The sequence below is a fragment of the Idiomarina abyssalis genome (assembly GCF_900116625.1).
Classification (GTDB): Bacteria; Pseudomonadota; Gammaproteobacteria; order Enterobacterales; family Alteromonadaceae; genus Idiomarina; species Idiomarina abyssalis.
Window position 1 is genome coordinate 114478 of record NZ_FPBE01000005.1, and the last position, 56863, is coordinate 171340.

Sequence of the window (56863 nt, forward strand, 5' to 3'; positions counted from 1 at the left end):
GAACTATGGGCTTCATTTGCTACAACAAAGGCATCACGAATACGCTCCACCTGCTCAGATGGAAGATACTCACTAACTTGAGCCTTTAAGCCTTCAAATAAGTACACCAGATAACTCCCCGGGTCACACCGGACTTATGAATATACTTTCAGAATAAGGGGATTTGATAGAATTGCCAACGGCATTGATGCCGTTGGCGAATAGAAATTTTTATTCGATACCGCGCAGCGCATCTACGGCACGCAGTTCTTCAGCGTCTTGCTGCTTTTGAGCGGCTTGATCTTCGATGTCCAGACGTTCGTTGTCGATAAGACCTTGCTCTATTTCACGCAAAGCAATAACAGTTGGCTTTTCGTTCTTTGTTTCAACTAATGGCTCTTTACCATTAGCCAACTGACGCGCGCGGCGTGAAGCTAACAAAATTAAATCAAAACGGTTACCAACACGGTCTACAGCATCTTCTACAGTTACGCGAGCCATGGTTTTACTCCAAATAAAGCGTGAGTCGTATTTTTCGAAAGGCTAAGAATTATACGGAATTAAGCCCTATGATCCAAGCAATTCCTTCAATACCTTTGAATATCTTACTTGTTGGTGCGGCATTTTATGTCGTTGGGCAAAAACAATATGCTCCAGCGATGCTAGAGTATTATCAAAGTCATCGTTTACCAGTAAGTAGTCAAACTCATGATAATGCGACATTTCCGCCTGAGCTTTTGCCATACGCTCGGCAATAACTTCGTCGGAATCCTGACCTCGAAATCGCAACCTTTCTTCCAGAATTTCCAGGCTGGGGGGGACAATAAAAACCGAACGAACATCGGGGTGGTGTTCACGAACTTGTTGCGCGCCCTGCCAGTCAATATCGAGGAAAACGTCTTTACCCTCTGCCAATAAGGACTCGACGACTTTACGAGAGGTTCCATAATAATTGCCGAACACACGTGCCCATTCATAAAACTCACCCGCATCAATACGCTGTTCAAACTCGTCGGTATTGAGAAAATGGTAGTGGACGCCCTGCACTTCACCCGGGCGCGGAGCACGCGTGGTGGACGATACAGATACCTGCATGGATTGATCGGGGTGTTTTTCCAACAAAGCCCGTATCAGGCTCGACTTGCCTGCGCCACTGGGGGCCGCAATGATAAACAAATTCCCTAACACCGGAGACGCGGTCATAACGGGTTCTCTTTTTAAGAAACGGACGATCACTGTTGGCGCGAAATAATAACACGGTTTCACACCGCGATGAAAATTGAGTAGAGTATGGCTTTTACGCAGCAGCGGTACTAATTTGCAGACTTCATCAGCGCCTGTGGCGAAACCATCAAAACTTCCCCTCTTTTTCGGCCTGTTGGTTCTGGTATTGCTGGGGCTCAATCTACGCCCACTGCTAACCTCGGTAGGGCCTCTTACCGACGAACTGCAAAGCATTACCAAACTGTCTTTTAGTGAAGTTTCGCTACTGACCACACTGCCCATTTTAATGATTGGTTTAATGGCGTTATTCGCTGGCCGGGTAACGACAGCATTAGGTTATAAGCAGGGCATAGGTCTTGGTCTTCTTGTGCTTTGCGCAGGCCTGCTAGTACGCTTATTTGAGCCGACAAATATAAGCTTAATCAGTAGTGCCCTGGTTGGAGGGGTTGGTATTGCACTGCTTCATATTGTGATCCCTGAGCTAACCAAGCAAAAATACCTGAACCGCTTAGGTATGGTCACCGGTCTTTGGTCTGCTGCACTGATGGGCGGTGCTGCACTCGGCGCTGTTGCCACCCCCTGGGCTGCAAACTTACTGCCTGAACGATTCCAGGCTCTGGGAAGCTGGTCTCTGTTGGCCTTACTGGTACTCGTCATTTGGTACCTCCCTTTTAACCGGGTTCCGGTAGCCAGCATCCCTCCAAGACACCTGCTACTGCGCGCTCATCGTTATCCACGGGCATGGCTGCTCGGTATTTACTTTGCCCTGGTTAATGCAGGTTATGCAGGGTTCATTGCCTGGATAGCGCCTTTTTACGCAGAATTTGACTGGCCAGCACAAAAAGCCGGAAATTTACTGGCACTGTTTTCTTTAGTTCAGGTTATTGGGGCTTTATTGTTGCCGGCTTTATCTCGAACACAAGACAGGCGCTTTTGGCTAATGCTAGCGGTTATCACCCAAATGGTGGGGTTTGCCGGGCTCAGTTGGTTTCCGACAGCGGCTCCGTGGTTATGGTCCGCTCTGTGCGGTTTTGGTTTAGGTGGCGCTTTTCCGCTGTGCATTGTTATGGCACTGGACCATATCGATAACCCCGTGCAGGCCGGACGTCTGGTTTCCTTTATGCAAGGTATAGGCTTTATGTTTGCCAGCCTCATGCCGCTTTTAACCGGATGGTTCAGAGATGTTTCAGGCAACTACAGTTTAGGCTGGCAATTACACATCATTGTTGGCTTATTAATTTTGCTTATAACCTGGCGTTTTAACCCCAAAGACTACAATGGGTTATTTAACTTGCGGGAATGATTCTCGCAATAATGTCGTCGGCCAAAGTCTCTAGCTGCTGCTGAGGTACACCTCGTCCCGCCATGGTGCGCAATCCAATAACATTCGTTTGCAACAAGCGACCAAGACGTTCGGGAGACTGAGCCCGACCAATTTCTCCACGCTGCTGCGCCAGTTTGAAAGCATCGGTGAAGCCGCGCTCAAACTCGTCCAGATAAGCTTTGGCAGGTTCACTAAACGCCTTGTCTTCCGGAGTGAACTCAAGCAAAGTTTTCACTAACATGCAGGCCTTCGTCGGCGACTCACTAGACGTCATTACCGCTATATTGCGAAGGTACAAGCTTATACCCTGCAAAATAGACGAAGTTTGAGCCAATGTCTGTTCAAACTCTTCCGTCGCAAGCACAGCGTACTTTTCCAGTGTCTCTTTAAATAACGCTTCCTTGTTACCAAAGGCGGCGTAAATACTTCCTGGCCTCATGTCCATTTCTTCTTCGATGTCTTTCATCGAGGTCGCATGATATCCCTTGCGCCAGAAAAGCTTGAGCGCATTGTTAAGCGCTGTTTCCCGGTGAAATTTAGGCGTTCTGGGCATTTTCTTTATCCTTAATTATTGACCTGCAAGCAAGTATAGACCTGCTTGTTCCTAATTTCACTTTAAGAAGTGTTAAGAATTATGATCCAAAGGTTTCGGGAGCGACTATTAGAAGAAACATTACAAATAAAGGTAACACTATGGAAATTGTTCAGTTCGGTTCCGATGATATTGAAAATACTCTGGCGAAAATGTCAGATGACAAATTAAACGACATTGCGTTTGGTGCGATTCAGCTCGACGGCAGTGGAAAAATCATTCAGTACAATGCCGCTGAAGGCGATATTACAGGTCGCGACCCGGGGGCTGTTGTTGGTAAAAACTTTTTCAAGGAAGTTGCGCCTTGTACCAACAGCCCTGAGTTTAAAGGCCGCTTCGATGAGGGCGTAAAAAATGGCGACTTGAACACCATGTTCGAGTACGTTTTTGACTATGAAATGAAACCGACTAAGGTCAAAGTTCACATGAAAAAAGCTCTGACCGGGGATACCTACTGGGTGTTTGTTAAGCGGCTATAACGTGACAATCTCACTTAATCACCACTTCATTGTAACTGTCATCGGCGATCTTATCGCCGATGAGCTCTCGAGAATGCGCCCGGCTGAAAGCGAGCACTGGAAGCGACGTCAGTGGCACGAAGACGATTATTTGATATCGAAAAACCAGGTCACAAAAGACGATGGCGACGAAGCTGTTGCGGTAGACTCACTGGAGAGGCTTGCTCTGGCCGGGCGGGTTGTCCAGTTTTTCCACATGGGAGACAGCGGAGTTGAGGACTACCTCTTACGTCGTCACAGTCTGTCCGAATGGGCTGAAGTGGTGCTTAAGTCACGACAAGTTCACTCTCAAAATTTAACCGTAACGACTTCTGGCACTACCGGGCAGCCTAAAGCTTGTGAGCACTCCTGGAGCACTTTGGTTGAAGAAGCGAATTCGTTTATCCGTATTTTTAATAATGAATACGACATATCGCCTAACAGAGTGGTCGCCCTGGTGCCCAGCCATCATATTTATGGCTTCTTGTTTACTGTGTTATTACCTAATCTCGTCGATATTCCTGTTATAAGAGGGTTCAAAGCCTATAGCCATGTTCGCAATGGCGGCTTGCGTGCCGGCGATATCGTTGTTGGCTTCCCCGAGTTATTGACTCAGCTTTCCACAGAGATCCCGCCATTACCGCCGGGAGTGCTTTTTATGAGTTCAACGGGCCACTGCCCACCGGGCACATTGCATCAGCTCTACTCTATGGGTGCCGCAAGAACTGTCGAGGTTTACGGTAGTTCAGAAACCGCAGGTGTGGGTTATCGCAGCGAGCCAGAAGATAATTATCGTCTGCTTCCCCGCTGGCGCAGCCACGACAGCAATCCGCAGTGTATCGTCGACAGACAAACGCTATTAACCTTTGATTTACCGGATAGCGCAGCTTGGAAAAACGACAGTGAATTTCAGATTAAAGGGCGTGTTGATAAAGCTATTTCAATACGGGGAACCAATGTATTTCCCGACCATGTTGCTGATTGTCTACGCCAGCACCCTGATATTGCTGATGCCACTGTCAGGCCACTCGTAGCGGACGAAGGAACAGGCTTAAAGGCGTTTATTGTTTTACAAAGGCATTCTGAAAACGCCATGACTGAGCAAAGTCTAAAAAACTGGCTAAGTGAACGTTTACTTGCGGCCGAAGTCCCTCAGCACATCAGCTTTGGTAAGCAGTTACCGCTTAATACCATGGGCAAGGCCTGTGACTGGGCTATCGATAAACGTTAAGCGACTCAATTAATGCAGCGCTCTGACGAGTACATCGTCAAAGCGTAGATCCGTTACCTGGGCACATTCCAAAGCAATTTTATGCTTTACATTCTGTTGTGTTAACTGCTCCCGAACAGCGTTCAGACACTCATTATTACGATCAGCAGAAAGAGTCGACATAAGCACAACAATGAGGCCATTCCCTAAGCTACCCGGAATGTCGTAGTCACGAATGCTATTACGCAATATATGGCTTGTCGCTTTTAACGTCGCAACATCATCAGCCACTTTTACAACAAGAACGTAATATTGGTATTCGGAATGCGCCTGAAATAGACTAAAGCGGCGTTGCAATGACTGCAGCATAAGGCGCCGATTGTAAAACCCCGTGTTCTCATCGCTGCCCCCCGTTTGTCGTAACTTCAATTCAAGTTCTTTGTAGTCGGTAATATCCTGAGTGGTGCCAAAAATAATGTCCTGACCATTGTCATTCGTCCGGTAAATACCAGATTCCCGTAACCATCGAATTTCGCCGTCCGCTAACATGATGCGATGCTCCACGTCCCGCGCACCCGACTGCTTAACCGCTTCAATAGCTTCAGTCAGCGCTTGTCTGTCTTCCGGGTGGGTCTTATCCATAACCAATGCTAAAGACGGTTTGGTTTTTGCTTTATTCAGACCATGTAAGTCGTACATAGTATCGGACCATTTAGACAACCCGGTTTTTAAATCCAGCTGCCAATGACCCAGTCCCCCGACTCGTTCAGCTAACATTAAATTCCGCTGGTTCTCTTCAGCTTTCAGTTCCAGCATTTTTCGTTCGGTAATGTCGAGCATTTGCCCATTCCACAAGGTGCTGCCGTCATCTTGTTGAATCGTTACCGCGTGTCCGTATATCCAGGCTTCTTTACCGTTTCTAATCACACGGTATTCTTTTATCCAGCGGTATTTGTAACGGGCGGAGTCGTGCATACTTTTCAGTACCGACTGTAAGTCATCGGGGTGGATAATGTTGCTGAGCAAATTAATATCGTGACTCAATGCCTCGGCGGAACATCCGAAAATAGCTTCCACGCCCTGGCTCACATAGTTAAATTTTAATTCCCCGTCTGGCGAACGTTCAAGTTGGTAAAGAGCGCCTGGAACAGCATTTGCTAAGAGCTCTAAATTCACGCGGCTTTTATCAGTATTCATAACGACTAAGTCACTTTTTATCTACTGCAACAACAGTGCTCATAATACCGCAGTGGCCAGAAACTAAACAGCAAATTAATACAAAGTGACCCATTACAAATCTTTCTGAGTAGTCTATATATAAATAAATCTTAGAAAAAACAGGAGCTTTTATGTCGGCCGAAAAGAGCAAATGGCATTCTGCGATTTTAGTGCCAGTATTTCTCCCTGCGGTAATCGTTATTGCACTGCTGGTTATAGGCACTTTGAGTGCGCCTGACAAAGCCGGGGAGCTATTCGACTGGACATTAGCAGGCATTACTGACAATTTCGGTTGGTTTTATATGCTGGCAGTTGCACTGTTTCTTATATTCATTATTGGTGTGGCTGTTTCCAATTGGGGCAAGATTAAACTAGGTCCCGACCATTGCGAGCCGGAATACAGCTTTACCTCATGGTTTGCCATGCTGTTCTCGGCTGGCTACGGCATTGCATTGCTCTTTTTCGGTGTATCCGAACCCATATTACATTATGCAGAGCCTCCTGCAGGAGCGGCTGAAACCGTCGGTTCTGCCAAGCAGGCCATGCAAATTGCGTATTTCCATTGGGGTTTCCATATTTGGGCAATTTATGGCCTGGTAGGCCTGGTGTTGGCTTACTTTTCTTTTCGCCACGGGTTACCACTTACCATGCGCTCAACCCTTTACCCGCTTATTGGCGACAGAATAAATGGACCCATTGGGCATACCATAGATACTTTCGCCATTCTCAGCACCATGTTTGGTATTGCAACGACTCTGGGGCTGTCCGTTATTCAAATTAACGCAGGGCTCAATTATTTATGGGAAGATATTCCCGTCGGAACCATGGTTCAGGTTATTTCCATTGGACTCATTACTCTAGCCGCTATTGCTTCAGTGGTGGCCGGTATGGACAAAGGGATAAAACGGTTATCACTGATTAACATGACTCTGGTTGTCTTCTTGCTTCTGTTCGTTTTCGCGGTAGGGCCAACAATACACATCCTGGAAACCTTCCTGCAAAACACCGGGGCTTATTTAAGTGGCATTGTCGAGCGGACCTTTAACCTGCAAGCCTATGAACGCAGCGACTGGATTGGTAACTGGACCTTATTTATATTTGGCTGGACCATTGCCTGGGCGCCTTTTGTTGGGTTGTTTATTGCTAAAATAAGCCGCGGCCGTACCATTCGCCAGTTTGTTTTCGGGGTCATGCTGGTGCCTACGATATTTACTTTCTTCTGGTTCGCAGTGTTTGGCGACACCGCACTCAACATGATAATGAACGAGGGTTATACAACCTTAATCTCAGAAGTTCAGGACAACCAGGCAGTCGCACTGTTTAAGCTTTACGAAAACCTGCCAATGACCAGCATATTGAGCTTTCTGACCGTACTTTTAATTATTACCTTCTTCGTAACGTCGTCAGATTCCGGTTCACTGGTCATTGATTCCCTATCTTCTGGCGGCATGATGGAAACGCCTACATGGCAGCGTGTTTTCTGGGCCAGTACGGAAGGTATTGTTGCAGCTGTATTGCTTGTAGCAGGTGGTCTGGGAGCTCTGCAAACGGCGGCTATTACCAGCGCCTTACCCTTTGCCGTCATTATATTGATATCAGCAGTGGGCATGTGGCGTGCTCTGGTCATTGAAGGGTACCAGTCCAATAGTCTCCAGAGTCACCGTCATTCTCACCGCCGTGGTGTTAACGAAGGCCCGGACTATTGGAAAAAACGTCTGGCCGGGCTGGTAGATTTCCCGAAGAAGGAGCCGGTACTGGACTTTATTAGCGGGCCTGCCACAGAGAGTCTTAAAAATGTTCGTGACGAACTGAAAGGCCAGGACTGGCCTGCTGAATTCAGGGCTGATGACGAACACAACCGAATTATCCTTAGTGTTGAACGAAAAGATGATCTCGATTTTGCTTATGAGATTCGTTTAAGAGACTATCTGTTACCAGAGTTTGCCTTAACTAATGACAAAAATAGAGAAATTTACTATCGGGCAGAGGTTTTCCTTAGACAAGGTGGTCAGTCGTACGATCTCTATGGTTATGAGACAACAGATATTATCAACGACGTGATCAATCAATTTGAGAACTACCTTCATTTTCGTCATCATAGTCCAGGTGTCTTACCCTGGGATCTTGAGAAACATGACGAGGACTTGAACGACGACCTTGAGACAAAGAAGTAAAAGGAGTGTAAAAGGTCGCTCTACGGAGCGGCCTTTCAGTGGTCGGACTGTTGATAGTACGAGACATGTGCGAGAATAGCCGTATTATCAGTATGGAGTTTAATGGTCACTATGGAACGTGTTGATACACCTACTCAGAAGCTGGCACCTATGCCAAGCATGCTGTTGCGCTCACTGCTAACCTTGCAGCGCAGTGACGAGTCTGAGGCCGAATCAGAGACTTTATGCAAAAGTTACTCTATTCCTGCGCCTACAGAAAAACACCTGAGTCGTTATCATCAAGCGTTTAATGGTTTTGTCAGCGATGTCCCTTTAGCTATGCTTTACTGTATAGCCCAAAGAGCACATCTTTCTCAAATGCTGGATGACAGTTTTCCCTGGCCCGCACCCGGTCTCGTTCATGTCAGCAATAAAATCGAACGACATCAGGTTATTTCTGCACAAGCTCCTTTTCAACTGATTTCAAAAGTCAAAGTCCCTAAACGTGGCCCTGATGTTTCTCCACGCCGTTTGCGTCCGCAGTTCGTGGTGGAGTTTTGGCAAAACAACGAAAAAGTAGCCACCTGTTCCAGTGTCTATCAGGTCATGAGTGGCCAAAGCCAGGCTCCCTCGAAAAAAGCAGCAACACCGATAAAGCCATTTGAACCGGAAGCTGGCTGGGAAAACATCAGCCATTGGCAGTTGGGCAGCGGTATGGGCAGGCGTTACGCGAGAATTTCCGGTGACTTTAACCCGATTCATCTGCACCCTCTGGTATCGCGCTGGTTTGGGTTTGAGAAGCCTATTATCCATGGCATGTACATGATGGCGAGAGCTCAGGCTGAACTTGAAAAGCGCCAGCAAAAAGCCGTTACTTATATTGACGTTACGTTCAAACGACCCGTTATTTTACCGGCTCGGGTACAGCTCTGGGCATCAGAAGAAGAGGATAAAACCAAATACGAAGTAAGAAGCAGCGATCATGTTTCCTTAAAACTAGAAGGGTCAGTCCGTTTCGACTGACCCTTAAAAAGACTTATTGGTGTTTATAAACCTTACCGTCTTTCATCACAAAACTGACATTTTGCAATAAGGTAACATCGTCCAACGGGTTTCCTTTTACAGCCACGATATCCGCTAGTTTACCTTCTTCAATGTGACCAATATCATCATTTTTAAGCAGCTTGGCAGCTATGGAAGTTGCTGACTGAATCGCTTCAGCTTCGGGGACACCTGCTTCTACCATGTATTGGAATTCTAACGCGTTATCACCGTGAGCGGATACGCCACTATCGGTACCAAATGCGAAATTAACCCCCGCTTTATAGGCTTTTGCAAAAGTGTCCTGAATTTTAGGGCCTATTTCGCGCGCTTTCGGTCTGACAACGTCCGGAAAGTAACCATCAATTTCCGCTTTTTCAGCAACAAACTTGCCGGCCAGAATGGTGGGCACCAGATAGGTTCCGTGCTCTTTCATAGCCGCTATTACTTCGTCATCCATGTAAGTACCATGCTCTACCGAAGTAATGCCGGCTTTCACTGCCCGCAGCATACCTGCTTTACCATGGGCATGTGCTGCAACATGAAAGTTGTAGTCATTGGCAATATCAACCAGACCTTTTAGCTCTTCGTCAGTAAACTGAGGGTTGTCGCCGCTGCTGGCCATACTCAAAACACCGCCGGTTGCGGTAATTTTGATAAAGTCGGCACCGTCTTTGTAGTGCTGACGTACTGCTTCGCGAGCATCTGCGGCACTATTAATAACACCATCTTTAGGCGTCGGACGCCCCATCAGTTCTTCTTTCCAGCCGTTTGTCGGGTCGGCATGTCCACCGGTCGTTGCCAAAGATTTCCCTGCGGAATAAATTCTTGGCCCGTCAACCACACCAGCATTTACCGCATTACGTAAAGCAATAGTGACGTTGTCGGAGTCCCCCGGGTTTCTTACCGTTGTGAAGCCAGCTTCCAAGGTTTTCATGCCATAGTGTTGAGCTTTCAAAGCAAGATCAGCAGGGTTCTCAGTAAACTGTTTTATATAAGAGTCAGGCCCGGACTGACCGTCAAGGTGAACGTGTAAATCAATCAAGCCAGGCAGACAGGTATGTGCGCTTAAATCCGTAACCGAAGCATCACCTCCGGGGGCGTTCACTTTAACGGCAGTAATTTTGTTGTCAGTGACTTCAATATAGCGCTCACCGGCAAGACGACCGCTTTCACTGTCAAACACATTTCCGCAATGCAGCCATTCACCAGCCTGAGCGGTGTGTCCTGCTAACGCTACCGTTAAACCTATAGCTATTTTCTTCAACATACTTCCCCCTGATTTTATTTTACTCTTTATGGTCTGTGATACTCCGAACCGTTACGAATTGCAACGCCAGCGATCACTATTGCGACCAAAGGTTAATCTTTATCGACAGTTACCTGAATTGGGGTTCCCCAGAGCTCTCTAATTTCAGACTCATGTTTCAACAACGAAGCTAAGGTGTAATTCGACAGGAAGTTATAGAAGGTTTCTTTGCCTTGGTTGATTAAGCTTTTCAACTCACAGACAGGAAATATAGCGCACTCGGGCTTATGGCAGTCTATCCAGTATTCATCGCCTTCCAGTCGCCTAATCACTTGATCAAGACGTACATCGGCAGGGTCAACCGCCAGTAAAAAGCCTCCGTTTTTGCCACGGCGAGTTTCTATCAGCCCCTCTTTCCCAAGCTGATGAACCACCTTATTTAAATGATTTCTTGGCACGTTAAATATGCCACTTAACTCATCGATGGTGACTCTTTCATTGTCTTCTTTCGCTGCCAGATACATCAGCACTCGCAAGCCGTAGTCTGTATACTTTTTTAATTGCATGCGTGCGTATTACCTTTATCGGGGTTCTTGTTTAAAGACCAGTTGACGACCGCCACGAGTGCTCAATATCAGGCGCTCCTTATCATCAATATTCACTTGATAAACACGCTCGAGTACATCGCTAAACTCACGCGACAAAGCGTTGGCTGTATCACTACAGGCCATTTTCGTGCTGCCTGTTAAGCGGATCTGCGCAAGCTCGCCACCCATGTTGTAATGTCCAAAGTAGCGATTGCACCCATTAAAGCCCGCCAGTTGATTGTCCTCTAAAAACTGGATGGTGGCAGGTTTGGACTGAATTGCATGCCCCTCAAACTCTGATAATTCCCAGCTGACGCCCTGAAGCAACCATTCGCTGTCTCCGCCACATCCAGAATACATCCGGTCAGACTCCTGTAAGTCCACCTGATAAGGATATAAACGGCCACTCATTGAATCGCGACATAACCGGTCAATAACAATCAGGTGTTTATCTGTGGTCGACTCTATACGCCATTCGTAAGGCTGGGTTGATACCACTTGCGCAGGTTTTAAATCGATAATGGCTTCGCTTTCCGGGGTTGTTAAGGCCATATGCTGAGGGTTTACTGCCACTTGCCAGAAGGGTTCATTACCTTTAGCAGTAAAGTGTTTGGGCAAGGCCCCCTGTTCCACACACAGCGGCATGTCCTGGCCACGCCAGGTAATATCTGCTTCGTTACCCTTACTCCAGAACTCAGTGACAGGTTCGTTATCATTTGAATAACGGGCTCCTGAACCGCTCACCGCTTGTGTCAGCAGTTCTTGCTCAGCTCCATAACTTAACAGCAAACCTTGCTCTTGCTGCAATACACTCAATTCACTCGCACCACATTGGTAAGCAACGGGTGCCTTCTCTGCTGGCGATACAAGCGCACAGCCTGACAGCAGTGTTGCAGCGAAAAGAGAGAGACTTCCTTTTACGGTGATACCGGGCATACTTGCCATCCTGTTATTTTTAATTGTTAAGATAAGATTCTATAGTATGTGCTGGTGATTGCACTAACTCCTCAAACTCATTTTGAGTAATAGGCCTGGAAAATAAAAAGCCCTGACCTTCGTTACATGCCATTTGCACTAAAAGCTTAGCTTGCTCAACTGTTTCAATGCCTTCTGCAACAATTGAGCATTTAAAATTGTGAGCCATTAACACGATAGTACCTACCAGCTGTTGGTCCGATGAATTGCTCACTAAGTTCATGACAAAACTACGGTCAATTTTAATCACGCTAATTGGTAAATTCCGCAAATAAGACAATGATGAATAGCCCGTACCAAAATCATCCATCGCTACGGTAACTCCCGCTCGCGTCAGTACTTCCAGTTCATGCTGGACTTTCTTCAGGTTCTGCATGACCGCAGATTCCGTGATTTCCACCTGTACCTGTTTGGGCTCGACCTTGTGACGTTGGCAACACTCCAGAAGATCCGAAGCAAAAGTTCCGGTTACCATCTGTTGAGGGGACACATTTATTGCCAACACAAAACTGCCATCAACAATGTTCTGTTGACGCCATTTCGCCAGCTGTTTTATCGCATGTTCAGCAACCCAGTCTCCTATCGCTCTGATATCACCGGTTTGCTCCGCCAATGGGATAAACAGCGCGGGCGATATGAACCCCTTTTCTATGTGTTGCCAACGAAGTAATGCCTCTGCGCTGGTTATCTTACCGGTAACTAAGTCGTACTTAGGCTGGAAAAACAACTGAAGATCATCGGCTTCTAAGGCTGCTCTCAAGTCGTTTCGTAAACTAATACGATCAGCCAAATCACGATGCAGCTCGTCAGAAAATAGCCCGACAGGTGGTGTTCCTTTCTTTGGTAAAGCCAGGGAAGCCTGACGTATCAGTTCATCCGGCTCTATATTATTGTCCAGAGTAGAGCTTATTCCGGCCCGGGCAGCGATAGTGATAAGTAAGGTTTCGTAATCGTGATCGCCGCTGGCAACATCAACCAGTCTATGCCCTTTACGCATGAGTTCGGCATCTAACTGCGCTTCAAACACGACAACATATTCCTGTTGCCCCCAGCTACCAATGAAGCTGCGGGCTGGTGCTTTACTTTGTAATAACAGCGCCAGTTCACGCGTAAAAGCTTCGGCCAAAGGGTAACCATGCAACTGAGCAACTTCTTCAAGTTCATCAATAACCAGAAAAACAACGCTACAGCCTTTATCGGAGCGCACCATTGCATTAACTTCCTGCAGAATTGCCCGTCGGTTAGGTAACCCGGTTAGCATGTCCTCAAGAACGAGCTCTTCAAGCTCCGCCGAGCGTTTACTTGCAATGGCTTCGTAAAATAACGACGCATCTCGTCTCGCCTGCGAACGATAATGGACCTGCAAAATGTTACGCAGTCGCTGTAAAATTTCTTCGTTATCAAAGGGCTTAGTTAAAAAGTCGGTAGCACCCAATTCAAGTGACCGGAGCCGCGTTTCTTTATCGCCCTGAGCTGTCAACATAACCATTGGCGGAGCATCATCGCCATAAGTTTGTTTCATATGTTTAAGTACTTCAGCACCATTCAACTCCGGCATTCTGTAATCTAACAGAATAAGATCCGGTTTAAATGAGGCCATTTTTTCATCAATGAGCCTGGGAGTTTGTATTCCTTCAATATACTGGTACCCAGCTTCTTCTAATAATGCGATGAGAAGCTCAATGTTGGTGTGATTATCATCAACAATCAGTACTCTGGCATTAGCAATATCCTTCGCTGACAAAGCATATCCTTCTATCTTTCGATTCTATTAACTAATTCCTTACGTAACTTTTCTAAAAACCGATGAGTTGGATCAAAAAAACACTAAAACTATTATTGCGAATCATTCTTATTTTAATTATCATTCTCGCCGCTTAATTCATTGAAACTGAAATTACTTTTCAAAAAAGGTCAATCGAGTCCGTTATGAAAAAAACGATCTTAGCTAGCACCATACTCACAGCTCTGGCAGCTCCGGCTTTAGCAAATACCGCTGTCGATACAGATATCGAGCAAATTAAAATTATTGGCAGTAAAACAGAAGCCCGCAATGTTGCCGGCTCAAGCGCCGTTATTGACGAAGAGCAGATGCGCATTGAAGTTCCGAGCGACATCAACCAACTGATGAAAACCATTCCGGGCATTTATGTCCGTGAAGAAGACGGCCAGGGCCTGCGTCCTAACATTGGCATCCGTGCCGCAACAGCTGGTCGTGTCAGTAAGGTCACTTTGCTGGAAGACGGCGTTATGATGGCTCCGGCGCCTTATTCAAACCCAGCGGCCTACTACTTCCCGACTACCTTCCGTATGTCATCCGTTGAAGTATTAAAAGGTGCTCCTTTACTGCGTTACGGCCCACAGACAACCGGCGGCGTTTTAAACCTGGTAACAACACCTATTCCTGAAGACTTTGGCGGACAAGTTCTGACTCAGTTTGGCGAAAACAGCAGCCGTGATATTCATGCTCATGTTGGTGGCACTGAAGGTCAATGGGGCTTTTTATTAGAAACCGTTCAACGCAGCAGCGACGGCTTCAAAGAAATTGACCGCAGCAGCCGCGACGCCGGTTTTGATATTGAAGACTATGTTGCAAAACTTCAGTGGACTGGCGAGCGCCAGAGCCTGTTGGCCAAAGTTCAATATTCAGAAGAAGTCTCGAACGAAACTTATCTCGGTTTGACCGATGCCGATTTCGCTCAGGATGAAAACCGCCGTTATGGCCTTTCTGAAATTGATCAGATGGATAACTCCCACAAAGGCTACAGCTTAAACTATGCGTTTGAAGCGACGGATAATCTGACTTTTAATATTTTAAGCTACTACAACGACTATGCTCGCAACTGGTTCAAACTGGATGGCGGTAATGCATACGTCAGTGCGGCTAACAGCGGTGACGCCGATGCATTAGCTATTTTGCAAGGCACTCAGGATGAAGCCGGTCTGAACTACAAAAACAACAACCGAGCTTATGAATCTAAAGGCATTGAAGCTAATGCTCAGTTTGCTTTAGGGACTCATAACCTTGAAGTGGGTGTTCGTGACCACAGCGACGAAATGGACCGTTTCCAGCCGGTTGAAATTTATGATCAGGTTAACGGCAGCCTTGTATACCAAGCCGAAGTTATGCCTACTGGCGGCAACAACCGTCTGGAAGGCGCTGATGCAGTCAGCTTCTGGCTGACAGACCAGTGGCAGGCAACCGAAGACCTTAACGTCCACTTTGCACTGCGTTATGAAGACGTTGAGTCTTATCGTTACCAGTTTGCTGACACGGCTCGCGAGCAACTGGACAGCACACGTTCAAACGACAGCGACGAATGGTTACCGGGCGTATCCTTCACTTATGACGTGAATGATAACTGGCAGGTACTGGCAGGCGCTCATAAAGGCTTTTCGCCTTTAGGCGGTGGTGCGAAGGACTTCCAGGAACCAGAAACCAGTAACAACTACGAAGCCGGTGTTCGTTTTAATCAAGGTTCCTTCTTTGCAGAAGCCATTGGTTTCTACAGCGACTTTAGCGACACCACACAGCAGTGTTCAATTGCTAACCCTTGTGACAATGGCTCTGAATCAGGCTCTTATGTGCTGGGTGAATCAACGGTAGCCGGTCTGGAATTACAGGCAAGCAATACCTTTGAATTGGGTCAGTTCCTTATGCCAGTTGATTTGGCTTACACCTACACCAAAGGTGAAATCAGTCAGGACAACGCGGTGACAGGTTTAATGGACGGCGATGAACTGAATGACATTCCGCAGAATACCTTCAGTGTTCGCGTTGCGCTAGATAACAACAAAGGCTGGGTAAACTATGTGGTCGGTAAATACATTGACGAAATGTGCGTCTCTGTTGGCTGTAACCGCGACAACAGCCGTTTCAACAAAACCGAATCACTGTTTGTGACCGACTTTGTCAGCCGTTATGAAGTCGACAACAACATGGCGGTTTATTTCAAAGTTGAGAACCTGTTCGATCAGCAGAAAATTGTTGCTCGCTCACCACATGGTGCGCGTCCTAACAAACCTCAAACAGCTTCTTTAGGTGTGGAATACACTTTCTAAAAACCAATCCCTCCCTGGATTTGTTATGGCCCCATTCTTATGGGGCCATTTTTTTTGGCTTATTGGGCTAAGCTGATCAGGTAATCCGCTAACGCACCCATGCCCGTTTTCTTAACACCGGCTACACGCTCGGCACTTTGATTATAGTTGGTATTGGTATTCACATCGTAAACGTACAGTTCGCCTTTTGCGTCTTCAATAAACTCAATGCCGGCCACATCAATATCATTGGCCTTCAAGAATGCTTCCAGCGCAAAAATAATTTCATGGTCATTAAAGCGCTGTGTAATAGTGAATTTATTGGGTTGATTGTTCTCAGCAGGTGCTTCATTGGTTGGGCAAAACGCATCATCCACACTGCACACATCGGCCGGGCATAGCTCAAAGCCTTGCTCAGTGTTCACGTTAACCGCGTAAATAAATTTCTGCCCGACAAATTCGCTGCGAGTGATATGTGGTTGCTTTGGTTTAATGTATTCCTGTAACAGCCAGATGCCATCTAACGGCTCTTCATAATCATCGCTGTCGATATAGCTCTTTAAGCCAGCGACATCGTCAAACTTAATAACGCCTAAACCTTTACCCCCGCGATTAGGCTTTAAAATCAGCGGCCACTCGGCAAACTTTTCAGCCGCTTCTGTCAGCAGATCTTTTCCGACCACTGCCTGCGTTTTAGGTACGTTAAGGCCTGCTTTTTGTAACGCCGCATATTGCGACAGCTTACACACTTCCAGTGCCAGCACCCGGGAGCCATTAACCACGGTTCGGTTACTGTTTTCCAGCCAGGTTAATGCCATGCGAGTCAGCTCCGGTGCAAACCGATGGCCCCTTGTGTGCGAGGAGGCACTCATACGGTTATAGTAAACCGCATCTTCCGGAAGCTCGGAAAAAGGTATCACTCCCGTATCCAGGAACCATTCTTTGGCTTCTACGCCGCGCTTTTCAAACTCTGCTCTTAGCGGCACCAGCCACTCTTCATTTTCGTGCAGAATAACAATATCTCGCATGTATACCTCTTAGCGTCTCAGCTGATGTATCAGCAGAACTACGACAATAAAAATGATGCCCGACAACAGCACCTGCCACGGCACAAAAACAGCCAGTCCAAGACAGCTGGCCAAACCTATTATGGATACCCACTTTGGCACAAAACGATCACTCTTTGTGACTTTCAATGCGGCCAAATTCGTAATGCCATAATACACTAAAACCGTGAAGGCACTGAACGACCATGCGGTCTTTATATCACCAATTGCGACCAACACCAGCATGACAATACAAGTTAGCCAGGTTGCCGGTGGTGCCGATGTCTGTTGGTCATTTAAATTGGCAAAGCGCATGGGTAAATCGGCGCGGCGGCCCATAGCCAGAATCACCCGCGATACCCCTAAAATTAAGTTCAGAATAACTCCGCCCATAGCAACCACTGCACCAACGGTCACTAACCATTGTACAGGTCCGCTCGGCAGCAAACTTGCCAGAGAGAAATGCTCCGCCTGAAAGTTCGCTATACTGGGAAAACGCAGCAGAGCATTCCCCACTCCCAGATACAGAAGCGTCACAACCGCCAGAGTTAAAACAACGGCCAGAGGAATAACCCGACGTGGGTTTTGCACTTCTTCCCCCATGGTGGCAATACGTCCGTAGCCGGTGTAGGCAACAAAGAGTAAAGCTGAAGCTTGTAGTACCTGCCACCACTTAACAGACGGCCGCTCTAGCATTACAGCCGTTTGCTGATGGCCTGTAACAATAAAGGCCAGCAGAGCAATTATGCTCAGTGTGACAATGGCGGCGTTAACCCAATTTGTGCGCTTAACGCCCCCCAGTACTAATAACGTAAACAGCACCAATACCGCAGCCGCTATCCACTGCGCTAAATAGTCCGGTATTGCCGTGGCATTGGTCACATACCAGCCTACCGCCAGCGCAGCGGTTGCCGCTGAAGCACTTTTTGCTACCACGAACAAACTACCCGCCGTTACACCATAAGCCGGAGTCAGAAACCGATAGCCATACTCGTAGGTGCCTCCACTGACGGAATGAGCAGAAGCCAGCTGCGCGGAAGACAAGCCATTACATAAGGCCGTCACCGCCGCAATGAGAATTGCCCATAAAACGGCACCACCGGCAATATCCGCACCAATACCCACACTCACGAACGCACCGGTACCTAAAATGGAACCAAGCCCCAAAACAATGGCACCCGCGAGCGAGGTAGAGCGAACCAACTGCTGATTCATGCTATCCCCTTTAATCTTTCGTTGCTGATTCAGTCACTTCTCTATTATCTTACAGGGTAAAAGATGAAATGGATGTGACAACCTATTAATGAAACATTTAGCACTGGGCCCGATTACAGCACTTATCGTATTGCTCACGACGCAATTGGCGAACATGCCATTACCTGCCGCGCTTACTTTAAGCACTGTGGTCTGGGTAGCCTGGTGGTGGGTAACCGAGTGCATCCCCTTACCTGTCACCTCATTACTCCCTTTCGTCTTGCTTCCGGCCTTCGGGGTTATCGACACACAAACAGCCGCAGGCGCTTTAGGCGACAATATTATCCTCTTGTTCATGGGCGCCTTTATGTTGGCCAAAGCCGTTGAAGCCAGTGGTGTTCATAAGCGCATGGCTCTTTCTTTGGTTGCACGCATTGGTGCTGACAATGGCCGCAAAGTGGTTATTTCCTTTATGGCGGCGACCGCCTTTCTGTCCATGTGGATATCGAACACGGCAGGTGTGCTGGCACTTTTGCCTGTCGCGTTAGCATTGGCCGATGCCAGCGACGATGAAAACTTCCAACGGGCTCTGCTGTTAGGCCTGGCCTACGCCGGCTCACTTGGCGGTATCGCTACTTTAGTAGGAACACCACCGAACCTGATTTTTGCGTCTATCTACCAGAACATTACCGGCGTAGAGTTCAGTTTCACCCGCTGGCTGGGCATTGGTTTACCCATGGTTTTATTAGGTTTACCTGTTATTGCACTTTGGTTAACCCGCAACGTCAAATTATCAAAGCCACTTGAGTTACCAACCACCAGTGAAATGACAACCTATGAGAAGCGTGTGCTCATGGTGTTCGGTACCGTCGTCGTTTTGTGGATAACACGTACCGCACCCTTTGGCGGCTGGACCGGCTTACTGGGCATTGGCAGCCTCAATGACGCGACCGTTGCACTGGCCGGTGTAGTTGCCATGTTCGTTATTCCAACCGGAAAAGTTAAACGCGAGAAGCTATTAAACTGGCCACTGGCAAAAGATATTCCCTGGGGCATTTTATTGCTGTTTGCCGGCGGTATTTGCTTAGCCCGTGGCGTTATGGAAAGTGGTTTGGGCGAAATTATTGGCCAGTCACTTACCGCATTAGGCGTGCTGCCGTTATGGTTACTTATTTTTGTGTTAGCGCTGACCGTGTCCTTCGTAACAGAAGTCACCTCTAATACAGCAACCGCCACCTTACTGATGCCCATTCTTGCAGCAACGGCAACAGCACTTGAATTACCCATTGAGTTACTCATGATACCTGCGGTTATTGCCTGCAGTTGCGCGTTTTGCATGCCGGTAGCCACACCACCAAACTCCATTGTTTTTGCTTCTAATCGGGTCACCATAAAAGCCATGGCCAGAGAGGGTGTGGTGCTTAATATTTTGCTCGCCATTGTCACGACACTGGTGGTACTAATTTTTGTCTAGTGCGCCCGAGTCGGTGACAGGCTATAATCACCCGCTTTCATCCCCTAGAAAGGACTTGATATGAGCGATTTCCCAGCCTGCCCGGAGTGTAATTCAAGCTTTACCTACCACGACGGTACTTTACTCATTTGCCCTGAGTGCGGGCACGAATGGTCTGAAAACGAACCTGAAGCAGCTGACGATGCACCATCCTTTCGCGATTCGAACGGCACACCACTGGAAGACGGCGACACCGTCACAGTTATTAAAGATCTTAAAATTAAAGGGTCATCTTCAGTGGTTAAGGTGGGCACCAAAGTTAAAAATATTCGTCTCATTGACGGCGACCATGACATTGATTGCAAAATTGACGGCATTGGTGCAATGAAACTGAAATCTGAATTTGTTAAAAAGGTCTGAAATCGGATACCGGAACTTATTATGAAAACCCTATTGATTGTCTGCCTCGTTCTTTTTTCGTCATTTACATTTGGCAAAAACAACGAACAAACCCTGGTGCTTATTTCGATAGACGGCTTTCGTCATGACTATATTGAAAAGCACGACGCGAAAAATATTGCCAAGCTTGCTCAGGAAGGCGTGCGCAGCAAGGGGTTAATACCGGTTTATCCGTCAAAGACTTTTCCTAATCATCTGTCTATTATTACCGGCCGTTATCCGACCAAGCATGGTTTGGTCGATAATAACTTTTACGATACCGAGCGCCAGCAAAAGTACAGTATGGCCGACGGCTTAGAAGACAGCAGTTGGATAACCGCGTTGCCTTTGTGGAACCTTGCCGAGTTTCAGGGAGTAAAAGCAGCCACTTTCTTCTGGCCTGAATCCGATGCCCGCATAAATGGCCGGACACCCAGTTATTTTTATCATTACAGTCACCCGGTTCCTAACCGCCAGCGAATCGAACAAATCATCGACTGGCTCAAGCTACCGGAAAAAGCGCGTCCACGGCTGGTTACCGGCTACTTTTCCGTCGTTGACACCATGGGTCATCGTTTCGGACCAGACTCGAAACAAGTAAAAGGGGCCGTTCAGCACATAGACGAGCTCATTGGAGAGTTGTGGCGGAAATTACAGACAGAAGTGGATGCTTCCGTGAATTTAGTGTTGGTCTCTGATCATGGCATGGCTCCGATATTGGCCGATAAAATGATAGAAGTTGATGAGCTGAACATTGATTCAGACCTGTTTACCGTTGTTAACGCACAAACCCGTTTGCTGATTTACGCTAAAGAAAATATGTCAGAGCAAGACATTGAGTCGCTCCGTCAGCGTTTAAAACAAACAACGGAACAGCCATTTTATCTAGAAACAGAAAACGCACTTGCACAGCGACACTTTGTTAACAGCCCTCGTGTGCCGGCTATCGTGCTTGCAACCGACGCACCAAACAGCTTTGCTACCCGACCAGCTGAAGAACGCTCTGATGGGGGTACTCACGGGTATTACGGCACTCGCGATATGGATGGGCTATTTGTTGCCACCGGCAACGCTTTTAATAAGGGACAAAAAATTGAGCGTTTTGAAAACATTCATATTTACCCAATGCTGGCAGAATTACTTGGGTTAGAGATTCTCACAGAAATTGATGGCCGGGCGGAAGTGCTCCGGCCAACTCTCGAAACTCATTAGTCAGCATCAGGTTGCGGTGTTTTCATGAACACCGCGACTATTGCCGCCGTAATAGCTCCAATCACCAGAGCAAAAATCATTGACTGAACAATATAGCTACTAAGCTGAAAATAAACCTCAGCTTGTTCTGCACTCATTTCGCCTTGAGTTACTGAAAAATTGCTCACATTTTCAAAGTAATCAGGCGAAATAATGACATGGGTTATCCACTGGCTAATTGGCGTCAAAATAGCCACCACAACGGCAATTATCAAACCGCTTACAAACCCCTGCTTCCAAGTCATCGATCCATTTAAATCTTTTTCACGTTTCTCTCTAAGTGCCAGTACGTAAATAGCAATAGCAATGAGTGCAAAGAAGTTGGTGTAGGTTGCGTGGTAAGCAATATAGTTGTCATGCAGACCGACTAATCTTTCCATTAACATCCACAACAAACCTGCAATGGTGAAGATAATGCCCCACTTTATTTCTGTTTTTCGTTGTTTAAGCATTTTGTAGTACTCTTGTGTAAAGATCCCTAAAAACAATAGCATCATTAGTAGAATATCTGTAATTATAGTCACGTTTTTTAAACGATTTCCTTCAGGAGGGTTCCCGTGGAAATACCCAGCATGCTCGCCATTGTAGCTGCACTATGGGTTGTTCTCGTCATTGCCGGCGTTTTTGAGGCTGTGCGTCACTGGGCGCTTGTGCGTAAAATTCCCGTTCGGGTTCATGTGAACGGTACTCGCGGTAAAACCAGCGTTACCCGTTTAATTGCTGCAGGGCTGCGTAGCGGCGGAAAACGTATTTGCGCAAAAACAACAGGTTCAGCCGCGGCCATTACTGACCCCGAGGGGCGAGAATTCCCTATTTACCGCATTAGCGGCGCAAATATTATCGAACAAATGCGCACCCTGAAAAGAATGGCCGCATTAAAGCCCGAAATTGTGGTTATGGAATGTATGGCGCTGCAACCACAGTACCAGTCCTTAAGCGAACTGCGAATGGTACGTTCAACAGTAGGCGTTATTACCAATGCCCGAGCCGATCATTTAGATGTGATGGGGCCGGGAGAAAACGATGTAGGACTCGCCCTTGCCGGTAGCACCCCGGTGAAAGGGGATTTATTCACCGCTGAGCGAGACTTACTCGACATCTTCAAGCACTCCTGCCAAGACCGAAAGAGCGAGCTGCATGGTGTAACAGAAGACGAAGTTAACGCTATTACTGAGGAAACCATGAAACGTTTTCGCTATGCCGAACATGCGGAGAACGTTGCGTTGGCACTTAATGTCTGCGAACACCTGGGCGTCGACAGGGAGAAAGCCTTAGACGGAATGGTTGCCCTGGAGCCGGAAGCCGGTGCCATGCAGGTTCTTCACGTTAATTACTTCAAGCGGGAAATTGTTTTCGTCAACGCTTTTGCAGCCAACGATCCAGAGTCTACTGGTCGCATTTGGGAAAACATGCTGGAAAAGCATGGCAACGAACGTCGAAAAATCGTGTTAATTAATTGCCGGGCGGACCGCCCACACCGCTCTCAGCAAATGGCGGAAGATGCGGTTAAGTGGAGCGAAGCGGATAAATACCTACTGATGGGTTCAGGCACCTTTATTTTCGTCCGTAATGCGGTGAAATATGGCCTCGACCCAGAAAAATTATTAGTCATGGAAAATGCCCATATGACCGAAATAACCGAAACAATTTTAGAAGAGTCCGGCAGCAGCGCATTAGTTGTTGGCATGTGCAATATTCACGGCGGTGGCGAAGAAGTCGCTCGCTTCTTCCAGAACCGGGCAATCAAGGAGGAAGATCTATGATTGCATTAAACATTCTGGCCGTTGCCATTGGGGTCGGCTTATTTTTTACCTTATTACTCACTCAAACTTTAGGCCTTGCCGCAGGCGGTTTGGTTGTACCTGGGTATGTCGCACTGCAATTGACCGATCCTTTAAGCTTGGCCATTACGCTTATTGCCGCGCTTATCACTTATTTGATTGTCCGAATTATTGCCAGCTTCGCCATTATTTACGGCCGCCGCCAAACCATTATCATGATTCTTACCGGCTATTTGATTGCCGGGTTAATGGACTTATTTCTTGGGAACCTGGTTAACTGGGTCGATTTACAAATGATTGCCGGGGGAGATAACGCTCAGGCTCAAATCGCAACACTTGAGTCCAGCTTTATGATGTCCATTATGGAAAGCAGCATTATCGGCTACATTATTCCCGGACTTATCGCCATTTGGTTTGACCGACAGGGCGTACTTCAAACCCTGTGCGGGCTGGCAGTAACAGCTGTGCTGGTCAGGCTAGCACTGATTGTGATTATGCCGGAATCACTACAAATGTACGAAGCAAGCCAAGCATTTCAGATGCCCGGCTGGTAACAGGAGGACGAATCATGAGTAGTTTTACAAAGATTTATTGGCGTTCTTCGGGCGTACCAACCTGGGGATTAATTTTTCTTATCGTATTATCCGTTATTGTGATGGTGGCGGCGGAAAACGTGAAGCAGCGTGATCCTATTGTTGACGACAACTACGCTACTATGGTTAACGCATCGAAGATAATGCGTGAAGGCATGCAGGTACTGAAACCGCTGCGCGCTCAATTAGCACCGATTAACCCTGAATTTGATCCCCAACGCTCAGGATTCGTTGGTTTAGAAAACAGCATTGTAACAACCAACCATGGTGGCCGTGAATCGAAACAAACAACAGTTAACCCTAACTGGGCTGCCGTTGCAGTTAAATTAATGGCCGATGCCGGTGTGAAAGAAGGGGATTTAGTTGCAGTCACCGTATCGGGTTCCTTCCCCGCATTAAACCTCGCTGTTTATTCAGCCATTGAAGCTATCGGAGCCGAAGCGGTTATCATTGCATCCGCATCATCGTCGCAATGGGGTGCCAACGTTCCTAACTTCTTGTGGCTTGATATGGAGCGCGAGCTTAGAGAAGCCGGTGTGCTCTCTTTAAAGCCTGTTTATGCGTCTATCGGCGGAATTGAAGACCGTGGCATTGGCATTCCTGAAGAAGGAATAAACTCAATACGTAATAGTATAGAGAATTCAGGCATTAACCTCATTGAGCCGGCCAACTATCAGGAAGCAGTTGCTGACCGTATTGCCATATTCCGTGAACACTCAGCAGACCGTCAGTACAAGGCCTTTCTCAACGTCGGTGGCGGCGCAACCATTGTTGGCCCTCCGGGTATTGATGATATGTTTAAGTCGGGCCTGCAAAAAGATGCGCCATCACGGGCTTTCGCAGTCGATACTGTCATGGGTTACTTCCTGCAGGAAGACATTCCCGGCATTCACTTCATTGGTATTAAAACCATGGCTGAGCGACACGGCCTGCCGCTAATGCCACTGGAGGTTGTTCCTGTTGGTAATGGCGGGGTCTATTCAGCCACTATTTATAACCGCTGGTTAGCGCTGGGGTTAGGAGTAGGGTTATTTGCCATGACCTGGCTTATTGTTCGCTCTGCACGCATTACCAGCTTGTGGCGCAGAACTGGCGAAAGCGGTAAAAGCACAAAACCAATGGTTTAATTCTGAAGCGGGAGCAAATTAACCTTTGCTCCCATTCTTTAAGTCATAACAGTGACATATTGCTTGCCATGCTTCTTCCGCACTATCCACAATCTGGAACAAGTCTAAGTCGTATTCTGCAATAGTGCCTTCTTCTACCAGCAAATCGAAATCGACTGCACGGCGCCAAAATTCGGAGCCCACCAAAACGATAGGTACAGGTTCTGATTTTTTAGTTTGTACCAAAGTTAAGGTTTCGAATAACTCGTCGAGCGTTCCGAAGCCACCAGGAAAAGCAACTAACGCACGGGCTCGTTGCAGAAAGTGCATTTTTCGAATGGCAAAATAGTGAAACTGGAAGCAGTATTCAGGCGTTATATAGGGGTTTGGGCGTTGCTCGTGAGGCAGTACAATATTCAGACCAATACTTTCTCCTCCGGCTTCCATCGCACCTCGGTTCGCAGCTTCCATGATGCCGGGGCCACCGCCACTGACAATCATCAGGTTTTCTTCATCGTGCTTAAGGTTATGTTCAGTCGCAATACGCGAAAAATCCATTGCCTGCTGATAATAACCACTATTTTTTAATGCCCGCTGGGCGCGCTTTAAGTTACCTTTTAAGCTGTCATTACCTGGCTCTTCTGCTAATGCGTGTTCGGCCATACGGACATCGTGCTGCGCCTGCTCAGGGGATAAAAACCGGGCGCTGCCAAAAACGACAATGGTTGCGTCTACCTGATGCTTTTCCAGCGTTAACTGAGGCTTTAGATACTCCAGCTGCAAGCGCACCGCGCGCAAGTCGTCCTGCAGTAAAAATTCATGGTCGGCAAATGCCAGCTTATACGAGCCTTGCCCTTCTATTTTGGCAATAGATTCTTCAGACTGTTTCGCCGAAATTAAACGACGTCGATGCAACTCATTTTCTTTCATGGGAAGTCCGTATGCATGGGTTAATGGTAACCAATAACGGCTAGTTTATCTTAAATACTGAACAAAGCCTTTTTAATTAGTCTCTTTCCAATTGCATAGAAACCATACCATTGTTCTCACCTACCTCATGAAACCCCAGGTCTTTATAAAGTGACCGTGCCGGCGTATTTTCAGGGTATACATTCAATGTAATAAACCTGACTTGCTCCTGCGCCCAGGCATTTCCCATTAACGCTTTTACAAACAGCCTGCCCACCCCTTTGCCTCTCACTTTCGGGTTAACAATAAGGCAGGCTATGTGAATACCGTTCTCGACTTTTTCATAAGCCTGAGCAAAACCAATCAGCTCTTCATTCTGATAAAACGCAAAAGTGCCGCGTTCATTGCCTTTAATTTGTTGCCAGATAGCGTCCGCAGGGCTGCCATACCGAACTTTATCGCCAAACCACAGCCGGAACTCTGCAGCATTCTCAGGCCAGGTCAACGCCACTTTTAATTCGTTTAATTCAGCTTTCTTTAACATCGCTCTTTGTTTTAACAATGGGTTTCCAACGTAAATTAGCACAGAAGAAAACCTAACGTCGCGTTAGTTCGTTAACTAAGGTAATGTGAGTCCTATAAAAAATAACCTCCTAAAAGATGCAACTAACGGCGCCATGCTAAGCAATACCAAACTGCACCAGAAACTTGCCTTGCCCTTAATTATTCTCTCTCAATTACTGGGCACGTCCTTGTGGTTCAGCATTAACGGTGTCTGGCTTCCCTTGTCGGCAGAACAGCAACTCACTGAGTCAGACTTAGGCGCTCTAACTCTGGCCGTGCAGCTGGGTTTTATTATCGGCACTCTCACACTGGCACTAACCGGGCTGGCGGATCGCTACCGGGCCAGCCAGATTTTCCTGTTCTCAAGCATGGTTGGTGCAGTTGTTAATGCACTGTTTATCCTAACCGTTGATATTGCCAGCATCGCCTGGTTGCTGCGTTTTTTAACCGGGCTTTGTTTAGCCGGAATTTATCCAATGGGAATGAAACTGGTGATATCCTGGGTGCCCCGCTATGCAGGCAGCGCACTTGCCTGGCTACTAGCCATGCTGACTCTGGGTACGGCTTTGCCGCACCTCATGCGCGGAATAACCCTGGACTTTTCCTGGCAGATCCCGCTGCTGGTATCTTCGCTACTGGCATTGCTTGGCGGCCTCTTAGTAGGATGGCTTGGCAGTGGTCCTCATCTGCCGGCTACCGCGTCAGCTCATACGTTGCGCTCTGGCTTGCGCGCATTAACACGCCCCAAATTCAGAGCCGTTGCTGTCGGTTACTTTGGTCACTGCTGGGAGTTATACGCGTTCTGGATGTTAACACCGTTGCTAGTGTTGCAACCTCTAACCGCTCTTAACCTTCCTTTAAGCGCAGTACCCTGGCTGGCCTTTTTCATTATTGCTATTGGCAGCCTGGGCTGTATTGGCGGTGGTTTACTGACCAAACGGCTCCCGGGGCTAACCGTTGCCAGACTGGCATTATTCAGCTCCGGCAGCATTTGTTTGCTGTACCCTTTAATGACACAACTTCCCGCCTGGATACTTTTCGCTTTATTGCTGTTTTGGGGTCTTACGGTTATTGCTGACTCTCCGCAATTTTCAGCGCTGGCCGCTCATTTTGCACCCAAAGAAAATGTTGGTTCTGCACTGGCCATAATGAATGCTATTGGTTTTTCATTAACACTACCGGCCATATGGCTAACCAGTAATTTGTGGTCTATACATAACGAATGGGTTACTTGGCTTCTGCTGCCCGGACCAATCATTGGTTTATGGGCAATGCGCAAGCTATCAGCATAGAGAAGGCATTATGGCCACTAAAATTAAAGACCAGCGTATTTATAAGTACGGCGTCATTGCTATCGTTTGCGTTGTTGCCGCTCTGGCATTTATTTTTGTTCTTGGACGCTTCGGGTAAAGTTAGTACCCACCAACCTCCTACTCCCCATGAAGCGTCAGAACAAGGGTTCGTGCGCCGCCATGGTCCCGATGCTCACAAAGATAAATACCCTGCCAGGTTCCAAGGTTTAAACGGCCATTTGTCACAGGAACGCTCAGACTGCTGCCAAGAATGCTCGATTTTAAATGTGCAGGCATATCGTCAGGCCCCTCAGACGTATGGCGATAATAAGGGGCATTTTCCGGTACCATTTCATTAAAATGGCTTTCAAAGTCCTGCCTAACCGTTGGGTCAGCGTTTTCATTAATGGTCAACGACGCAGAGGTGTGTCTAATAAACGCATGCAATAAACCCACCTGAACCTGCCCAAGCTGCGATAAGGCCTGCTCAACCTCGCTGGTAATAAGGTGAAAACCTCGCGACCGGGCCCGTAACTGAAGTTCCGTTTGTTTGATAAGCATTTGTAAACCTGTTTGCTGTACCTGAAAGCTTGCCATATGCTTAGAGCATATCGAAAACAACGTCATAACTTAAAGGAATGATACTAATGCGATACTTACTGATCGTTTTTACCCTTTTATTCAGCATAACAAGTTTAGCCCAAGAAAGTGTCGAAGAAGCCACCACAAAAGCCGTAAAAGCATTTCTGTACGGTGCCAGCATTAATTCTCCAAAAGCTCATGACCGGTTCTGGGCAGAAGAACTCACTTATACCAGCTCCAGCGGGAACCGCTTTGGTAAAGAGCACCTTATGTCCGGCATGAAAGACGCCAAAGCTAAAGACCCTGAAAAAGTAGAAGTTTGGTACGAGGCCGAAGACATTGAAGTAAAACAGTTTGGCGATACCGTGGTATTTAATTTCACACTAACCGCCGAAGAAGAAGGAAAAGTGACAAAATACTATTACAATACCGGTGTTTTAATTGAGCGTGACGGACGCTGGCAGGCCGTCAACTGGAACGCAACTGAAGTCCCTGAATAAAGCCAATAGCCACCGGAGGTAAAGAATGGCACGAGCACACGCATTACATATTTTGGTCGAAACCAAAGACGAAGCCGAAAAGCTAAAAGAGCAACTTGCGCAGGGCGCTAAGTTTGCAGAGTTAGCACGTAAGCACTCACTTTGCCCCTCCGGCAAAAAAGGCGGCGATTTAGGCGAGTTTAATCGAGGCCAAATGGTTTCTGCTTTTGACAAAGTCGTGTTCGGCAAGCCCACTCTTGAAGTGCACGGGCCGGTCAAGACTCAGTTCGGCTGGCACTTAATTAAGACATTGTCCCGCAGCTAGCAAACCGTTTTTATTCTTGCTCCTCAACCGGGTCGGCGTCCTCTTTACCGGTCTCGACATAAATAGCGATGCCTTCTCCGGTTTTATCGGTCAGTCCAAACGCTTTGCCCACACTGACACCAAACCCAACGTTCCCTGAGTAGCCTCCGGCACCGGTTCCCACATAAACGGAATTACCTTCTTTATCACCCGTTTTTTCAAGTAAAACCCCATTTGCGCCTACCTTAGCCGCCTCTTTTTTCAAGCGTTGCAAAACCGCCTCTACTTTAGCCTGTTCGCCAAAGCTCCAGGACGAGTCGCTGGTCGCTTCTATCAACGCAATTTCTTCGTAGCTTTCCGGCTTTTGTAAGTACACCTTCACCTGCTCTACCGGAATTTCAGGGCGAGCTTCGCCAATAAGTACTGAGGAAGAAGGTGATGCACAGCCTGCCAATAACAGCATGCCGCTTAGAGCCAGCCCAGAATAAAATGTATGTTGCATAACACTACTCTCAGTTTTAATCGCTTACTTAATGAATAGCACAGAAGTGGCGATTTCACTCAACTCTTTCAATATCTTTAAGGAACCGTAAAATAGAAGAGATTAAGCATACCAACTGAACGGAGCGTTTTTTGCCTGATATTGACCTGATTAGCCGTCATTTTTTAGCACTGTACTTTCTCTTTATTGCGGTTCATTACGCAAGCACCGCCATTGGGCTTTCAAAGCGCACCGCACAAAGTCACATTCAGTATGGAGAAAAAGGCAGTGCTACCTGGTGGATAAGGCAGGTCTTTAACCTTTTTCGTGGAGCCATTTTAATTGTTTGTATTGCCCGCGTTTTCGTCCCTATAGACCCCTGGCTGGGCATTTTCGCCTCACTTTATAACCCCTGGGTTCTTTCCACTGGTATGGTCATTATGCTGGTGTCTCTGGGGCTCGTGAGCTACAACCATGCTTACATGAGACAAGACTGGCGCTCAGGTATAGATTCCGATAGAAACCGGGCCTTGCTGACAAAAGGGCCTTTTTCACGCTCCCGAAACCCTATGTTTTTAGCCATTATGTTGGGACAAATTGGGTTATTTTTGACGCTGCCCAGCCTGTTTACACTCATCTGTCTGGCAATGGGCGTCGCAATGATACGCCTGCAAGCGGTAAAAGAAGAACAAGCACTGAGTGAACTCTACGGTGAGGAATACCGGCAATACAAGAACCAGGTGCCGCGCTGGTTTTAAGTTCGTTAAGTTGTGCTGTGGGCTGAAGTTAAGGCAATATCATCGTAGCTGGCAACCACCGTATTCCTCCCGTCTGCTTTTGCCTTGTAAAGGTTTTTATCAGCAGTTTGCAGAAGAGTCTCAACAGTATCCTTTTTATCGCGGCCCGAAGCTGTTGCAATGCCAATACTGACGGTCGCATTAATGTCATCCAATAGCGGCTGCTTATTGAGTCTTTCTACAATCCGGTTCGCAATATTTGCTGCCTTATCGCCATCAGTATCAGGACAAATAATCAAGAACTCTTCACCACCCCAGCGACCGACTAAATCACCCTCCCGGGTTGTCTCTTTCATTACATTGCCAATCGCCACCAATACTTTATCACCCGCAATGTGGCCATATTCATCATTAATGCGTTTGAAATGATCGACATCCAGCAACAATATCGATGTAGGTTTTAAGTCTCGCTTCGAGGAGGCCAATAAGCTCTTTAAGCTATTATCTATGTGCAGGCGGTTAAAAATGCCCGTTAAAGGATCTGTTGTTGAGGTCTTTTGCAGTTGCTCATAAGCCTCACGCCGTGAGCGTTCATAATAACGAAACAGAAAAACCTGTGCGGTTGCAACTTCCACAAAATTAAAAAGAGCACCTAAACTTAAATTTCCCGGAACACCAAGACCCAACAATTTATACAAAAACCAGCCGCAATAAGCGAATACCAGTCCCGTCACCCATGTACCGGCGGTTGGCCCCAGTAAGAAATAGGCAATCGGCGGTAAAATCGTAACCCACAGCAACGAATAATTTCGTCCTTCAGCCAAATGAATAAAAGCTAACAGGACGAAAACCAAGGTTAGAGTCACTATCCACCCAGCCACTTTGAAATTACCACCACGGCTAACGTAAAAGTAGATAGCAGCGGCTAAAACAAAGCCGGAAAAGTCGTATATGGCAATATCGGCAGCATCAAAAAGCGTAATATTCAGCAAGCCAATTAAGCCGAAATAAATCAGCATAATCAGCAAAACACTATAAATCAGTGATACCTGGTGATATCTGGGATCATCAGCACCAATGGTCGGATGGTATTTACGCCAATATTTCATAAGTCGCTTTTGCTGCTTTTTTCTTATGCTAGCGCGGTTTCACAGTGATTGGAACTTATATGATCACGGGTTACTTAAGCCCTGACACTCAGTGAGTAGTTGATATAAAAACGCACCACCTTGGTAAGGGTGGTGCGCTGAATAAGACACGGCTATTGCCGTTTTAAAGTCTACTTCTACGAGCTTTTCGTTTCACTAATGTAGTCGTTAACAAATTGCTCAAGTATGTTAAGTGGTACTGGGCCACTGCCAAGCACTACGTCATGGAACTCGCGAATATCGAACTTGTCGCCAAGTTCTGACTTCGCTTTTTCACGCAGCTCCAGAATTTTGTTCATACCAATTTTGTAAGCCGTTGCCTGACCTGGCATAACAATATGACGCTCGACCATCTTCACTGCATCAGACTTGGCATTTGGGGTATTGGTCACATAGAAATCGATACCCTCTTCGCGCGTCCACTTCTTGTCGTGAATACCGGTATCCACGACCAAACGAACCGCACGCCATAATTCCATTGCTAAGCGGCCAAAGTCAGAATATGGGTCTTTATATAAGCCAATTTCTTTCGGCAGCTTTTCGGTATACAGTCCCCAACCCTCGCTGTAGGCGGTGTAGCGACCGAAGCGGCGGAACTTAGGAATACCTTCCAGCTCTTGTTGAATAGCAATTTGCATATGGTGACCAGGAATACCTTCGTGGTAAGCCAGCGCTTCCATTTGATACGTTGGCATAGCCTCCATATCGTACAGGTTGGCATAGTAAGTGCCTGGACGTGAGCCGTCCATTGAAGGTTGTTGGTAAAACGCCTTACCCGCAGACTTTTCGCGGAACGGTTCAACCGCCTTCACGATAAGACCCGCTTTTGGCTTATTAATGAACAACTCATCCAAGCGTTCACGCATGTTATCGATGTACGCCGTTGCTTCATCCAGATAACGCTGACGACCTTCTTCCGTGTTCGGATAGATAAACTCGTCACTGTTGCGCATGTGGACAAAGAACTCTTGCAGCGAGCCTTCAAAACCAACTTCTTCCATAATGGCGCGCATTTCTTCATGAATACGCTCCATTTCACTTAGGCCGATCTCATGGATTTCTTCTGCCGTTAAATCAGTCGTAGTAGTACGTTTCAAGGCATTATTGTAGAACGCTTCACCGTCCGGGAACTTCCAGGCACCGTCTTTCGTCGTGGCCTGTTCGGCAATACCCTCTACCGCAGTAATTAAGTTTTCGTAAGCTGGTTTCACTGACTCTAACATCGCTTTTTTAGCGTCTGCGAGCAGCTGTTCACGCTGGCTTTCGTCGATTTCCAACTTATCCAGTTTGCCGGTGAAGTCGCCCCACAGTGCACTGGCTTCGCCATCGTCAAACGGTGCGCCGGTAATAATGTTTTTGCTGTCACTAATAACGTATGGGTAAACAAACTTAGGAGCGATAATGCCTTTTTCAGCTCTCAACTCCAGGTTTTCCGCTAACTGTTCAAACAATTCCGGCAAGCCATTTAGACGCGAAATATAATCTTCAGCGTCATCAACACTGCTAATACCGTGTTGGTTGATCAGCAATGAAGCAACTTGCGAGTGCATACCAAACATTTGGTTAACCGGGTAGTTGTGATGGCGCCACTTAAAGTCAGCTATGTCGTTTTCCAGACTCTGCTTCATGAGCATCCAGCTAATTTTGGTTTGCTCATTAAGCTTTGATTCGTCAATGGCTTTAACTTGCTCTAAATGTTTTTTGGTTAACGCCAAGTCTTCTTTGGCTTGCTCGTCAGAAATGTCATCCCACTTATCCTGGTCGTCTTTAATACCCAGATAAGACTGATACATTGGGCTGCGCATGACATTTTCCATGAAAATGTCTTCAAACAGCTGATTGGCCTTTTCTGACTCGGTTTGCTCTGACTTTTGGTTGGTGTTTTCAGCGCTCGCCGTTTGCGTTTCTGCAGCTTTATTTGTTGTGCTGTCTTTTGCCGCATCTGAGCACGCAGTTGTCATTAGCACCAACGATACCGCCAGCGCAATTTTCTTATATTCAAACATGTGTGTGTTCTCCTGTTGTTGTGCTTAACTTGATAACGGTTGCAGCGCAGGATGTCAATTCGTGCGCGGTGGTAAGGTCTGTTGCTAAGGTCAACCGGCCTATTCAGCAGGGAAATAATAAACGCGGTGAATTAAGTTATTGGAAAACTCATAAACGGCCAGGCTTTTCTGCGAACGGAGCTCGCCGTTCCGGCGCCAGCTGGCCTCTTCCACAACGCTGATGCGACTGCCTAGCACAGTAAAGTCTTCTAATCGGCTTTGGCACGATGGACAAGACTTAAAGTAACCGCTCATCGCCTTAACCAAGCTTTCTTTACCACGGGTTTCAACCGTGATCTTGTCACCATTTACCGATAGCCACTGCACATCTTCAGTCACATATTGCGCCATTCGCTCAGCATTGTGGTCATTAAACGCAGCGACAAACTGCTCAACTTGTTCGAATCGGTTCGATTCTGCAAAACTAGGCACCGATAAAACAAAGCAGAAAAATATAAAGCAGTAACGTAGGTAACGCATGATCAGTCCTTAACCCATTATTGCAGGGTATGCTCACGGCGAGCTTCAATTTGTTTCGCTGGCAGCATACCACCAATGATGGGTTCCAGCGCAGCCTGAACGTTTGCAATTAATTGACCAAATTCCGACAGCATAACCGCTTCATCGACTTGCTCATTGAATACCAGAGTTACCTTTAAACTCTGCGGAAAGCGCTGGTAATCCACGTCGTGCGTCAGCCAAATAAAGCCTTGATGCTCAAATTTGGCCTCTTCACACACACGGGTCAGCTCGCGGATGATTTCTCGTTCGATTTTTTTGTCATTTTTTCGCATAAGCAAACTTTTTTTCCTGAGTGTATCGACAGTTAATTGCTAGTGCTAACGCGTCTTATGTATAAAAAAATCTATTTTCTATACATAAACATCTCTTCATATATAATATTTACGATTATTTATATATATCGGTGTTAATGCACAGAAAAGGCTAAAACTTATATGTCAGCTTCACTATCACACTAAAATCGAGTTTGTCGTTGATGAACTTAGCGTTACGCGAATTACAGCGACAAAATACCTGGAGCAACTTGTTGAGCACGGCTTTCTGAAAAAACAACGCATTGGTCGTGCTAACTATTATATTAACGAGCCTTTATGCGCTCTTCTTGTGTCTCGAGGGTAGTTTTTCTAAAACCAATACGGAATCACATCGACTAACAAACGGCCAGCGATCAGATACATTACCGCACTGATTAATGCATTGATAATACGCCACGTTTTTGGTTTATTCAGTTTGTTAGCGAGCTTTTTTGCAACAAATACCAATGTGTAAAACCACGTTGCGGAGGCACATAAAGCGCCGGCCACGAACCACGGTCTATAGGCTTGCTCAAGCCCGGCAGTAACGCCGCCGACCAGAACAACGGTGTCGATATAAACATGTGGGTTTAAAAATGTCATCGCAAAAGCCATCAATAATGCGCTTTTAAGCGATGTTCTTTTGCTTTCATTCTCGTCTACCGATAATCGACTTTCACCTTTTATTGCGGCCTTTAGCGCATTACTGCCATACCAAATTAAGAAAATGGCGCCCGCTAAGCTCAACACTTGCCCCCAGATGCTTTCAATCGAAAAAAGTGCGCCAACGCCGAACACGCCCGCCCCAATAAGTAGGATATCGCCAACAAAGCAAACGGTCGCCGCTGCAAATGGATGGTTATTGGTTAAGCCGGTTTTCAACAGAAAGGCATTCTGGCTACCAATTGCAATAATCAGCCCACCAGAAATCACGGCACCCATAACGAATACACTGACAAACTCAAACATTATCACTTCCTGCGTTGTTCTAATCGTTTAAGTCAACGATAATGGAAATCATCGCCAGTTTAATATAAAGAAACAAATAGTCAATATAATGACCGATAAAGATAAAACAGCGATTAATGAAGCTATCGCAAAACGCGTTTACACCTTTCGTAAGCAATACGGAATGTCTCTTGATGAGCTGGCTAAAAATGCCGAAATCAGCAAGGGAATGCTAGTGCAAATAGAGAAAGGGCGTGCAAACCCAAGCATCGGAATTCTATGCAAATTAGCCAATGCACTCGCTGTTTCTGTCGCAGATATCGTAGCTGTGTCAGACGACCCAAAAGTAACGATTCGACAGCCCCAGGATATTCCGACACTCTGGAATGGTGATCATGGAGGGTCTGCTCGACTGCTTGCCGGTTCAAAGGGCGCTATCATGATTGAATTATGGCGGTGGTCCATGTTTCCCAAAGAACAATTTGTATCGGAGGCGCACTCCAAAGGAACCATTGAACTCATTCACGTTGAGGAGGGTTGTTTAGACGTTTTGGTGAATGAAGAAACTTATACGTTATCCGCAGGTGACTCAATGACCGCCGAAATGGATGTCGAACACACCTACCTAAACAGCACTACCGAACCCGTTCACTTCACAATGACGGTTTATGAAAAGTCTCGGTAGGCGTTTCATAACAACAGTGGCGTCAGGGGAAAGTGAACATCGTAGACGAAGCGCAGGCTATCACCTTCCTCTATGTCGCCCCGCAACACGGCACTCGCAAGGCGCGTCTCGATCAGGGATCGGATCTGGCGACGAAGTTCGCGCGCCCCAAACTCCGGGCGGAGATAGCGACAAAGCACGTTCAACAGCTCCGACTTCAATTCCGCGTCGTCCTTGCGCTTGTCCTCCTCTCTGGGCTTAGATAGCTAAGAGTACTTAAGGAATGCGCCTTACCGTAATCTCAGGTGAGCTTCGCTTTTACATGTATGCGCGTCTAATATTCTTGGCACCTTGAACTCCGAACAGAAAACAAGGTACCTATTGAGACACCCAACCGGCCAAGAGAATTGTCGTCAACTGGTCATCCTAATTGTCGCCGAACATCCCCCCGGCAATCGAGGGGGGCTGCGTAGGGCCGTGTGGCCCTACGCAGCGTGACCTGATTGAGTCAAGGCCGGGTTGTCATGCAGGCAGTTTGGCTGCAAGCAGTTCGACCTTCTCGATATTGGGCGGAGAACTGAGCAAGGTCGCGGCGTTGGCCATCAAGGCCGCGGCGATCTGGCCGTTCAGATGTGCCTGGCGACCTGCCTCATCGGCAAAGGCATCGAACACACCGAACGTCGAAGGGCCAAACTTCAATGCAAACCAGGCAGTGGTGCCGGATTCGGCGTTGGCGAGCGGCAGTGCGCTGGCCAGGAAGTCGGCAAGCGCAGCCTCCTGGCCGGGTTTGGCTTCGAGGCGAACAAACAGGGCGAGCTTGGTCATATTGTAATCCTTTGGGTAAATGGTTTAGGTGAAAGCACCGACGAGCCTGCAGTCTAAGTCTTCATGACAACCATTTATATAGACAAAAATGACAACTTTGATATCATTATTGCCATGAAACTTCATATCCTTGTTTGTGATCGCGTGTTTGATCTGGGGCTTGCGGCGCTCACTGACACAGTGGGCTTGGCCAATGCGATGTCGAGCTCGCTGCCACAGGCTCCCGCGCACATAGAGCTCACGCTGGTGGGCGTGCGGCGTCGCATCCTAACGGCGCAGGGCTTGACGGTCCCCGTGGTCACTGCGCGTGGTGTGCCGGAACCAGACGTCGTGCTCGTGCCCGCGTTTGGTGACAAGATGCCTGACACGCTCTCGGCTCGGCTCACACGCCCCGACGTGCCCGATGCGGTCGCCGCGCTACAGCTGTGGTCCACCGCTGGCGCGCACCTTGGTGCCGCCTGCTCCGGTAGTTTCTTACTTGCAGAGAGTGGCCTGCTTGATGGGCATCGTGCGACGACGTCATGGTGGCTGGGGCCGATGTTTCGGCAGCGCTATCCGAACGTCACGTTGGACGAGTCACGCATGATCGTGAACTCGACACGCTTCACTACCGCGGGTGCCGCTTTGGCCCACGTTGACTTGGCCTTGCACATCATCCGGGGGCGCAGTCCGGCGCTGGCGGCCCTGGTGGCACGCTATCTGCTGGTCGAGGCACGCAGTTCGCAAGCCGAGTTCGTGATTCCCGACCACCTTGCGCATGCCGACCCAATGGTGGAGCGCTTCGAGAGCTGGGCCAGACGTCGGCTCGCGCAGGGGTTCTCGCTGGCGGAGGCGGCCAGCGCCGCGGGCACAAGCGAGCGCACCTTGGCGCGGCGGCTGCAAAGCGTTTTGGGCAAGACACCACTGTCGTATTTCCAGGACCTGCGCGTGGAGCATGCCGTCCATCTCTTGCGCACCGGAAACGCCAGCGTCGACCAGGTCGCCACACAGGTCGGGTATTCGGATGGGGCGACCCTGCGGGCCCTGCTGCGCCGCAAGCTGGGCCGGGGTGTCAGGGAGTTGCGACGCGGCGGATGACCAGAGGCGTTTGGTATATGTACGGCTGGAGACCGCCGCGAAACTGACGCAGGCCAAACGGCGCATTTGGACAAACTGACAAAACTACTGCCCGCCACGGCGCGCAAGCTCCAGTTTGACCCTGGACAAAGTTTTGCTGGCAATGCCGTAGTTGAGCAAATCAATGATTGAGCAACGCAGTGCCCTGACGATGCGGCGGCTCACCGTCCCCGCGCTAGCTGACAGAGCAATTCTGCCGACAGCATGGGGGAGCAGCTACTTTTTCAACAGAGTCGGCCAATAGCGGTCATCAGGGCTGGCTTGAGTCGGGGCCGAAGGATTACGCTCTCAGCCCCATAATTGCTGGTCAGACAGTTACCACGATCTTGCCGATCTGCTGATTGGCTTCAAGGAAACGATGGGCATCCTGGATGTCGCTAAGTGCGAATGTCTTTGCGATGATCGGGCGCAACGCGCCGGACTTCAACCCTTGCAGAATAAAAGCCTTCGCTCTCTCCAGGGCTTCAGGGTCGGCCACAATCTCTGCGTAGAGATAACCCTTCAAAGTCAGGCTTTTGCCCAGCACGGTAAACAGTGGAAATGGTGTCGGTTCAGAGCTGAGTGCGCCGTACACCAGCAAAATTCCGCCCCGCGCCATGCTCTGCGTGAGAGGTTCGAAGGACGGCCCGCCTACAGGATCAAATACAACGCGAGCGCCTTGACCGGCAGTTATCGTCATAACACGCTCGACGATATCCTCTTCATCGCTGACGATGACATGCGCAGCGCCTGCATCAAGCAGGGCTTGCTTCTTCGCGTGAGTTCGAGTGATCGCAATCGATGTGGCGCCGACCATTCGAGCTATTTGGAAGGCGGCCAAGCCAACACTGCTTGACGCGGCGGTAACGATGACAAAATCGCCCTGCCGTAGCTTCGCCTGTTCAATCAATGCTCCCCAGGCGGTGACGTACTGCATCCAAGACGCCGCAGCCTCTTCAAAGGACAAGTTCTCAGGGCTCTTTACCACCAGATGGGCTGGTACATTGGCCAACTCGCCGTAGGTGCCCCAGCGAGCAATATCCAAAGGTGGGATCAGAGCGACCGAGTCACCAATAGTGATCTCGGTTACGTCGCTCCCAACTGCCGTTACGATGCCTGCGGCCTCGTAGCCTAAGCGGCTGGGGAACTCCGCTTCTTGTAGGTATGCGTGATTGCGGAACATCACTTCGGCTCGGTTCAAGCCAAGAGCTTTAACACTAATCTGCACCTCGTTTGCTGCTGGTGCCGATACTTCCAGATCTTCCAGCTTCAGAACGCTGGCGTCACCGTATTCATGAATTCTGACAATGCGTGCCATATAGATACCTCGTTTATCAATGGGCCTCGACGTACATCCGGAAGGTATCCGGGCACTCGAAAGGTAACAAAAATTTAGTCATTGGTTGGCGCTAAATAATGGCCTACGATGGCGTATTACTTGGCGGCTGTCAAAGTATGAAGGCCTGTAGCCATGGCGCATCCTCCTGATGAGGGCTGAAGAATGCACCATGACTTCTTGGGCCTGCATACCTAGATTCTTTCTTGCAGCGCCTTTAAGAAGGCGTCGATATTCTCATCGTGGCGTTTGTAGTAGGTCCAGGGGCCGATCCGCTGCGATGTCACCAATTGCGCGCGCTGTAGAGCGGCGAGATAAAGCGATGTCGTTGACTGCGAGAGGCCCGTGCGCTCTTGGATGATACTAACGCACACGCCTACCGTTTCTGGGTCGACCTCCTGCCCTTCGCAGTGATGGGCAGGCTTGGACTGGAATCCTATTGTCCTGTCAGGTAGGACTATGCAATTCCCGCCGAATCGGTCGCTCGAGCTATCGCCTTCGCAATTGAGCAGCCTGCTGACGTGGATATTAACGAGATCGTTCTGCGCCCAACCGTGCAGGAATTCTAATGAGTTGAGGGTCTGTCTCTTCGGCGTCAGGCCCCGCTTATCTGGAGTGAAAAGCGGTGAGTAAAGTAACTGATTCGCTGTAAATGAGGGCGTTTTGACAGGGTAAGCACAAGCCTCTATTATACGGCGGGCCTATTTGACGAACTGTGTAACGCGGTGCCTGCTCATGAAGATCGGCCCGTAGCCATGTGCGAAACACATGGCTGCGGGCATTTGTTTTGAAGCGTGCTTTTCAACCAATGAGAAATGAAATCGTTATGAAAGAGCCGGCCAATATCAATACGACGACCGTACAACCCACCCCAACCGCCACCGTGTACGGCATGCCGGCTTACGCCGATCGTGCTGCAGCCGTGGGTGAAGTGCATGCGCGCCCGCATCTGTTGCTTGAGGCCCCCCGCGGTATATTGCAGCTCGCTTTCATGACCGAAGGTGACCAGACCAGGGATCAGATGGCGATGAGCGAGTTGTCTCATCGCTTCGGTGTTGCCGAGCCCGACCACGCTACGCCGCTACACGGCATGACATGGGATGAGGGAGACCTTCACTGTGAAAAGTACACCGAGTTCTCTACATATCTCTGGTGCGCTTCGCTGGATTCCAAGACGGGAGAGCCTTGCGGAGAAAATCCCTTCAAACATGGATTTGTTCCTCCGGGCCCGGTCATATCCGGCATCCGCTTGAGACTTCTTCCGTGGATACCAGAAACGGAGAAGGAGGCTGATCGCTTCGATCCTGCCAGCCTGTGCTACTCGTTGGTAGAGAACGGCTCTGCCGCCATCTTGACCGACTTCCGACAGGATGAGGATGGCCTGACGCAGATCCTCATCCTTGCTCGTGATTTGACCCCGGCGCGGGCAGGTGCGCTGGCTCAACGTCTATTGGAGATCGAGACGTACCGTACCTTGGCGTTGCTGTCTCTGCCGTTGACGCGATCGATGACGTCGGAGCTGCGACACATGGAGTCGCGCCTTGCTGCGATCACTGACGAGATGTGTACGAATTTGGTAGAACGCCGCGATAGCGACGTGCTGCTTTCCGAATTGACAGGTCTGGCCGCCGAACTGGAAGCTGGCGTCGCGGCAAATCTCTATCGCTTCGGCGCCAGCCGTGCCTACTACGAGATCGTCGAGGAAAGGCTGGCTGCGCTTTCAGAAGTGGCCGTATCCGGATACAGCACCTGGGCGGATTTCCTGCAGCGTCGCATCGCTCCAGCCATGCGGGAGTGCCAATCTGTAAAGGAGCGCCAGGCCAAGCTCTCCGACAAACTGACCCGAGCCATCGCGTTGCTGCGTTCGTGGATCGACGTCGAACTTGAACGCCAGAACCGCGATCTGCTGGCTTCGATGAACAACCGGGCCAAGTTGCAATTGCGCCTTCAGCAAACCGTCGAAGGCCTGTCGGTCGCGGCAATTTCTTATTACGTCGTGAGTCTTCTCGGCTACCTGCTCAAGGGCATTCCGCTCGTTCACGACAGCGTGGCGCAGGTGATGGCGGTTCTGGTACCTGCGGTGATGCTGACGATCTGGTGGATCGTCCGCAGGATAAGACACGCCCACAGCGACACGGCGGCGGAAGAGAAATCTTCCTGACGAGCTGCCGTCCTGGCGCGCGATAGCTGCGCCGTCCGTTTGAACAGAGGAGAACAACATGCCAAGCAATTCTTTCGGTGAATCCTTTTGTACCGCTGCGGCCAGCGGCCTCGTGCAGGTGCGTGGCGCGCGTGAGAACAACCTCAAAGAGGTGGACGTCTCTATCCCGCGGAATGCGCTGGTGGTGTTCTCGGGTGTCTCCGGCTCCGGGAAGTCCTCGCTGGCCTTCGGCACCATCTATGCCGAGGCGCAGCGACGCTACTTTGAGTCGGTGGCCCCCTATGCACGGCGCCTGATCGACCAGGCGGGCGTGCCGGACGTAGATGCGATCGACGGCCTGCCACCAGCGGTGGCGCTGCAGCAGCAGCGGGGGGCCAGCAATGCGCGTTCCTCCGTGGGCAGTGTGACCACCCTGTCCAGCCTGGTGCGGATGATGTATTCGCGCGCCGGCGCCTATCCCGCCAACCAGCCGATGCTCTACGCCGAGGATTTTTCGCCGAACACGCCGCAGGGGGCGTGCCCGACCTGCCACGGCTTGGGTCATGTGTACGAGGTGACCGAGGCGAACATGGTGCCCGACCCCTCCCTGAGCATCCGTGAGCGGGCGATTGCTTCCTGGCCACCCGCCTGGCAGGGCCAGAACCTGCGCGACATCCTGGTCAGCATGGGCTACGACGTTGACCGGCCGTGGAAGGACCTGCCAAAAAAGGATCGCGACTGGATTCTGTTCACCGAGGAAACACCAACGGTGCCGGTGTACGCCGGTTTCACGCCTGCCGAAACCCGCACCGCGCTCAAACGCAAGATGGAGCCGAGCTACATGGGCACCTTCACCGGCGCCCGGCGGTATGTGTTGCACACCTTTGCCAATACCCAGAGCGCGCTGATGAGAAAGCGCGTATCCCGGTTCATGGAGGGCAAACCGTGCCCTACCTGCCACGGCAAGAGGCTCAAGCCCGAAGCGCTGTCGGTTACCTTCGCTGGGGTGGACATCGGCGCGTTTATGCAGATACCGCTGGACCACTTGGCGGCATTGCTCGAACCCATCGCACAGGGCGATTTCCGCGCCCATGCAGCGGGTGCGGCTACAGACAAGGAATCGACCCGGCGCGAGCGTGCCGAACGCGCTGCCACCGGCCATGCGGTCCATGCGGTATCGTCCGACGTGCGCCATACCTCCGCGCTGTCGGAAGAAAAGCGCCTCGCCGCGCAGCGCCTGGCTGGAGGCGTGATGGCGCGCCTGCACCAACTGCGCGAGCTAGGCCTGGGCTACCTGACGCTGGACCGGGCCACGCCGACGCTTTCGGCCGGCGAGTTGCAACGCTTGCGGTTGGCCACGCAATTAAGTTCCCTGCTGTTCGGCGTCGTGTACGTACTCGACGAACCCTCGGCGGGCCTGCATCCCTCCGACAGCCAGGCCCTGTACGATGCACTCGACCGGCTGCGCGACGCGGGCAACTCGGTGTTTGTGGTGGAGCACGACCTGGACCTGATGCGCCGCGCGCAATGGCTCGTGGATGTCGGGCCGGATGCCGGGGAGCGTGGCGGCCGCGTGCTCTACAGCGGCGAGCCGGATGGGCTGCGCAAGATTGCCGAATCGCGTACTGCACGTTACCTGTTCGACGAAATTCCCGCACCCGGAAGCCGAGCACGCGAAGCAACCGGCTGGTTGGAGCTGCAGGGCATCCACCGCCATAACCTGCATGGCGTGGATGCGCGCATTCCGCTGGGCGTGCTGACAGCCGTTACCGGCATCTCTGGCTCCGGCAAATCCAGCCTCATCGCGCAGGCCCTGCCGGAATTGGTGCTGCTGCACCTGGGCCACGAGCCTGAAGACGATGCCGCCGAAAGCGCCACCAGCGAAGGGCCGGCAGTGGTCGAAGCGACCGGCGGCCATCTGGCGGGCGACGTGGACGCCATACAGCGCCTGGTGCAGGTAGACCAGAAGCCGATCGGGCGCACGCCGCGGTCGAACCTGGCTACCTACACGGGTCTATTCGACCATGTGCGCAAGCTGTTCGCCGCCACGCCCGATGCCCGACGCCGCCGCTATGATGCCGGACGGTTCTCGTTCAACGTCGCCAAGGGGCGCTGCGAGACTTGCGAGGGCCAGGGTTTCGTTAGCGTGGAACTGCTGTTCATGCCCAGCGTGTACGCGCCGTGCCCGGCCTGCCATGGCGCGCGCTACAACGAGGCCACGCTGAAGGTGCAGTGGAACGGGCGCAACATCGCCGAGGTGCTGCAGATGACCGTGGACGAGGCCAGCGAATTCTTCGCGGGTGAAGACGCGGTGGCAAGGCCCCTGCAACTGCTGCGCGACATCGGACTGGGCTATCTGCGCCTGGGGCAACCGGCCACTGAGCTTTCCGGTGGCGAGGCGCAGCGCATCAAGCTGGCGACCGAGCTTCAGCGCAGCCAGCGCGGCCGAAGCCTGTACATGCTCGACGAGCCGACCACCGGGCTGCACGCGTCGGATGCCGACCGGCTGCTGGTGCAGTTGCAGCGCCTGGTCGATGCCGGTAATACCGTAGTGATGATCGAGCACGACATGCGTGCGGTGGCCCAAGCCGACTGGGTGATCGACGTAGGGCCAGGCGCGGGCGCTGCCGGCGGCAGCATCGTGGTGGCGGGTTCCCCTCAGCAGGTGGCCCGAAAGTCTGGCAGCCGAACCGCTCCGTTCCTTGCACGGGAGTTGGCGCGGGCCGAGTAGCTTAGTTCGCCAAATGTTCAGGCCATTTGGGTGCTTGCGACAATTAGGATGACCTGTTGATGACAACTATCTTGGCTAGTTGAGCACCCGGCAAGCCCTCAGTGTTGTTTGATTATGACCCCTCTCGCGGTGGCAAGGTGCCCGTGCGCCTGCTGGATGACTTCCAGGGTATCCTGCAAGCCGATGGCTACTCCGGCTATGGGCAGGTGTGTCGCGAGAACAAACTGACCCGGATTGGCTGCTGGGATCACGCCCGAACAGTTCGCCCACCTCTTGGGTGAGATTAAAGAGCATCGTTACCCGGAAAAGAATACGGCGCTGATTTAGATCAGCTTCAAGCTCGGACTTCGAGTTCAGGAGATCGCGCTACTCCAGATCAGCGTGAAACCTGAACCAGTAAATCCCTAATCCAAATATTCAGAGGGTCCTGCGATGAGCGCTGGTGCCACACGGCGATCACGTCGAATCCGGGGATCTCGGCATTCAGCTCAATCGGCCGCAACGAGTCGTCGGGCAGCAATCGCGACGGGATGAAGCCGACAAGGTCAGTCTCAGAAATCGTTGCTTTGGCCGCCGTGAAAGTTGGTACCGAGAGCATGGCTTGCCGTGGGTGCCCCTGGTCTTCAAACCAGCGATGGACGGCACCGGTAAAGTCTCCCCGCGAAGGCGACACCACTACCTGGGGCATGTCAGCGATCTCGGCAACCGACATAGTGCTGCGAACTGCCTCATTGGCCTTCCCTGCCACACAGACATAGCGCTCCGAATACAGGGTTAACGACGGATAACTCGGTGGCGCAAACTTCGGATTGGTCAACACCAGATCCACGGTGCCATCAAGCAGGTCATTTGCCATCTCATCCAGCTCAAGTTTTTTCACCGCCAGCCTCAGACCCGGCGCTTCCCTTCTCAGGCGCTGCATCAGAAAAGGCAGGATGGTTTTCTGCTCCAGATCGGTGGAGCTGATGGTAATGGTCCGCGTCGTTGTTGCGGGATTGAACTCATCCTGCTCCAGCAACTCGCCAACGGCATTCAGGATGAGATCCAGCTTCGGCCCCAACGTTCGGGCATACGCCGTCGGAGTAACGCCTTTGCCGCTGCGGATAAACAGGCGATCATTGAAGGTGGCGCGGAGCTTTTTCAGCTGGTCACTGACCGCCTGCTGGGTCACCCCGAGTTGATCCGCCACACGGGACAGGTTGCCTTCGCGAAGCAGGCACTGAAGCGTTCGTAACTGTTTAAGGTCTACCCGGTTTAAAGCGTTCACTTGTACCTCTTACATCAAATTCTTGTTTCAAATCCTATCGGCTACTCCCTAAGCTGGCAAGCCAATAATCCAGCAACCCTACCCGCGAGGAGGAGCCATGTTCAGCATCAACTACGTCCAGCCCGTTGGCGACCTGGAGTACGACCAGCGATACAAGGGTCCAGGAGCCTCCGAGCTCACTCAATCCGTCGACACCCGACACATTGACGTCACAGACATTCGCAACCAAGCCAACGACTTCAACCTGGACGACCAGGGCTTCGAGGCGGTCCGGGTCGCCTTTGATTTTGACGACTACCAGAATGACGACGCCATTCGCGAACATTTGTATCCGCAGGTGATCGAGTACCTCCGTGACCGACTCAAGGCCAGCGAAGTGCTGATCTTTGATCACACTTATCGGTCAACCAGTCGTCAGGACCAAACCATCCATAACCGGGCGCCAGTGAAGACTGTTCACAACGACTACACCGAGAAGTCTGCGCTCCACCGCATGCTGGAAGAGACCGAACAACGACCAGAGCTTCGCGACCGCCCCTACCGGTTGGTGAACCTGTGGATGCCTGTCGGCCACCGTGTCGAGGAATCCCCATTGGCTGTTCTGGACATCAACACCGTGGCTGCGGATGACTTTCATCGCATCAAACTGGTGTACCCCGATCGCATCGGTGAGATAGCCGGGATCTCCTACAACCCGGATCATCGCTGGTACTACCTGTCAGACATGGAACCCGGCGAGGCCCTGCTGCTGAAAGTCTTCGATTCACGTTACCCCGAGGGCATATTTGGCACCCCACACACCGCGGCCGACCCCGTGAACACACCGGACAACGCCCGCAACAGAAACAGCCTGGAAGTGCGAGTCATCGCCTTTAGTTGAGGAAGCCATGAGCGAATTTCTTGTGTCATTGAATCCGTTGAATCAGGAGCCGGTCGGACAGGTGCCAATCACCTCCCGGTCCGAGCTGACAGAAATTGTGGGCCGGAGTCGGATCGCGCAGGCGAACTGGGGCCGGTTATCGCTAGAAGAGCGTGCAACCCGCCTGAGGGATGCTTACCATGCGCCGGCGTCTGCCCAGAATCAACTCGCCCGATTGATCACCCTGGAACTATCCACTGGCCATGGCCAACAACTTGCTGCTCCCTGCCCTGATGGCGGGCAACAGCGTCATTCTGAAACCCTCAGAACACACGCCGCTGGTTGCAGATCTGTTCGTTCGCGCACTACAGCACCATCTGCCCGAGCATCTGATTCAAATTGCCCACGGCCATCACCCCCTGCACTGCTTGCACAGTTCAGCGGAGATCACTTCGGGCACTAGACCTGCTGTTTGAACGCTAGCCGCGGGCGTGGTGGTCACCAAATGGTGACTAGTTTCAAACATTCGCGTCGTCCCGATAATGAAAGAGAGCTCCGTTAATCCTTAATCACCAAAGAATGCGAGATGCCAGTCAAACATCGGAATCACCCATTGTGGCGGAATATGATCCAGGAACAACGCGAGGCAAATATTTTCAGCTGGATCACCTCTGAAGCGATCGCCATGCGGATTCCGCGAATTCTTCCCGATAATCCCGAGGCGAAGTCTGTACCCGGCCAGCCAGCCAGGCTTTGCAGTAATTTTCCGACGGGCCGACGATCAGAGAGATTACGATCTCGAACGGCTGAACAATGCTGTTACTTTCGTTACCGAAGCCAAGCAACTTTGCTTTGAGTTCCCGGAAGCCTTTCGCATTCCTATCTTTCAGCTCCTCCTGAAATGGTCCTTTAGCGACTGCTGATCGCGCCTGATACAGGAACCTTGCCCATTCGGGATTGGCGACAACCCAGTCGAGATAACTACAGATAACTGAATACACAGCCTCGCGAAGGCTGTTGGTGTTGGCTAACTCCCGGTCCAGATGTTGTCGCTGATCATCCTGAGCTGCAAAAAAGAGTGCGCTTAAAATACCCTCCTTGTTGCCAAAGTGGTGATAGATCGCCCCTACACTCGTTTCGCAGCCGGCTTTGATGACTTCGATCGTGGTGGCCTGCTGCCCAACGCCCAGATAAAAAAACATTTTTTGGAACCAGGCAGTTTTGGCTTGAAAGAAATCGGCCACAGCGACCTGCTACGCAGCCGATGCAAAGCCTGCTGGCCGCATATTCTGGAAGGCTTGGAGTCCAACGGCTGAAGCAATGGGGCAACTTGATCGTTTGCCGGGTTCTTTAAGAGTGACTCTTCTTAGGAATGTCCGCAGTAACGGGGTAGAAGCCGTCAGGCAAAACCCTCCAGCACAATCTTGCCAACGGCGGTTCCTGATTCCAGTTCGGCGTGTGCGGCACGTAGATTCTCGGCGTTGATCGCTCCGAGGTACTTACCTGCAGTTGTGCGGATGAAGCCTTGATCTACAAGCCGTGAGACCTCATTCAACAAGTCGTGCTGAACCTGCATATCATCCGCCTGGTGCATTGAGCGGGCGAACATGAATTCAATGTGTAATGATAGACTCTTCGGCTTGATCTTCATTACGTCCAGACTTGCAGGATCGTCGATCATGGCAATCTTTCCAAACGGCTTAAGCACCGCCACATAATCGTCGAAGTATTGATCTGTGGCGTTAAGACTGGCCACATGGGTTACAGAACCAATTTTGCCGGCAGACACCAGTGTTTCGATCTGGGGCTGCAAGGGTTCACGGTGATTCAAAACAAAATCCGCACCCAATGATTCAACCCAGGCCTTCGATTCCGGGCGAGATGCCGTAGCGAGTACTTTTGCGCCTGTCAGCTGTTTGATCAATTGAACTAGAATTGAACCCACGCCTCCTGCGGCGCCAATCACAAGTACCACATCGTCGCTTGGAGTGATGGACCCAGCCAACTGTCGCTCAAGTTGCAGGTGGTCAAACAGCATTTCCCATGCTGTTATCGTGGTCAGGGGCAACGCCGCAGCATCGGCGTCGGACAGGCTGGCAGGCTTCCGACCAACCAGACGCTCATCGACAACCTGGTATTCAGCGTTGCTACCCTGACGGGTAACGTCACCGGCATAAAATACGGTGTCACCTTCTTTGAAGAGTGAAGCGCCCTCGCCTATTGCCACTACCTCTCCAACGGCATCCCATCCAAGTACTTTGATCTGGCCTGGTTCGGGCTCTGCCTGCTGGCGTACCTTGAAGTCAACGGGGTTCACGGCGATGGCTTTGACTCTGACCAACAGGTCCCGGCCTTTTGCGACGGGACGTTCCATCTCAACATTTTGCAGCGCATCAGGGTTTTCGATAGGAAGAGATTCCCGATATCCAACAGCTTTCATTATCTGTCTCCGCAATGATTTTCGAGTAGCGCGCAGTATAGTCGCCGTTTACACTCGGGTAAAGACGACTGACACACAGCGGGTGCGTTCAGTGAATGACATTGGGTATGCCGTCTACCAGCAGGGTGGATACGTTGCCGCCGTGTGCCATGGTCCGGCAGCTCTGCTCAACATCCGCGACAACAACGGCAACCTGATCATCGACGGCAAACAGGTCGCAGGATTCAGTAACGCCGAGGAAGAAGCCGCCGGGCTTACCGGTGTGGTTCCGTATCTTCTACAGGACGAACTCGTGAAAAGCGGAGCCGATGAACAGCCTGTCGCATCAGTCAGGATGATGATTGATATATCTCGTCCGAATTAGTCCGCCCGGCCAACGGGCGGATATACTATCAGCTCTCGTACACAAAATTTCCCGAGGATGCTATGAACACACTTTTTACTCCCCTGAAAATGGGCGCCAGTGAATTGGCCAATCGGGTCTTCATGGCCCCCCTCACCCGCGTCCGTGCCGACGCTGATCACGTTCCCACGGATATGATGGTTGAGTATTACGCCCAGCGTGCCTCTGCCGGCCTGATCATCACTGAAGCGACCATGGCTATTGAAGGCAATTCGGCCTTCTGGCGCGAGCCCGGTATCTATTCCGAGGCGCAAGTTGAAGGCTGGAAGAAAGTCACTGATGCGGTACACGCCAAAGGTGGCAAGATTTATCTGCAAATCTTTCACGGTGGCCGCGCCTGCCACCCGGTGTTAAACAATGGCAAGGATCCGGTAGCGCCCAGCGCCATTGCCATCACCAGCGATGAAGTGCACACACCGGAAGGTAAGAAGTCCTACACGGTTCCCCGCGCACTGGCCGACAGCGAAATCCCGGCCATCATCGACGGTTTCCGCACCGCCGCCGAGAATGCCAAGCGCGCCGGCTTTGACGGTGTTGAGGTTCATGGCGCCAACGGCTATCTGCTGGATCAGTTCCTGCGTGATAGCTCCAACCATCGAGAAGGCCCCTACGGTGGCCCGATCGAAAATCGCGCCCGACTTCTGCTGGAGGTGATTGAAGCCGTATCCGGAGTGTTCGGTTCCAAGAACGTCGGTGTTCGACTGAGCCCCCTCAACAGCTTCCAGAGCATGAAAGACAGTGATCCGGTCGGTCTGGTTACCTGGCTCGCCAAGCGCCTGAACGACTACGGCCTGGCCTTTGTTCATTTGATGCGCAGCGACTTTTTCGGGGAACAGCAAGCGGACGTCATTACTCCGGTCCGCGAACACTTCAAGGGCAAGTTGATCCTCAACATGGGCTACACCGGTGAAGAAGCAGAACAAGCCATCGAATCCGGACTGGCCGACGCTGTCGCCTTTGGCGTGCCCTTCATTGCCAACCCGGACCTCCCGGAGCGCCTGAAGCTTGGCGCCGAGCTCAACGAAGCAGATCCGGCGACTTTTTACTCCCAGGGTGCGGAAGGGTATATTGACTACCCTTACCTTGAAAGAGTTAGCTGAAGCATAATGTCGAAAGGGGGCTGTTAGCCCCCTTTTTCGTTGCGGCGACTTCTCTGGCCGGTTAGACCGCTTTCAGGTGCCGCCCGCAGGGCGAGGTGGTCATGATTTCGTGCCAGCGATCCCGCAGCAGGCGCTCGAGGTGGTCCCGAATCCAGATAATGCCGGGATCCCGGTCATGGCGGGCGTGCCAGACCAGGTACATGCTGGTGGGATCAACCTCAAAGGGCAGCTCTCCCATCCAGAGCCCGTTCACAAAACCGCAGTCCTGACTGATGAGTTCCGGCACCGCCGCAATCAGGTTTGTCTCCCGAAGCACCTGCGGCACGATGGAGAAATGATTGACGGTGGCGGCAATCCGGCGGCTTTGCCCCTTCTGGTCCAGGTAGCTGTCCACGAAACCATGGGCGTCGCCCGACATGGACACAAGCAAATGCCGGGCCTCCAGGAATTCCTCCATGGTGATCGGCTTACCCGCCAGCGGATGTCCTTCGCGCATCGCCAGCACGTAGCCACCCTCAAACAACCAGGTGCTCCGCAGGCTGTGGTCGTGCTGGTTCAGAACGCCAACCGCCAGGTCCACGTGGGCTTCGCGCAGATCGTCGTAGGTGCCATCGAGCGTGTACGGGACCGCGTGCAGATCGACACCGGGCGCCTCCCGCTCCAGCAATTCGATTAACTGGCGCCAGACCATCTCAACGATCACGTCGGTAGCGGCGATGCGAAATTTCCTTTTGGAATTAGCGGGGTCGAACTGAGTGGCTGAAACCGTGTTGGTTAGCGCGTACATGGGCCCGCCTACCTGGTCCCAGAGGCTCAAGGCATAAGACGTTGGCTCGATGTTACGACCTTTGCGGACAAACAGCGGGTCGCTCCAGATCTGGCGCATCCGGGAAATTGCGTTGGATACCGCCGGCTGGGTCATGGCCAGACGCTCGGCGGCTCGGGTCACCGAGCGCTCGGTCATGATGGCGTCGAAAATATAGAGGAGTTGCAGCTCCTGGGTTTTCATCGTGGGGTACCTGAATGATGGCAATGGACCCGGATAAGTCTAACCAGCATTGGCGGGCAGCGCAACCGGCACACAAAAACACCCTCCCATAACAAGAGGGTGTTGATTCGAGCCGGTGAATTACAGGTTGCCTTTGACGAAGGCCCGCAACTGGCCCAAGGTGCCGGCACCGGTCTGCCGGGCCACCACGCCGCCCTCGCGGAACAGCGCCAGGGTCGGAATGCTGCGGATTCCCATGCGAGCCGCCGTTTCCGGGCTGTCATCCACGTTGACCTTGGCCACTACCAGGTCATCGCCCAGTTCGTCGGCGATTTCATCAAGCATGGGGCCAACGGTCTTGCAGGGGCCGCACCAGGGTGCCCAGAAATCGACCAGGACCGGCTTGTCGTTACGACCAACGGCCGCATCAAAGTTGCTGTCGTTTACTTCAACGATGTTGCTCATATCGTTTCTCCGTTTCCAGTAATGCCTGAGCCTAACCATGCGCCCTGCTCTTGCTGAAAACCAATTGTTCAGCGGTATACATGGTATTTCCCAGGGTGATGTACACCGGTTGTCAGTGACTGCCAAAGCGCTTGCTCAGCTCCATGTTGTCCCAGAGGGTGTGGGTGTAACCGGCCCAGACTTCCGCTAGCAGCACATTCAGATCATTGGCACTGAGTTCGTGATCAGAATCCCGGAACTGACCCTGCAGAAAAGCGTTGTAGGCCCTGGCCTTCACCGACAGGCCACCCCAGAAGTAGTTCTCCCGACCGCCGACCGCGGAGACGCTGGGCGCCCGCTCACCGTAGGCCATCAATTCCGGGTTGAAGCGGTTATCCGGCGACGAAATCAGCCCTCCCCGGAACACCAGGGCGGCGCCAAATTCAGTGAGGTATCCGACGCTCCCAAAGTAGGTCACCTTGAACTTGCTGCCCGGCTCACTGCCATCCAGGTACTGGTGGTAGGCCGCGGAGTACCGCAAGGTAGGCTCGCCCCCTTCGGAGATATGGTGATCCCAGCCTTCGGGCTTGTCACTGCCGGTGGCCTTGTGAATCGCATTCTGACTGTGCTCAAACAGGTCTAAGCCCAGGGCACCAACGGTCAGCGAGGTGGTCCATCCCGAGGTGCCACCGGCTGACTGATAACTGCGGCTCGTGGACAGATACACCAGGCTGCTGTACGGTCGGTCGCTCCTGTCGATACCTTGCTCCGTAATCTCCTCTGGGGTAAAGCCGTAGGCACCGAACTCCACTGAGGTGTTCTCAGGCTGGCCCGGCACCACAAAACGCTTCGTCAACTTGCTTCTACCAAGGTGTTCGGTTTAAATGGGGGCTACTACAGATGTTCATGGGCCCGAAGATGTCCGCGCTGGACATAGTGGTGAAGTAAAGCAGGTCTGATCTGTCCCCGGTTTCGAAACGGGAGATGAAATGCGGCCTTTGGTCTAAGGTTACAAGAACGAATATCTAATTATCACCCGACGGACATAACTGGCGGCTCTAATGACTGACTACTTTATTCAGGCGTTTATTTACCTGGTGGCGGCGGTAATCGCGGTGCCGTTGGCCAAGCGGTTCGGGCTGGCTGGGTTCGGTACTCGGTTACCTGGTGGCCGGTGTGGTGCTGGCCAACAGCGAATTTCGGCACGAACTGGAAGCCAATATCGAGCCGTTCAAAGGGCTGCTGCTGGGGCTGTTCTTCATTACCGTGGGCGCGGGAATCAATTTCGGCGTTCTGGCGGAGTCCTGGGATATCGTCCTGCTTCTCGCCCTGGCGGTGATCATCGGCAAGGCCCTGATTCTGGTTGGTCTGGCCCTCGCCTTCCGCATCCGCAGCAGTGATGGCTGGCTGTTCACCCTCGGACTCGCCCAGGCCGGTGAATTCGGGTTTGTGCTGCTGACCTACAGCACCCAGAACCGTGTGATCCCGGCGGACACCGCGCAGTCACTGGTCGTGGCCCTGTCCATGTTCCTGACGCCGCTGTTGTTCATTGTCTATGACCGGGTGGTGCTGCCGCGCTATCAGAAGGCCTCCAATGAAGAAGCGGAGCCGGATGAGATAGAAGAGCAGGCGCCGGTGATCGTGGCAGGGGTCGGCCGCTTTGGGCAGATCGTCTGCCGGTTGCTTCGCGCCAACAACATTCCGAGCGTTGCCCTGGACCAGATCGAAAACCTGCGCCGAATCCAACTGAAAAGTTACTTTGGCGACGCCACCCGCATCCAGCTACTGGAAACGGCCGGCATTGCCGAGGCACGCCTGCTCGTTGTGGCCATTGATGACTGCAACCGGGCCGTTAATCTGGTGCGTCATGTCAAACAGCTTTACCCGGAGGTCTGGGTACTGGCCCGCGCCTTCGACCGCGGCCACAGCTACGAACTGCGCGAAGCCGGCGCCGACGACGTGGTAAGCGAAACCTACTACTCCGCCCTGGCACTCGGCGGCGATGCCCTCACCGCCATGGGCGTCCAGCCAGAACGCGCTCGCCGGATGATCCAGTCCTTCGTTGCCAGCGAAAAAGCCAACGAAGACCAACTGTTCAACGCCTGGCGCAACATCGAGGAAGGCATCCACTTCAGCCCGCGCTACGCGCAGTTGTTCATGAAGCTGGAAGAATCACTGGGGCACGCCATGCGGGAGGACGAACGGCTAACTGAGGACGAAGCGCCGACGTGGACAGCGCCGACGGACAATCACTGATCACGAAAACAAAAAGGCCGGCTTGATGAATACTTCCGAAAAGAATGTGGTTCTACGGCTTAATGAGCATAAGAAGAGCGCATCAAATCCCTGACGGCTATCTGTCAAATTGCATGGGCGTAGCCATGTTCCATCACAGCATTTTATCAGATCGACGCGCATCTCTTACCGCTAGAAAAATCGGCACACCAATCTGCGAGAACAGCGCCAGGACCCAAAGCCCGTTGCTGACAATCGACGGTACGAGGGGATGAACGGCTAGCACAATCAGCGCCATGACAATGCCGAACAGCCTCAGACCGGCGCTATGGTAGTTGTCGGTGGCATCAGCCACGGTTCGACGCAGCGCCCATAGCGAAGCTAAAAAAAACGCAAGGCCGACCGAGCCAAGCGCGGCGTAGCCGGGCGGATAAGGATCCCACAGGCCGACGTAGACTTCTCCGGCCAGCGCAACGCCAATCGTCACCGCACTCCACAAAATCACGATGTGAGCAAACCAGTATCTCAGCAGCACAGCACTGGTGCGGCTCTTCGGTTTTGCATTGCCGGCGCAGTCGAAATAAGTCCAGGCCAGCGCGAAGAGGGACAAGCCGCCCATGGTCACATTGAACAGCGTACCCGCGCTGACTATGTAGACGCCCTTGTCGGCCAGCGTGACCACCAGCTTAAAGAATCCTTCACCCAGCAAGATCAACATCAGAAGGCCGAAGCGCTCCGAGATGTGTCCGAGTTGAGGCACAAAGCGTTCGAAGCGGAGCGTGCCTACGCGCGGCAGCATATACTGCAGCTGAATTGCTGCCACGCCGGCGGCAAAGACCCAATAGGCGACCGGTGTGGGCAAAAAAGCCGACAGCGCGAACAACCCGGCCAACACGAAAAAATTCCGCCCCTGTTCCTGCGCCAGCCTATTGGCCGCGTTGTCGGTACAGCGCGCCCGCCAGTAAAGATAGGCCGTCAGAGCCCGATTCAACGCATAGCCCAGCGCGAAATACGTCCAGCCTTCACCGCCCACGTCGGGAATCGCCGCCGCGATGGTCATCATTGTGACAATCTTAAGTGCCATCACCACGCGATGCGGCATGTCCGTGGAGATATACAGTGAGTTATAGACCGAGCTGTCTGCCCAGGCATAGAAAATCGCCAGAAACAGTCCCGTAAACACCCAGAATCCTTGCCACCCCAGATGATGGGACAGGTAATTCCCCAAAATGAAAATTGTCACTACATGGACCAGATCGAAGAAAAGTTCCACCCAGTGCACGTGGTCGTGGGTTTCATCGACATCCATGTAATGGCGCGGTCGCCGCCAGAGAAGATCGCTAATTACCATACACTACCCCTTTTCTTATTGTTCTGGCGGTGAATTATGCGCCGGCCAGAGACTAGCGGAAGCTACGAACTGTTAATCAAGTTCGACCACTATTTTACCAATCTGCTGATTTGACTCCAGATAGTGATGCGCTGCCACTATCTCTTCAAATTTAAAGCTTCGATCAATGACAGGCTTGAGTGTTCCTTCGGATAAACCCGAGTGGATAAATTGCTTTGCTCTGCGAAAACGCTCGATGTCTTTTATAACTTCAGTAAACACATACCCCCTAACTGTCAGACTTTTACGAAGTGCTATTTTTAAGGGAAAAGGGGTTGTTTCGGGACTTAATGCTCCGTGTACTATTATTGTTCCTTCAGGGCTCATTGCTTCAGCAATTTCAGCTATCTGCGGCCCACCGACAGCATCAAATGCGATTTTTAAATTGTTTGCTCCCAAGATGCTTCTCAAGCTATCCAGTAGCGGTTCTTCTTGGGTTGCAATCACATGGGCCGCACCAGCCTTGAGCACAGCAGCCTTTTTAGCTCCTGTTAGAGTTGTAGCGATAGGGATACCCCCCAGAGAATTCACAATTTGAATCGCAGCCAATCCAACACTGCTCGATGCGGCGGTTATCAGTACTGAATCGCCTTTTTGCACGTTAGCAATTTCGACCAAAGCGCCATAAGCTGTCAGGTACTGCATCCAAGCTGCTGCGCCTTCAGCAAAGGTTAGCCCTGCTGGTTTGGGTGCCACATATTCACTTGGTACGACAATCTCTTCTGCGTAGCAGCCATTCTGAGAAAGCCCCATCTGAGGGACAATACAAACCTCTTCCCCAAGGCGTAAATGATTCACCTCTTCCCCGACTTCAATAACTATCCCGGATGCTTCATAGCCGATTCGCGAAGGGAAGTCAGCCTTTTCTATATAGTGGCCTCGCCTAAATATGGCATCAGCACGATTGAGCCCAACAGCTTTGACCGCAATACGAACATCAGTGGCCTGCAAACTTGGACTCGCCAGCGAGTCAATAGTTAACACCTCGGGGCCACCTAATTCATGGAAACGAACAGTTCGAATTAGTTTTCTTGGGCTCATATGCATCCTCAACAATGTCTTTTTAAGCAATTACATCAATAACTACTTTACCCATGGACCCCAACTCTACAGCATTATGTGCATCCATTGCCGTGTCAAGGGAGAAGCGTAACGGATCGAGTAGTGGCTTAATTTGTCCAGCTTCAACGAGAGCCGTAATTTGCCGCAGAATGTCACCATGATGTTTGCGCCCCTCTCCGCTGAGCTGTGGGTGTAACACAAAAATCGCTGATAATGTTGCAGAGCGCAATGACGACGGTACCAGGTTATGTGAGCCGAATGCAGCACAGCTTAAAATATGGCCGTAATGTGCAATGATACCTAATGAGGCATCGAGTACAGAGCCACCGGCAGTGTCGTAAATGATATCGAATCCTTTGCCTTGGGTGTATGCGTCCACGTACTCAGCAGGGCTTGTAGTGTGATAATCAATTGGCGTGGCACCAAGCGCCTTGAGCCGTTGTTGTTTTCCAGTCGATGCAGTGGCATAAACGTCGGCACCTAAGGCCTTAGCAATTTGCACAGCTAAATGCCCAACTCCGCCAGCTCCACCTTGGATAAGGATTTTCTGGCCCGCTTTAACATTCGCCTTGTCAACCAAACCTTCCCAAGCAGTAAGTGCAACCAGAGGTAAAGCCGCAGCTTCACG

At 50.7% G+C, this 56863-nt stretch carries 58 protein-coding genes and 4 pseudogenes (2 of these 62 running past the window's edge); 29 read left to right on the forward strand and 33 right to left on the reverse strand.

What is annotated here, in order from left to right; translation table 11 throughout:
• From spoT to gmk, 3 genes are all read right to left on the reverse strand, one after another.
• Positions 1 to 107, reverse strand: the beginning of a protein-coding gene (spoT, locus tag BM359_RS10040; protein WP_054490095.1) for a bifunctional GTP diphosphokinase/guanosine-3',5'-bis pyrophosphate 3'-pyrophosphohydrolase. Its footprint begins 1999 nt before the window's first position; the window shows 107 of its 2106 coding nt (coding positions 1-107); it begins with the start codon at positions 105 to 107; its stop codon lies off the left edge, out of view.
• A gap of 103 nt (positions 108 to 210) precedes the next feature.
• Positions 211 to 480 (reverse strand): DNA-directed RNA polymerase subunit omega, encoded by a 270-nt coding sequence (gene rpoZ / locus BM359_RS10045; RefSeq protein ID WP_011235607.1) that lies wholly within the window; start codon positions 478 to 480, stop codon positions 211 to 213.
• A 66-nt stretch (positions 481 to 546) separates the two neighbouring features.
• Positions 547 to 1182: a guanylate kinase gene (gene gmk / locus BM359_RS10050; RefSeq protein WP_054490094.1), complete on the reverse strand. Its 636-nt coding sequence runs from the start codon at positions 1180 to 1182 to the stop codon at positions 547 to 549.
• 136 nt (positions 1183 to 1318) lie between these two features.
• On the opposite strand from gmk, the gene BM359_RS10055 reads away from it, so the two are divergent.
• Entirely contained in the window at positions 1319 to 2506 is a 1188-nt protein-coding gene (locus BM359_RS10055; RefSeq protein ID WP_234972491.1) for a cyanate transporter, read from the forward strand.
• On the opposite strand, the gene BM359_RS10060 is transcribed toward BM359_RS10055, so the two are convergent.
• On the reverse strand, positions 2490 to 3080 hold the full coding sequence (locus BM359_RS10060; protein ID WP_054490090.1) for a TetR/AcrR family transcriptional regulator: 591 nt from the start codon (positions 3078 to 3080) through the stop codon (positions 2490 to 2492). The genes BM359_RS10055 and BM359_RS10060 overlap by 17 nt on opposite strands.
• Positions 3081 to 3220: 140 nt before the next feature.
• Between BM359_RS10060 and pyp the strand changes: the two genes are divergently transcribed.
• Together pyp and BM359_RS10070 are read left to right on the forward strand one after the other, a co-directional pair.
• The gene (pyp, locus tag BM359_RS10065; RefSeq protein ID WP_054490088.1) at positions 3221 to 3598 is read left to right on the forward strand and encodes a photoactive yellow protein; all 378 of its coding nucleotides are present in this window, start codon (positions 3221 to 3223) and stop codon (positions 3596 to 3598) included.
• A 1-nt stretch (position 3599) separates the two neighbouring features.
• Positions 3600 to 4847 (forward strand): AMP-binding protein, encoded by a 1248-nt coding sequence (locus tag BM359_RS10070; protein WP_054490086.1) that lies wholly within the window; start codon positions 3600 to 3602, stop codon positions 4845 to 4847.
• A gap of 9 nt (positions 4848 to 4856) precedes the next feature.
• Here the strand turns inward: BM359_RS10070 and BM359_RS10075 are convergent, their stop codons facing one another.
• Positions 4857 to 6023 carry a GGDEF domain-containing protein gene (locus BM359_RS10075; RefSeq protein WP_054490084.1) on the reverse strand — a complete coding sequence of 389 codons (1167 nt, stop codon included), beginning with the start codon at positions 6021 to 6023 and terminating at the stop codon, positions 4857 to 4859.
• A 152-nt stretch (positions 6024 to 6175) separates the two neighbouring features.
• Between BM359_RS10075 and BM359_RS10080 the strand changes: the two genes are divergently transcribed.
• Both BM359_RS10080 and BM359_RS10085 read left to right on the forward strand, forming a co-directional pair.
• Positions 6176 to 8218, forward strand: a complete 2043-nt coding sequence (locus BM359_RS10080) for a BCCT family transporter (protein ID WP_054490082.1) — start codon at positions 6176 to 6178, stop codon at positions 8216 to 8218.
• A 102-nt stretch (positions 8219 to 8320) separates the two neighbouring features.
• A complete protein-coding gene (locus tag BM359_RS10085; RefSeq protein ID WP_234972492.1) occupies positions 8321 to 9220 on the forward strand; it encodes a MaoC family dehydratase in 900 nt (299 codons plus the stop codon).
• Positions 9221 to 9233: 13 nt separating this feature from the next.
• On the opposite strand, the gene BM359_RS10090 is transcribed toward BM359_RS10085, so the two are convergent.
• The 4 genes from BM359_RS10090 to BM359_RS10105 all read right to left on the reverse strand — a co-directional run bounded on the left by BM359_RS10090 (position 9234) and on the right by BM359_RS10105 (position 13793).
• Complete coding sequence (locus tag BM359_RS10090) at positions 9234 to 10508, reverse strand: metal-dependent hydrolase family protein (RefSeq protein ID WP_054490080.1); 1275 nt, start codon at positions 10506 to 10508, stop codon at positions 9234 to 9236.
• 92 nt (positions 10509 to 10600) lie between these two features.
• Positions 10601 to 11053, reverse strand: coding sequence for an RrF2 family transcriptional regulator (locus tag BM359_RS10095; RefSeq protein WP_054490078.1), 453 nt, complete (start codon positions 11051 to 11053; stop codon positions 10601 to 10603).
• A gap of 15 nt (positions 11054 to 11068) precedes the next feature.
• On the reverse strand, positions 11069 to 12010 hold the full coding sequence (locus tag BM359_RS10100) for an META domain-containing protein (protein ID WP_054490076.1): 942 nt from the start codon (positions 12008 to 12010) through the stop codon (positions 11069 to 11071).
• 19 nt (positions 12011 to 12029) lie between these two features.
• Positions 12030 to 13793, reverse strand: a complete 1764-nt coding sequence (locus BM359_RS10105; RefSeq protein ID WP_054490074.1) for a putative bifunctional diguanylate cyclase/phosphodiesterase — start codon at positions 13791 to 13793, stop codon at positions 12030 to 12032.
• Between the two features lie 185 nt (positions 13794 to 13978).
• Between BM359_RS10105 and BM359_RS10110 the strand changes: the two genes are divergently transcribed.
• On the forward strand, positions 13979 to 16111 hold the full coding sequence (locus BM359_RS10110; RefSeq protein ID WP_054490073.1) for a TonB-dependent receptor family protein: 2133 nt from the start codon (positions 13979 to 13981) through the stop codon (positions 16109 to 16111).
• A 59-nt stretch (positions 16112 to 16170) separates the two neighbouring features.
• On the opposite strand, the gene BM359_RS10115 is transcribed toward BM359_RS10110, so the two are convergent.
• Complete coding sequence (locus tag BM359_RS10115) at positions 16171 to 17118, reverse strand: ATP-grasp domain-containing protein (protein ID WP_054490070.1); 948 nt, start codon at positions 17116 to 17118, stop codon at positions 16171 to 16173.
• A gap of 9 nt (positions 17119 to 17127) precedes the next feature.
• Positions 17128 to 18351, reverse strand: a complete 1224-nt coding sequence (locus tag BM359_RS10120) for an APC family permease (RefSeq protein ID WP_054490068.1) — start codon at positions 18349 to 18351, stop codon at positions 17128 to 17130.
• Positions 18352 to 18439: 88 nt separating this feature from the next.
• On the opposite strand from BM359_RS10120, the gene BM359_RS10125 reads away from it, so the two are divergent.
• Genes BM359_RS10125 through BM359_RS10135 form a run of 3 tightly spaced genes read left to right on the forward strand, consistent with a single transcriptional unit; the run spans position 18440 to position 21433 of the window.
• Positions 18440 to 19804 carry an SLC13 family permease gene (locus tag BM359_RS10125; protein ID WP_054490066.1) on the forward strand — a complete coding sequence of 455 codons (1365 nt, stop codon included), beginning with the start codon at positions 18440 to 18442 and terminating at the stop codon, positions 19802 to 19804.
• Between the two features lie 60 nt (positions 19805 to 19864).
• Positions 19865 to 20203 (forward strand): zinc ribbon domain-containing protein YjdM, encoded by a 339-nt coding sequence (locus BM359_RS10130; RefSeq protein WP_054490064.1) that lies wholly within the window; start codon positions 19865 to 19867, stop codon positions 20201 to 20203.
• 21 nt (positions 20204 to 20224) lie between these two features.
• Positions 20225 to 21433, forward strand: a complete 1209-nt coding sequence (locus BM359_RS10135) for an alkaline phosphatase family protein (RefSeq protein ID WP_054490062.1) — start codon at positions 20225 to 20227, stop codon at positions 21431 to 21433.
• On the opposite strand, the gene BM359_RS10140 is transcribed toward BM359_RS10135, so the two are convergent.
• Positions 21430 to 21924, reverse strand: a complete 495-nt coding sequence (locus BM359_RS10140; RefSeq protein WP_054490060.1) for a DUF4199 domain-containing protein — start codon at positions 21922 to 21924, stop codon at positions 21430 to 21432. The two genes, BM359_RS10135 and BM359_RS10140, sit on opposite strands and share 4 nt — an antisense overlap.
• A 105-nt stretch (positions 21925 to 22029) precedes the next feature.
• Here BM359_RS10140 and pgsB point away from each other — a divergent pair, with 105 nt between their 5' ends.
• The 3 genes from pgsB to pgsW are packed head-to-tail and all read left to right on the forward strand — an operon-like array spanning position 22030 to position 24973.
• Positions 22030 to 23235: a poly-gamma-glutamate synthase PgsB gene (gene pgsB / locus BM359_RS10145; protein WP_054490057.1), complete on the forward strand. Its 1206-nt coding sequence runs from the start codon at positions 22030 to 22032 to the stop codon at positions 23233 to 23235.
• Positions 23232 to 23807 (forward strand): poly-gamma-glutamate biosynthesis protein PgsC, encoded by a 576-nt coding sequence (pgsC, locus tag BM359_RS10150; RefSeq protein ID WP_054490055.1) that lies wholly within the window; start codon positions 23232 to 23234, stop codon positions 23805 to 23807. Before pgsB ends, pgsC begins: the two co-directional genes overlap by 4 nt.
• A gap of 14 nt (positions 23808 to 23821) precedes the next feature.
• On the forward strand, positions 23822 to 24973 hold the full coding sequence (gene pgsW, locus BM359_RS10155; protein WP_054490053.1) for a poly-gamma-glutamate system protein: 1152 nt from the start codon (positions 23822 to 23824) through the stop codon (positions 24971 to 24973).
• 18 nt (positions 24974 to 24991) lie between these two features.
• Here the strand turns inward: pgsW and BM359_RS10160 are convergent, their stop codons facing one another.
• A complete protein-coding gene (locus tag BM359_RS10160; RefSeq protein WP_054490051.1) occupies positions 24992 to 25882 on the reverse strand; it encodes an LOG family protein in 891 nt (296 codons plus the stop codon).
• Positions 25883 to 25958: 76 nt separating this feature from the next.
• Positions 25959 to 26447 carry a GNAT family N-acetyltransferase gene (locus tag BM359_RS10165; protein WP_234972493.1) on the reverse strand — a complete coding sequence of 163 codons (489 nt, stop codon included), beginning with the start codon at positions 26445 to 26447 and terminating at the stop codon, positions 25959 to 25961.
• Positions 26448 to 26490: 43 nt separating this feature from the next.
• On the opposite strand from BM359_RS10165, the gene BM359_RS10170 reads away from it, so the two are divergent.
• Positions 26491 to 27717: an MFS transporter gene (locus tag BM359_RS10170; RefSeq protein WP_234972494.1), complete on the forward strand. Its 1227-nt coding sequence runs from the start codon at positions 26491 to 26493 to the stop codon at positions 27715 to 27717.
• Positions 27718 to 27855: 138 nt separating this feature from the next.
• On the opposite strand, the gene BM359_RS10175 is transcribed toward BM359_RS10170, so the two are convergent.
• The gene (locus BM359_RS10175) at positions 27856 to 28278 is read right to left on the reverse strand and encodes a secondary thiamine-phosphate synthase enzyme YjbQ (protein WP_054490249.1); all 423 of its coding nucleotides are present in this window, start codon (positions 28276 to 28278) and stop codon (positions 27856 to 27858) included.
• A gap of 86 nt (positions 28279 to 28364) precedes the next feature.
• On the opposite strand from BM359_RS10175, the gene BM359_RS10180 reads away from it, so the two are divergent.
• Positions 28365 to 28799: a nuclear transport factor 2 family protein gene (locus BM359_RS10180; RefSeq protein WP_054490047.1), complete on the forward strand. Its 435-nt coding sequence runs from the start codon at positions 28365 to 28367 to the stop codon at positions 28797 to 28799.
• Positions 28800 to 28824: 25 nt separating this feature from the next.
• Entirely contained in the window at positions 28825 to 29103 is a 279-nt protein-coding gene (locus BM359_RS10185; RefSeq protein ID WP_054490045.1) for a peptidylprolyl isomerase, read from the forward strand.
• Between the two features lie 10 nt (positions 29104 to 29113).
• Here the strand turns inward: BM359_RS10185 and BM359_RS10190 are convergent, their stop codons facing one another.
• On the reverse strand, positions 29114 to 29584 hold the full coding sequence (locus tag BM359_RS10190; RefSeq protein ID WP_054490043.1) for a hypothetical protein: 471 nt from the start codon (positions 29582 to 29584) through the stop codon (positions 29114 to 29116).
• A 131-nt stretch (positions 29585 to 29715) separates the two neighbouring features.
• Between BM359_RS10190 and BM359_RS10195 the strand changes: the two genes are divergently transcribed.
• Complete coding sequence (locus tag BM359_RS10195) at positions 29716 to 30321, forward strand: methyltransferase family protein (RefSeq protein ID WP_174507667.1); 606 nt, start codon at positions 29716 to 29718, stop codon at positions 30319 to 30321.
• A gap of 5 nt (positions 30322 to 30326) precedes the next feature.
• On the opposite strand, the gene BM359_RS10200 is transcribed toward BM359_RS10195, so the two are convergent.
• The 4 genes from BM359_RS10200 to BM359_RS10215 form a co-directional block, all read right to left on the reverse strand.
• On the reverse strand, positions 30327 to 31409 hold the full coding sequence (locus tag BM359_RS10200; RefSeq protein WP_054490041.1) for a GGDEF domain-containing protein: 1083 nt from the start codon (positions 31407 to 31409) through the stop codon (positions 30327 to 30329).
• Positions 31410 to 31585: 176 nt separating this feature from the next.
• Positions 31586 to 33454: a DUF885 domain-containing protein gene (locus BM359_RS10205; RefSeq protein ID WP_054490039.1), complete on the reverse strand. Its 1869-nt coding sequence runs from the start codon at positions 33452 to 33454 to the stop codon at positions 31586 to 31588.
• Between the two features lie 99 nt (positions 33455 to 33553).
• Positions 33554 to 33973: a nuclear transport factor 2 family protein gene (locus tag BM359_RS10210; RefSeq protein ID WP_054490037.1), complete on the reverse strand. Its 420-nt coding sequence runs from the start codon at positions 33971 to 33973 to the stop codon at positions 33554 to 33556.
• A 17-nt stretch (positions 33974 to 33990) separates the two neighbouring features.
• The gene (locus tag BM359_RS10215) at positions 33991 to 34287 is read right to left on the reverse strand and encodes a hypothetical protein (RefSeq protein WP_054490035.1); all 297 of its coding nucleotides are present in this window, start codon (positions 34285 to 34287) and stop codon (positions 33991 to 33993) included.
• Between the two features lie 187 nt (positions 34288 to 34474).
• Between BM359_RS10215 and BM359_RS13185 the strand changes: the two genes are divergently transcribed.
• Complete coding sequence (locus BM359_RS13185; protein WP_327077530.1) at positions 34475 to 34633, forward strand: hypothetical protein; 159 nt, start codon at positions 34475 to 34477, stop codon at positions 34631 to 34633.
• A 5-nt stretch (positions 34634 to 34638) separates the two neighbouring features.
• On the opposite strand, the gene BM359_RS10225 is transcribed toward BM359_RS13185, so the two are convergent.
• The gene (locus BM359_RS10225; RefSeq protein WP_054490033.1) at positions 34639 to 35277 is read right to left on the reverse strand and encodes a LysE/ArgO family amino acid transporter; all 639 of its coding nucleotides are present in this window, start codon (positions 35275 to 35277) and stop codon (positions 34639 to 34641) included.
• Positions 35278 to 35365: 88 nt separating this feature from the next.
• Between BM359_RS10225 and BM359_RS10230 the strand changes: the two genes are divergently transcribed.
• A complete protein-coding gene (locus tag BM359_RS10230; protein WP_054490031.1) occupies positions 35366 to 35941 on the forward strand; it encodes a helix-turn-helix domain-containing protein in 576 nt (191 codons plus the stop codon).
• A 5-nt stretch (positions 35942 to 35946) separates the two neighbouring features.
• On the opposite strand, the gene BM359_RS13205 is transcribed toward BM359_RS10230, so the two are convergent.
• Together BM359_RS13205 and BM359_RS10240 are read right to left on the reverse strand one after the other, a co-directional pair.
• Positions 35947 to 36141, reverse strand: coding sequence for a hypothetical protein (locus BM359_RS13205; RefSeq protein WP_074930853.1), 195 nt, complete (start codon positions 36139 to 36141; stop codon positions 35947 to 35949).
• Positions 36142 to 36442: 301 nt separating this feature from the next.
• Positions 36443 to 36745, reverse strand: a complete 303-nt coding sequence (locus tag BM359_RS10240) for a putative quinol monooxygenase (protein WP_007182542.1) — start codon at positions 36743 to 36745, stop codon at positions 36443 to 36445.
• A gap of 768 nt (positions 36746 to 37513) precedes the next feature.
• Here BM359_RS10240 and BM359_RS13210 point away from each other — a divergent pair.
• A complete protein-coding gene (locus BM359_RS13210; protein ID WP_412458233.1) occupies positions 37514 to 37822 on the forward strand; it encodes a helix-turn-helix domain-containing protein in 309 nt (102 codons plus the stop codon).
• Between the two features lie 346 nt (positions 37823 to 38168).
• Here the strand turns inward: BM359_RS13210 and BM359_RS10255 are convergent, their stop codons facing one another.
• Entirely contained in the window at positions 38169 to 39158 is a 990-nt protein-coding gene (locus BM359_RS10255) for a zinc-dependent alcohol dehydrogenase family protein (protein ID WP_054490026.1), read from the reverse strand.
• Positions 39159 to 39640: 482 nt separating this feature from the next.
• Between BM359_RS10255 and BM359_RS13050 the strand changes: the two are divergent.
• The 4 genes and pseudogenes from BM359_RS13050 to BM359_RS10275 all read left to right on the forward strand — a co-directional run.
• Positions 39641 to 39745 (forward strand): annotated as a pseudogene (locus BM359_RS13050) (oxidoreductase); the annotation flags it as partial.
• 257 nt (positions 39746 to 40002) lie between these two features.
• Positions 40003 to 41337, forward strand: a complete 1335-nt coding sequence (locus BM359_RS10265) for a DUF3422 family protein (RefSeq protein WP_054490244.1) — start codon at positions 40003 to 40005, stop codon at positions 41335 to 41337.
• A gap of 58 nt (positions 41338 to 41395) precedes the next feature.
• The gene (locus tag BM359_RS10270; RefSeq protein WP_054490024.1) at positions 41396 to 44047 is read left to right on the forward strand and encodes an excinuclease ABC subunit UvrA; all 2652 of its coding nucleotides are present in this window, start codon (positions 41396 to 41398) and stop codon (positions 44045 to 44047) included.
• A gap of 86 nt (positions 44048 to 44133) precedes the next feature.
• A pseudogene (locus tag BM359_RS10275) lies at positions 44134 to 44304 on the forward strand (IS66 family transposase); the annotation flags it as partial.
• Positions 44305 to 44423: 119 nt separating this feature from the next.
• On the opposite strand, the gene BM359_RS10280 reads toward BM359_RS10275, so the two are convergent.
• Positions 44424 to 45314 (reverse strand): LysR family transcriptional regulator, encoded by an 891-nt coding sequence (locus tag BM359_RS10280; RefSeq protein ID WP_054490022.1) that lies wholly within the window; start codon positions 45312 to 45314, stop codon positions 44424 to 44426.
• A gap of 97 nt (positions 45315 to 45411) precedes the next feature.
• Here BM359_RS10280 and BM359_RS10285 point away from each other — a divergent pair, with 97 nt between their 5' ends.
• From BM359_RS10285 to BM359_RS13190, 3 genes and pseudogenes are all read left to right on the forward strand, one after another.
• A complete protein-coding gene (locus BM359_RS10285; protein WP_054490020.1) occupies positions 45412 to 46194 on the forward strand; it encodes a CmcJ/NvfI family oxidoreductase in 783 nt (260 codons plus the stop codon).
• Between the two features lie 7 nt (positions 46195 to 46201).
• Positions 46202 to 46400, forward strand: a pseudogene (locus BM359_RS13215) (aldehyde dehydrogenase family protein); the annotation flags it as partial.
• Positions 46401 to 46424: 24 nt separating this feature from the next.
• Positions 46425 to 46649, forward strand: a pseudogene (locus tag BM359_RS13190) (aldehyde dehydrogenase family protein); the annotation flags it as partial.
• Between the two features lie 189 nt (positions 46650 to 46838).
• Here the strand turns inward: BM359_RS13190 and BM359_RS10300 are convergent.
• On the reverse strand, positions 46839 to 47417 hold the full coding sequence (locus BM359_RS10300) for a TetR/AcrR family transcriptional regulator (RefSeq protein WP_054490016.1): 579 nt from the start codon (positions 47415 to 47417) through the stop codon (positions 46839 to 46841).
• Between the two features lie 155 nt (positions 47418 to 47572).
• Positions 47573 to 48613 (reverse strand): zinc-binding alcohol dehydrogenase family protein, encoded by a 1041-nt coding sequence (locus tag BM359_RS10305; RefSeq protein WP_054490013.1) that lies wholly within the window; start codon positions 48611 to 48613, stop codon positions 47573 to 47575.
• Positions 48614 to 48704: 91 nt separating this feature from the next.
• Between BM359_RS10305 and BM359_RS10310 the strand changes: the two genes are divergently transcribed.
• Entirely contained in the window at positions 48705 to 48977 is a 273-nt protein-coding gene (locus tag BM359_RS10310) for a type 1 glutamine amidotransferase family protein (protein WP_054490010.1), read from the forward strand.
• Positions 48978 to 49039: 62 nt separating this feature from the next.
• Positions 49040 to 50116, forward strand: a complete 1077-nt coding sequence (locus tag BM359_RS10315; protein ID WP_054490007.1) for an alkene reductase — start codon at positions 49040 to 49042, stop codon at positions 50114 to 50116.
• Between the two features lie 61 nt (positions 50117 to 50177).
• Here BM359_RS10315 and BM359_RS10320 read toward each other — a convergent pair whose 3' ends face one another.
• The 3 genes from BM359_RS10320 to BM359_RS10330 all read right to left on the reverse strand — a co-directional run bounded on the left by BM359_RS10320 (position 50178) and on the right by BM359_RS10330 (position 52404).
• Positions 50178 to 51125 (reverse strand): LysR family transcriptional regulator, encoded by a 948-nt coding sequence (locus BM359_RS10320; protein ID WP_054490005.1) that lies wholly within the window; start codon positions 51123 to 51125, stop codon positions 50178 to 50180.
• 120 nt (positions 51126 to 51245) lie between these two features.
• Positions 51246 to 51569: a thioredoxin gene (gene trxA, locus BM359_RS10325; RefSeq protein ID WP_054490003.1), complete on the reverse strand. Its 324-nt coding sequence runs from the start codon at positions 51567 to 51569 to the stop codon at positions 51246 to 51248.
• Positions 51570 to 51681: 112 nt separating this feature from the next.
• Positions 51682 to 52404: a lipid A-modifier LpxR family protein gene (locus BM359_RS10330; RefSeq protein ID WP_234972495.1), complete on the reverse strand. Its 723-nt coding sequence runs from the start codon at positions 52402 to 52404 to the stop codon at positions 51682 to 51684.
• Between the two features lie 287 nt (positions 52405 to 52691).
• Here BM359_RS10330 and BM359_RS10335 point away from each other — a divergent pair, with 287 nt between their 5' ends.
• Positions 52692 to 53804, forward strand: a complete 1113-nt coding sequence (locus BM359_RS10335) for an NAD-binding protein (protein WP_268766558.1) — start codon at positions 52692 to 52694, stop codon at positions 53802 to 53804.
• A gap of 133 nt (positions 53805 to 53937) precedes the next feature.
• On the opposite strand, the gene BM359_RS10340 is transcribed toward BM359_RS10335, so the two are convergent.
• From BM359_RS10340 to BM359_RS10350, 3 genes are all read right to left on the reverse strand, one after another.
• Positions 53938 to 55134 carry a low temperature requirement protein A gene (locus BM359_RS10340; protein ID WP_054490000.1) on the reverse strand — a complete coding sequence of 399 codons (1197 nt, stop codon included), beginning with the start codon at positions 55132 to 55134 and terminating at the stop codon, positions 53938 to 53940.
• A gap of 72 nt (positions 55135 to 55206) precedes the next feature.
• Positions 55207 to 56214, reverse strand: a complete 1008-nt coding sequence (locus BM359_RS10345; RefSeq protein ID WP_054489998.1) for a zinc-dependent alcohol dehydrogenase family protein — start codon at positions 56212 to 56214, stop codon at positions 55207 to 55209.
• A gap of 22 nt (positions 56215 to 56236) precedes the next feature.
• Positions 56237 to 56863 carry the 3' portion of a zinc-dependent alcohol dehydrogenase family protein gene (locus BM359_RS10350; RefSeq protein WP_054489996.1) on the reverse strand. Its footprint extends 381 nt past the window's final position, so only the last 627 of its 1008 coding nucleotides appear in the window; the start codon falls outside the window, past its right edge — the gene reads right to left on this strand; its stop codon occupies positions 56237 to 56239.

Coding starts and splice junctions, on each gene's coding strand:
- rpoZ (WP_011235607.1), bottom strand. CDS start 480: ATGGCTCGCGTAACTGTAGAAGATGCTGTAGACCGTGTTGGTAACCGT.
- gmk (WP_054490094.1), bottom strand. CDS start 1,182: ATGACCGCGTCTCCGGTGTTAGGGAATTTGTTTATCATTGCGGCCCCC.
- BM359_RS10060 (WP_054490090.1), bottom strand. CDS start 3,080: ATGCCCAGAACGCCTAAATTTCACCGGGAAACAGCGCTTAACAATGCG.
- pyp (WP_054490088.1), top strand. CDS start 3,221: ATGGAAATTGTTCAGTTCGGTTCCGATGATATTGAAAATACTCTGGCG.
- BM359_RS10075 (WP_054490084.1), bottom strand. CDS start 6,023: ATGAATACTGATAAAAGCCGCGTGAATTTAGAGCTCTTAGCAAATGCT.
- BM359_RS10080 (WP_054490082.1), top strand. CDS start 6,176: ATGTCGGCCGAAAAGAGCAAATGGCATTCTGCGATTTTAGTGCCAGTA.
- BM359_RS10085 (WP_234972492.1), top strand. CDS start 8,321: ATGGTCACTATGGAACGTGTTGATACACCTACTCAGAAGCTGGCACCT.
- BM359_RS10090 (WP_054490080.1), bottom strand. CDS start 10,508: ATGTTGAAGAAAATAGCTATAGGTTTAACGGTAGCGTTAGCAGGACAC.
- BM359_RS10095 (WP_054490078.1), bottom strand. CDS start 11,053: ATGCAATTAAAAAAGTATACAGACTACGGCTTGCGAGTGCTGATGTAT.
- BM359_RS10100 (WP_054490076.1), bottom strand. CDS start 12,010: ATGCCCGGTATCACCGTAAAAGGAAGTCTCTCTCTTTTCGCTGCAACA.
- BM359_RS10110 (WP_054490073.1), top strand. CDS start 13,979: ATGAAAAAAACGATCTTAGCTAGCACCATACTCACAGCTCTGGCAGCT.
- BM359_RS10115 (WP_054490070.1), bottom strand. CDS start 17,118: ATGCGAGATATTGTTATTCTGCACGAAAATGAAGAGTGGCTGGTGCCG.
- BM359_RS10120 (WP_054490068.1), bottom strand. CDS start 18,351: ATGAATCAGCAGTTGGTTCGCTCTACCTCGCTCGCGGGTGCCATTGTT.
- BM359_RS10125 (WP_054490066.1), top strand. CDS start 18,440: ATGAAACATTTAGCACTGGGCCCGATTACAGCACTTATCGTATTGCTC.
- BM359_RS10130 (WP_054490064.1), top strand. CDS start 19,865: ATGAGCGATTTCCCAGCCTGCCCGGAGTGTAATTCAAGCTTTACCTAC.
- BM359_RS10135 (WP_054490062.1), top strand. CDS start 20,225: ATGAAAACCCTATTGATTGTCTGCCTCGTTCTTTTTTCGTCATTTACA.
- BM359_RS10140 (WP_054490060.1), bottom strand. CDS start 21,924: ATGCTTAAACAACGAAAAACAGAAATAAAGTGGGGCATTATCTTCACC.
- pgsC (WP_054490055.1), top strand. CDS start 23,232: ATGATTGCATTAAACATTCTGGCCGTTGCCATTGGGGTCGGCTTATTT.
- pgsW (WP_054490053.1), top strand. CDS start 23,822: ATGAGTAGTTTTACAAAGATTTATTGGCGTTCTTCGGGCGTACCAACC.
- BM359_RS10160 (WP_054490051.1), bottom strand. CDS start 25,882: ATGAAAGAAAATGAGTTGCATCGACGTCGTTTAATTTCGGCGAAACAG.
- BM359_RS10175 (WP_054490249.1), bottom strand. CDS start 28,278: ATGCTTATCAAACAAACGGAACTTCAGTTACGGGCCCGGTCGCGAGGT.
- BM359_RS10180 (WP_054490047.1), top strand. CDS start 28,365: ATGCGATACTTACTGATCGTTTTTACCCTTTTATTCAGCATAACAAGT.
- BM359_RS10185 (WP_054490045.1), top strand. CDS start 28,825: ATGGCACGAGCACACGCATTACATATTTTGGTCGAAACCAAAGACGAA.
- BM359_RS10190 (WP_054490043.1), bottom strand. CDS start 29,584: ATGCAACATACATTTTATTCTGGGCTGGCTCTAAGCGGCATGCTGTTA.
- BM359_RS10200 (WP_054490041.1), bottom strand. CDS start 31,409: ATGAAATATTGGCGTAAATACCATCCGACCATTGGTGCTGATGATCCC.
- BM359_RS10205 (WP_054490039.1), bottom strand. CDS start 33,454: ATGTTTGAATATAAGAAAATTGCGCTGGCGGTATCGTTGGTGCTAATG.
- BM359_RS10210 (WP_054490037.1), bottom strand. CDS start 33,973: ATGCGTTACCTACGTTACTGCTTTATATTTTTCTGCTTTGTTTTATCG.
- BM359_RS10215 (WP_054490035.1), bottom strand. CDS start 34,287: ATGCGAAAAAATGACAAAAAAATCGAACGAGAAATCATCCGCGAGCTG.
- BM359_RS10225 (WP_054490033.1), bottom strand. CDS start 35,277: ATGTTTGAGTTTGTCAGTGTATTCGTTATGGGTGCCGTGATTTCTGGT.
- BM359_RS10230 (WP_054490031.1), top strand. CDS start 35,366: ATGACCGATAAAGATAAAACAGCGATTAATGAAGCTATCGCAAAACGC.
- BM359_RS10240 (WP_007182542.1), bottom strand. CDS start 36,745: ATGACCAAGCTCGCCCTGTTTGTTCGCCTCGAAGCCAAACCCGGCCAG.
- BM359_RS13210 (WP_412458233.1), top strand. CDS start 37,514: ATGGTGGAGCGCTTCGAGAGCTGGGCCAGACGTCGGCTCGCGCAGGGG.
- BM359_RS10255 (WP_054490026.1), bottom strand. CDS start 39,158: ATGGCACGCATTGTCAGAATTCATGAATACGGTGACGCCAGCGTTCTG.
- BM359_RS10265 (WP_054490244.1), top strand. CDS start 40,003: ATGAAAGAGCCGGCCAATATCAATACGACGACCGTACAACCCACCCCA.
- BM359_RS10270 (WP_054490024.1), top strand. CDS start 41,396: ATGCCAAGCAATTCTTTCGGTGAATCCTTTTGTACCGCTGCGGCCAGC.
- BM359_RS10285 (WP_054490020.1), top strand. CDS start 45,412: ATGTTCAGCATCAACTACGTCCAGCCCGTTGGCGACCTGGAGTACGAC.
- BM359_RS10305 (WP_054490013.1), bottom strand. CDS start 48,613: ATGAAAGCTGTTGGATATCGGGAATCTCTTCCTATCGAAAACCCTGAT.
- BM359_RS10315 (WP_054490007.1), top strand. CDS start 49,040: ATGAACACACTTTTTACTCCCCTGAAAATGGGCGCCAGTGAATTGGCC.
- BM359_RS10320 (WP_054490005.1), bottom strand. CDS start 51,125: ATGAAAACCCAGGAGCTGCAACTCCTCTATATTTTCGACGCCATCATG.
- trxA (WP_054490003.1), bottom strand. CDS start 51,569: ATGAGCAACATCGTTGAAGTAAACGACAGCAACTTTGATGCGGCCGTT.
- BM359_RS10340 (WP_054490000.1), bottom strand. CDS start 55,134: ATGGTAATTAGCGATCTTCTCTGGCGGCGACCGCGCCATTACATGGAT.
- BM359_RS10345 (WP_054489998.1), bottom strand. CDS start 56,214: ATGAGCCCAAGAAAACTAATTCGAACTGTTCGTTTCCATGAATTAGGT.